The 41,111-nt window shown below is 66.2% G+C and carries 27 protein-coding genes, 1 tRNA gene and 2 pseudogenes; 21 read left to right on the forward strand and 9 right to left on the reverse strand.

Going from position 1 to position 41,111, the window contains the following annotated elements; translation table 11 throughout:
- The 10 genes and pseudogenes from ACFPAH_RS22195 to rpoC form a co-directional block, all read left to right on the forward strand.
- Positions 1–78 (forward strand): annotated as a pseudogene (locus ACFPAH_RS22195) (elongation factor Tu); the annotation flags it as partial.
- Positions 79–188: 110 nt separating this feature from the next.
- Positions 189–264 (forward strand) — tRNA-Trp (locus ACFPAH_RS22200).
- 36 nt (positions 265–300) lie between these two features.
- Entirely contained in the window at positions 301–687 is a 387-nt protein-coding gene (secE, locus tag ACFPAH_RS22205) for a preprotein translocase subunit SecE (protein WP_379749687.1), read from the forward strand.
- Between the two features lie 2 nt (positions 688–689).
- The gene (nusG, locus tag ACFPAH_RS22210; RefSeq protein ID WP_379749689.1) at positions 690–1,316 is read left to right on the forward strand and encodes a transcription termination/antitermination protein NusG; all 627 of its coding nucleotides are present in this window, start codon (positions 690–692) and stop codon (positions 1,314–1,316) included.
- Between the two features lie 115 nt (positions 1,317–1,431).
- Positions 1,432–1,863 (forward strand): 50S ribosomal protein L11, encoded by a 432-nt coding sequence (rplK, locus tag ACFPAH_RS22215; RefSeq protein ID WP_379749691.1) that lies wholly within the window; start codon positions 1,432–1,434, stop codon positions 1,861–1,863.
- Positions 1,863–2,558 (forward strand): 50S ribosomal protein L1, encoded by a 696-nt coding sequence (gene rplA, locus ACFPAH_RS22220; RefSeq protein ID WP_379749693.1) that lies wholly within the window; start codon positions 1,863–1,865, stop codon positions 2,556–2,558. The genes rplK and rplA overlap by 1 nt, the downstream gene beginning before the upstream one ends.
- A gap of 278 nt (positions 2,559–2,836) precedes the next feature.
- Complete coding sequence (gene rplJ, locus ACFPAH_RS22225) at positions 2,837–3,367, forward strand: 50S ribosomal protein L10 (RefSeq protein ID WP_136222033.1); 531 nt, start codon at positions 2,837–2,839, stop codon at positions 3,365–3,367.
- A 63-nt stretch (positions 3,368–3,430) separates the two neighbouring features.
- Positions 3,431–3,805 carry a 50S ribosomal protein L7/L12 gene (rplL, locus tag ACFPAH_RS22230; protein WP_379749695.1) on the forward strand — a complete coding sequence of 125 codons (375 nt, stop codon included), beginning with the start codon at positions 3,431–3,433 and terminating at the stop codon, positions 3,803–3,805.
- A 280-nt stretch (positions 3,806–4,085) separates the two neighbouring features.
- Entirely contained in the window at positions 4,086–8,195 is a 4,110-nt protein-coding gene (gene rpoB / locus ACFPAH_RS22235) for a DNA-directed RNA polymerase subunit beta (protein WP_379749697.1), read from the forward strand.
- A 160-nt stretch (positions 8,196–8,355) separates the two neighbouring features.
- Positions 8,356–12,603: a DNA-directed RNA polymerase subunit beta' gene (rpoC, locus tag ACFPAH_RS22240; protein WP_379749699.1), complete on the forward strand. Its 4,248-nt coding sequence runs from the start codon at positions 8,356–8,358 to the stop codon at positions 12,601–12,603.
- Between the two features lie 87 nt (positions 12,604–12,690).
- Here the strand turns inward: rpoC and ACFPAH_RS22245 are convergent, their stop codons facing one another.
- The 3 genes and pseudogenes from ACFPAH_RS22245 to ACFPAH_RS22255 form a co-directional block, all read right to left on the reverse strand.
- On the reverse strand, positions 12,691–13,437 hold the full coding sequence (locus ACFPAH_RS22245) for a hypothetical protein (protein WP_379749701.1): 747 nt from the start codon (positions 13,435–13,437) through the stop codon (positions 12,691–12,693).
- Positions 13,434–13,874 (reverse strand): DUF2515 family protein, encoded by a 441-nt coding sequence (locus tag ACFPAH_RS22250; RefSeq protein ID WP_379749735.1) that lies wholly within the window; start codon positions 13,872–13,874, stop codon positions 13,434–13,436. The genes ACFPAH_RS22245 and ACFPAH_RS22250 overlap by 4 nt, the downstream gene beginning before the upstream one ends.
- Positions 13,853–14,500, reverse strand: a pseudogene (locus ACFPAH_RS22255) (DUF2515 family protein); the annotation flags it as partial. The pseudogene ACFPAH_RS22255 and the gene ACFPAH_RS22250, both read right to left, overlap by 22 nt.
- A gap of 246 nt (positions 14,501–14,746) precedes the next feature.
- Between ACFPAH_RS22255 and ACFPAH_RS22260 the strand changes: the two are divergent.
- The 4 genes from ACFPAH_RS22260 (at position 14,747) to sodC (ending at position 17,329) form a co-directional block, all read left to right on the forward strand.
- Entirely contained in the window at positions 14,747–15,283 is a 537-nt protein-coding gene (locus ACFPAH_RS22260; RefSeq protein WP_379749703.1) for an arsinothricin resistance N-acetyltransferase ArsN1 family B, read from the forward strand.
- A complete protein-coding gene (locus tag ACFPAH_RS22265) occupies positions 15,280–15,840 on the forward strand; it encodes a cysteine hydrolase family protein (protein WP_379749705.1) in 561 nt (186 codons plus the stop codon). Before ACFPAH_RS22260 ends, ACFPAH_RS22265 begins: the two co-directional genes overlap by 4 nt.
- A 184-nt stretch (positions 15,841–16,024) precedes the next feature.
- Complete coding sequence (locus tag ACFPAH_RS22270) at positions 16,025–16,711, forward strand: alpha/beta hydrolase (protein ID WP_379749707.1); 687 nt, start codon at positions 16,025–16,027, stop codon at positions 16,709–16,711.
- 90 nt (positions 16,712–16,801) lie between these two features.
- On the forward strand, positions 16,802–17,329 hold the full coding sequence (sodC, locus tag ACFPAH_RS22275) for a superoxide dismutase [Cu-Zn] SodC (protein WP_379749709.1): 528 nt from the start codon (positions 16,802–16,804) through the stop codon (positions 17,327–17,329).
- A 179-nt stretch (positions 17,330–17,508) separates the two neighbouring features.
- Here sodC and ACFPAH_RS22280 read toward each other — a convergent pair whose 3' ends face one another.
- The 3 genes from ACFPAH_RS22280 to ACFPAH_RS22290 all read right to left on the reverse strand — a co-directional run bounded on the left by ACFPAH_RS22280 (position 17,509) and on the right by ACFPAH_RS22290 (position 22,338).
- Complete coding sequence (locus tag ACFPAH_RS22280; protein ID WP_379749711.1) at positions 17,509–19,140, reverse strand: M28 family peptidase; 1,632 nt, start codon at positions 19,138–19,140, stop codon at positions 17,509–17,511.
- 82 nt (positions 19,141–19,222) lie between these two features.
- Positions 19,223–21,553 carry a M28 family peptidase gene (locus tag ACFPAH_RS22285; RefSeq protein ID WP_379749712.1) on the reverse strand — a complete coding sequence of 777 codons (2,331 nt, stop codon included), beginning with the start codon at positions 21,551–21,553 and terminating at the stop codon, positions 19,223–19,225.
- Positions 21,554–21,669: 116 nt separating this feature from the next.
- Positions 21,670–22,338, reverse strand: coding sequence for an energy transducer TonB (locus tag ACFPAH_RS22290; protein ID WP_379749713.1), 669 nt, complete (start codon positions 22,336–22,338; stop codon positions 21,670–21,672).
- Between the two features lie 314 nt (positions 22,339–22,652).
- On the opposite strand from ACFPAH_RS22290, the gene ACFPAH_RS22295 reads away from it, so the two are divergent.
- The 5 genes from ACFPAH_RS22295 to ACFPAH_RS22315 all read left to right on the forward strand — a co-directional run bounded on the left by ACFPAH_RS22295 (position 22,653) and on the right by ACFPAH_RS22315 (position 29,283).
- Positions 22,653–23,300, forward strand: a complete 648-nt coding sequence (locus ACFPAH_RS22295) for a response regulator (RefSeq protein WP_379749715.1) — start codon at positions 22,653–22,655, stop codon at positions 23,298–23,300.
- Between the two features lie 6 nt (positions 23,301–23,306).
- On the forward strand, positions 23,307–24,236 hold the full coding sequence (locus tag ACFPAH_RS22300) for a hypothetical protein (protein ID WP_379749717.1): 930 nt from the start codon (positions 23,307–23,309) through the stop codon (positions 24,234–24,236).
- A complete protein-coding gene (locus ACFPAH_RS22305; RefSeq protein WP_379749719.1) occupies positions 24,233–25,789 on the forward strand; it encodes a sensor histidine kinase in 1,557 nt (518 codons plus the stop codon). Before ACFPAH_RS22300 ends, ACFPAH_RS22305 begins: the two co-directional genes overlap by 4 nt.
- A 31-nt stretch (positions 25,790–25,820) precedes the next feature.
- A complete protein-coding gene (locus ACFPAH_RS22310) occupies positions 25,821–27,509 on the forward strand; it encodes a M14 family zinc carboxypeptidase (protein WP_379749721.1) in 1,689 nt (562 codons plus the stop codon).
- Positions 27,510–27,594: 85 nt separating this feature from the next.
- The gene (locus tag ACFPAH_RS22315; protein WP_379749723.1) at positions 27,595–29,283 is read left to right on the forward strand and encodes a PQQ-dependent sugar dehydrogenase; all 1,689 of its coding nucleotides are present in this window, start codon (positions 27,595–27,597) and stop codon (positions 29,281–29,283) included.
- A 208-nt stretch (positions 29,284–29,491) separates the two neighbouring features.
- On the opposite strand, the gene ACFPAH_RS22320 is transcribed toward ACFPAH_RS22315, so the two are convergent.
- From ACFPAH_RS22320 to ACFPAH_RS22330, 3 genes are all read right to left on the reverse strand, one after another.
- Positions 29,492–31,297, reverse strand: coding sequence for a DUF885 domain-containing protein (locus ACFPAH_RS22320; protein WP_379749725.1), 1,806 nt, complete (start codon positions 31,295–31,297; stop codon positions 29,492–29,494).
- Positions 31,298–31,309: 12 nt separating this feature from the next.
- Positions 31,310–32,452, reverse strand: coding sequence for a branched-chain amino acid ABC transporter substrate-binding protein (locus ACFPAH_RS22325; RefSeq protein ID WP_379749727.1), 1,143 nt, complete (start codon positions 32,450–32,452; stop codon positions 31,310–31,312).
- 67 nt (positions 32,453–32,519) lie between these two features.
- Positions 32,520–33,005 (reverse strand): Lrp/AsnC family transcriptional regulator, encoded by a 486-nt coding sequence (locus ACFPAH_RS22330; RefSeq protein ID WP_379749729.1) that lies wholly within the window; start codon positions 33,003–33,005, stop codon positions 32,520–32,522.
- A 147-nt stretch (positions 33,006–33,152) separates the two neighbouring features.
- On the opposite strand from ACFPAH_RS22330, the gene ACFPAH_RS22335 reads away from it, so the two are divergent.
- Positions 33,153–34,697, forward strand: coding sequence for an aminotransferase class V-fold PLP-dependent enzyme (locus ACFPAH_RS22335; protein WP_379749731.1), 1,545 nt, complete (start codon positions 33,153–33,155; stop codon positions 34,695–34,697).
- 247 nt (positions 34,698–34,944) lie between these two features.
- A partial coding sequence (locus ACFPAH_RS22340; protein ID WP_379749733.1) for a glucoamylase family protein occupies positions 34,945–41,111 on the forward strand: 6,167 nt, incomplete at its 3' end.

The raw sequence follows: 41,111 nt of genomic DNA on the forward strand, positions 1-41,111 counted from the left end.
GAAGAAGGCCTGCGCTTCGCAATCCGCGAAGGCGGCCGTACCGTCGGCGCCGGCGTGGTTGCCAAGATCATTGCCTAAGCAATAAGTAGTTAGTAGTACCGAAGAGGTGGTGCCAACCACCTCTTCAAAAACATTCCCCACCATGCGCGCGTATGGTGTAGAATGCGCGATTCAGCTGAAGTCTTCGTAGGGGTGTAGCTCAATTGGCAGAGCGTCGGTCTCCAAAACCGAAGGTCGCGGGTTCGATTCCCTCCGCCCCTGCCACCGAATTCTGGTGCGCAGCACCGAAAGTAAAGAAGAATGTCTAATCAATCCGTGCAAACCGTAAGCACCTCGAATGACAAGTTTAAGGTGATCCTGGCGGTGGTTGCCGCGATTGCAGGCGTAATCGGGTTCTTTTACCTGAAAGGCCAGAACAAACCAGCCTTGGTCGCCGGCGGCGCCCTGATGGCTGGTTTAGTTTTTGCCGTCCTGCTTTTGTGGACCTCCACCTCTGGCCGCGAGTTCCTCAGCTTCGGCAAAGAATCCGTTCGCGAAGTCAAGAAGGTGGTCTGGCCGACCCGCAAGGAAGCGACCTCGATCACCATGATCGTGTTCGGCTTTGTGGTCGTGATGGCGATCTTCCTGTGGGGCACGGACAAGCTGTTGGAATTCCTGTTGTACGACCTGGTCCTGGGGTGGAAATAAAAATGAGCGATAACGTGCAAGATAATGCGCCGGACGAAGTTCCGGCGTCTGACGCTGGTGCGCCGGCGGCCGCCGCTCCTGTGAGCGTCCCGGTCAGCAACAAGCGCTGGTACGTCGTTCACGTCTACTCGGGCATGGAAAAGAGCGTCATGCGCGCCCTGACCGAGCGCATCGAGCGCGCCGGCATGAGCGAGCAGTTCGGCCAGATCCTGGTCCCGACCGAAGAAGTCGTGGAAGTCAAGAACGGCAGCAAATCGGTCACCGAGCGCCGCTTCTTCCCCGGCTACGTGCTGGTCGAGATGGAAATGACGGACGAGACCTGGCACCTGGTGAAAAACACCAGCAAGGTCACCGGCTTCATCGGCGGCAAATCGAACAAGCCGACCCCGATTCCCGCGCGCGAGATCGACAAGATCATGCAGCAGGTCCAGGAAGGCGTCGAGAAGCCACGGCCGAAAGTGCTGTACGAAGTGGGCGAGCAGGTCCGGATCAAGGAAGGCCCGTTCACCGACTTCAACGGCAACGTCGAGGAAGTGAATTACGAAAAATCGAAGGTGCGTGTGACTGTCACCATCTTCGGCCGCGCAACTCCGGTGGAACTGGAGTTCGGGCAGGTAGAAAAAGTTTAAAACGCAATAATCGGAGCGTCGCAGCAGCAAGGCGGAATCCGGTAAGAGGAGCCCCGCCGAGCCGGTAGTAACGCCGCGGTGGGGCGCTACTACTCAAAGCAACCAAGGAGCCATCATGGCCAAGAAGATTATTGGTTTTATCAAGCTGCAAGTGGCAGCTGGTAAAGCAAACCCATCCCCACCGATCGGTCCAGCACTCGGTCAGCGCGGCCTGAACATCATGGAATTCTGCAAGGCGTTCAACGCCCAGACCCAGGGTCTCGAGCCAGGCATGCCGATTCCGGTCGTGATCACCGCCTTTGCCGACAAGTCCTTCACCTTCGTGATGAAGACCCCACCGGCAACCTACCTGATCAAGAAAGCCGCTGGCATCACCAAGGGTTCGCCGAAGCCACATACCGACAAGGTTGGCACGCTGACCCGTGCACAGGCTGAAGAAATCGCAAAAACCAAGCAGCCGGACCTGACCGCTGCCGACATGGACGCCGCTGTGCGTATCATCGCCGGCTCGGCACGTTCGATGGGCATCACGGTGGAGGGTGTGTAATGGCTAAGCTGTCCAAGCGCGTCAAAGAAATGAAAGCGAAAGTCGACCGTAACAAGGTCTACGCCTTCGACAACGCACTGTCGATCGTCAAGGAATTCGCAACCGCCAAGTTCAACGAGTCGATCGACGTCGCCGTTCAACTGGGCGTGGATCCGAAGAAGTCGGACCAGGTCGTTCGTGGTTCGGTCGTCCTGCCAGCAGGCACCGGCAAGGAAGTGCGCGTCGCCGTCTTCGCCTCGGGCGAAAAGGCTGAAGCCGCTAAAGCCGCAGGCGCCGACATCGTCGGCATGGAAGACCTGGCAGAGCGCGTCAAAGCCGGCGACATGCCGTTCGACGTCGTCATCGCCTCGCCTGACACCATGCGTATCGTCGGTACCCTGGGCCAGATCCTGGGCCCACGCGGCCTGATGCCTAACCCGAAGGTCGGCACCGTCACCCCTGACGTCGCTGGCGCGGTCCGTAACGCCAAAGCCGGTCAGGTCCAGTACCGTACCGACAAGTCGGGCATCATCCACGCGACCATCGGCCGCAAGTCGTTCAACGACGCCGACCTGAAGGCCAACCTGGCTGCCCTGATCGACGCACTGAACAAGGCCAAGCCGGCCACCTCGAAGGGCGTGTACCTGCGCAAGGTCGCGATCTCGTCGACCATGGGCGCCGGCGTCCGTGTCGATCACGCTTCGATCGCCGCTTAAACAAGTTTCAAGAATCAAGTCCTCGCAAAGCATCAGCGGGGCGCATCTTTGGGCTGCCGGAGCAGGAACACCGCTCCGGCAGGCAATCAAAGACCGTTGGGCCGAATGCATCAGGTAGGCAGGAGGTTAAACCCCCACCCAACGCAGATGGTGTACCCGAACAAGTTTTGTAGTCCATGCTGCGTGAATTCATCCGCGTTAGTTTGACTTCTTAACTTCGGACGCCGTGTTCGAACCGATGCGAACGCTTTTGTTCGCATTAATTAAGGAGATTGACCGTGGGTCTTAATCTGAATGACAAAAAGGCCGTCGTCGAAGAAGTGAGCGCGAAAGTAGCAACCGCGCAAACGATCGTCGTGGCCGAGTACCGTGGCATCCAGGTTAGTCACTTGACCAAACTCCGTGCAGCCGCGCGCTCGCAGGGTGTGTACCTGCGTGTTCTGAAGAACACGCTGGCACGCCGCTCTGTCGAAGGCACGCAGTTTGCCCCACTGGCTGACGCCATGACCGGTCCGCTGATCTACTCGATCTCGGACGACGCCGTTGCAGCAGCGAAAGTCATCAACGACTTCGCCAAAACCAACGACAAGCTGGTCGTGAAAGCCGGTAACTACGCAGGTAAGCAGCTCGACGTAGCTGGCGTTACCGCGTTGGCAAGCATTCCGTCGCGTGAAGTCCTCATCTCGCAGCTGTTGGGCGTGATGCTGGCTCCGGTGTCGGGCTTTGCACGTGGCTTGGCTGCCCTGGCAGCGAAAAAAGGCGAAGGTTCGGAAGCTGCTCCTGCAGCCGAAGAAACCGCTGCAGCGTAAGCGCAGCCTTTTTTCTCAAGTAACTGATCTGTACTACAAACACACACAAATCTGGAGTTTCAAATGGCAATTAGCAAAGACGATATCCTGAACGCAGTGAGCGAAATGTCCGTCATGGACCTGAACGAACTGGTCAAGGCATTCGAAGAGAAGTTCGGCGTGTCGGCAGCTGCAATGGCAGCACCGGCAGCTGGCGGCGGCGCTGCTGCTGCTGCTGCTGAAGAGCAGACCGAGTTCAACCTGGTCCTGTCGGAAGTCGGCGCGAACAAGGTCGGCGTCATCAAGGCCGTCCGTGAAATCACCGGCCTGGGCCTGAAGGAAGCCAAAGACGTGGTCGACGGCGCACCGAAGACCGTGAAAGAAGCCATGCCGAAAGCTGACGCTGAAGCCGCCAAGAAGAAGCTGGAAGACGCTGGCGCCAAGGCCGAGCTGAAGTAATAAAAAGCAAAGGGCGCCGCACGGCGCCCGGAGCCGGAGTCAAAGCTTGCAAACCCCGCCGGAAGGTGGGGTTGCGGCTTTGGCTCTTTTGTCGTCCCTGCGGCAAACGCAGCATCCCGGCAAGCAGTATCGACTCAGCAGCACCGCAATAATCGTAGCACAGCAGTACGCTTGTCCTTTTCATCTGGCGGAACAGTAAGAGACTTGAGGCCTTGTATGTGGTCGTCCCACCACTGGCAATCCCTGAATTCTCATCCTTTCTGTCACTCACGGAGTGTCCATGCACTACTCATTTACTGAGAAGAAACGCATTCGCAAGTCGTTCGCGAAGCGCGCCAACGTTCACAACGTTCCATACCTTCTGGCTACCCAGCTCGAATCCTACGAGAACTTCCTGCAAGCGGACGCCGGTCCTTCCGCGCGCAAGAACGAAGGCCTGCAGTCGGCTTTCAGCTCGATCTTCCCGATCGTGTCGCACAACGGCTTCGCTCGCCTCGAATTCCTGTCCTACGTGCTGGGCGACCCCGCGTTTGACGTCAAGGAATGCCAACAGCGTGGCCTGACCTTTGCCTCCCCACTGCGCGCCAAAGTGCGCCTGGTGATCCTGGACAAGGAATCGCCGACCAAGCCGGTCGTCAAGGAAATGAAAGAGCAGGAAGTGTACATGGGCGAATTGCCGCTCATGACCGCCAATGGTTCGTTCGTCATCAACGGCACCGAACGCGTGATCGTCTCGCAGCTGCACCGCTCGCCGGGCGTGTTCTTCGAACACGACCGCGGCAAGACGCACTCGTCGGGCAAGCTGCTCTTCTCGGCACGTATCATCCCTTACCGCGGCTCGTGGCTGGACTTCGAGTTCGACCCGAAAGACATCCTGTTCTTCCGCGTCGACCGCCGCCGCAAGATGCCGGTGACGATCCTGCTGAAGGCCATTGGCATGACGCCGGAACAGATCCTGGCGAACTTCTTCGTGTTCGACAACTTCACCCTGCGCTCGGAAGGCGGGGAAATCGAATTCGTGTCCGAGCGACTGCGCGGCGAAGTCGCGCGCTTCGACATCGTCGATCCGAAGACCGGCAAGACCATCGTGACCAAGGACAAGCGCATCAATGCCAAGCATGTGCGCGACATCGAAGCGGCCGGCATCAAGGCCATCTCGGTACCGGAAGACTACCTGATCGGCCGTATCCTGGCCCGCAACATCGTTGACGCGGACACCGGCGAGATCATCGCCAACGCCAACGACGAGCTGACCGACGAGCTGCTGGGCAAGCTGCGCGATGCCGACGTCGACGCCATCCAGACCCTGTACACGAACGACCTGGACCAGGGCGGCTACATCTCGCAGACCCTGCGCACCGACGACACCGCCGACCAGATGGCCGCGCGCGTGGCGATCTACCGCATGATGCGTCCTGGCGAACCGCCGACCGAAGAGTCGGTCGAAGCCCTGTTCAACGGCCTGTTCTACAGCCCTGAGCGCTACGACCTGTCGGCCGTCGGCCGCATGAAGTTCAACCGCCGCATCGGCCGCGACGAGCTGGTCGGCGCGATGACCCTGTCGAACGACGACATCCTGGCCGTGATCAAGATCCTGGTCGAGCTGCGCAATGGCCGCGGCGAAGTCGACGACATCGATCACCTGGGTAACCGCCGCGTGCGTTGCGTGGGCGAACTGGCCGAAAACCAGTTCCGCGCAGGCCTGGTGCGTGTCGAGCGTGCCGTCAAGGAACGCCTCGGCCAGGCCGAAGCGGACAACCTGATGCCGCACGACCTGATCAACAGCAAGCCGATCTCGGCCGCGATCCGCGAATTCTTCGGTTCGTCGCAGCTGTCGCAGTTCATGGACCAGACCAACCCGCTGTCGGAAATCACGCACAAGCGCCGTGTTTCCGCCCTCGGCCCTGGCGGCCTGACCCGCGAACGCGCCGGCTTCGAGGTGCGCGACGTGCACCCGACCCACTACGGCCGCGTGTGCCCGATCGAAACGCCTGAAGGCCCGAACATCGGCCTGATCAACTCGCTGGCTCTGTACGCCCGCCTGAACGAATACGGCTTCCTGGAAACCCCGTACCGCAAGGTCGAAGGCTCCAAGGTCACCGACAAGATCGACTACCTGTCCGCCATCGAAGAAGGCCGCTACATCATCGCCCAGGCGAACGCAGCGATCAACGAAGAAGGCCAGCTGGTCGACGAACTGGTCTCGGCACGTGAAGCCGGCGAAACCATCCTCGTGTCGCCGGAACGCATCCAGTACATGGACGTGGCGCCTGGCCAGATCGTCTCGGTCGCAGCGTCCCTGATTCCGTTCCTCGAGCACGATGACGCGAACCGTGCACTGATGGGCGCCAACATGCAGCGCCAGGCCGTTCCTTGCCTGCGTCCTGAAAAGGCGCTGGTCGGTACCGGTATCGAGCGCACCGTCGCGGTCGACTCGGGCACCACCGTGCAGGCCGTGCGTGGCGGCGTCGTCGATTACATCGACGCCGGCCGTGTGGTTATTCGTGTCAACGACGACGAGGCGCAAGCCGGCGAAGTCGGTGTCGACATCTACAACCTGATCAAGTACACCCGTTCGAACCAGAACACCAACATCAACCAGCGTCCGATCGTGCAGGTTGGCGACCGCGTTGCCCGTGGCGACGTGATTGCCGACGGCGCATCGACCGACCTGGGCGAATTGGCACTGGGCCAGAACATGCTCGTCGCCTTCATGCCGTGGAACGGCCTGAACTTCGAGGACTCGATCCTGATCTCGGAAAACGTCGTCAAGGACGACCGTTACACCTCGATCCACATCGAAGAGCTGTCGGTGGTCGCACGCGACACCAAGCTGGGCGCGGAAGAAATCACCCGCGACATCTCGAACCTGGCTGAAAACCAGCTGGCGCGCCTGGATGAATCGGGCATCGTCTATATCGGCGCGGAAGTCACCGCCGGCGACGTGCTGGTCGGTAAGGTCACGCCGAAGGGCGAAACCCAGCTGACGCCGGAAGAAAAGCTGCTGCGCGCGATCTTCGGCGAAAAAGCGTCGGACGTGAAAGACACCTCGCTGCGCGTGCCTTCGGGCATGGTCGGCACCGTGATCGACGTGCAAGTGTTTACTCGCGAAGGCATCACCCGCGACAAGCGCGCACAGCAGATCATCGACGACGAACTGAAGCGTTTCCGCCTGGACCTGAACGACCAGATGCGTATCGTGGAAGGCGACGCCTTCCAGCGTCTGGAGCGTATGCTGGTCGGCAAGGTCGTCAACGGCGGTCCGAAGAAGCTGGCGAAAGGTGCTGTCATCACGTCGGAATACCTGGCTGACCTGGACAAGTTCCACTGGTTCGACATCCGCCCGGCGGACGACGAATCGGCGAACGCGCTCGAAGCGATCAAGGAATCGATCAACGAGAAGCGTCACCAGTACGACCTGGCCTTCGAAGAGAAGCGCAAGAAGCTGACGCAAGGCGACGAGCTGCAGCCTGGCGTGCAGAAGATGGTCAAGGTCTACCTGGCCGTCAAGCGCCGCCTGCAGTCGGGCGACAAGATGGCGGGTCGTCACGGTAACAAGGGTGTGGTCTCGCGTATCGTGCCGGTCGAAGACATGCCGTTCATGGCCGATGGCACCCCTGCGGACGTCGTGCTGAACCCGCTGGGCGTTCCGTCGCGTATGAACGTCGGTCAGATCCTCGAAACCCACCTCGGTTGGGCGGCGAAGGGCCTGGGCCTGCGTATCGGCGAAATGCTGCAGAAGCAGGCAGCCGTCGAAGAAGTCCGTGGTTTCCTGGGCCAGATCTACAACGAGACGGGCAAGAAGGAAGACATCGACAGCTTCAGCGATGACGAGATCATGAACCTGGCAGGCAACCTGAAGAAGGGTGTGCCGTTCGCAACGCCGGTGTTCGACGGCGCGCACGAGTCGGAGATTCACCGCATGCTGGACCTGGCCTTCCCGGACGAGATCGCGACCCACCTGGGCATGACCCCGTCGAAGAACCAGGTCACCATGTACGACGGCCGCACCGGCGAAGCTTTCGAGCGCAAGGTCACCGTGGGCTACATGCACATGCTGAAACTGCACCACCTGGTCGACGACAAGATGCACGCGCGTTCGACCGGTCCGTACTCGCTGGTGACGCAGCAGCCGCTGGGCGGTAAAGCCCAGTTCGGTGGCCAGCGCTTCGGTGAGATGGAGGTGTGGGCACTGGAAGCCTACGGCGCATCGTACGTGCTGCAGGAAATGCTGACGGTGAAGTCGGACGACGTGAATGGCCGTACCAAGGTGTACGAGAACCTGGTCAAGGGCGACCACGTGATCGACGCCGGCATGCCTGAATCGTTCAACGTGCTGGTCAAGGAAATCCGCTCGCTGGGTATCGATATCGACCTCGAGCGTAACTAAGAAGCAGAGGAGGGGAGGCAAGGCTGAGCACATCGGCCTTGCTTTTCGGACGGGAGCCCCAAAGTACTTCCGTTCCCCTTTCGAAATGCCGCTTGGTTTGGAATGCAGTGTGTGAACAATGCCTTCCGAAATAGAAATTTAGTCACCTCTGGAGTGATACATGAAAGCACTGCTCGATCTATTCAAGCAAGTACAGCAAAATGAAAGTTTCGACGCCATCAAGATTGGCCTGGCGTCGCCTGAAAAAATTCGTTCGTGGTCGTTCGGTGAAGTCAAGAAACCCGAGACCATCAACTACCGTACCTTCAAGCCGGAGCGTGACGGCCTGTTCTGCGCCAAGATCTTTGGCCCGATCAAGGATTACGAGTGCCTGTGCGGTAAATACAAGCGCCTGAAGCACCGCGGCGTGATCTGCGAAAAGTGCGGCGTCGAAGTCACGCTGGCCAAGGTGCGCCGTGAGCGCATGGGCCACATCGAACTGGCTTCGCCAACCGCGCACATCTGGTTCCTGAAGTCGCTGCCGTCGCGCCTGGGCATGGTCCTGGACATGACGCTGCGCGATATCGAACGCGTCCTGTACTTCGAAGCATATGTCGTGACCGATCCTGGCATGACCCCGCTCAAGAAGTGCCAGATCATGTCGGAAGACGACTACGCCGCCAAGTACGAAGAGTACGGCGACGACTTCACCGCCTACATGGGCGCCGAAGGTATCCGTGAACTGCTGCGCTCGATCGACATCCACCGCGATGCCGAAGCCCTGCGCGTGGAACTGAAGGAATCGAAGTCCGAAGCCAAGATCAAGAAATACGCCAAGCGCCTGAAAGTGCTCGAGGCATTCCAGCGTTCGGGCATCAAGCCTGACTGGATGATCATGGAAGTGCTCCCGGTCCTGCCGCCGGAGCTGCGTCCGCTCGTCCCGCTGGACGGCGGCCGTTTCGCGACCTCCGACCTGAACGACCTGTATCGCCGCGTCATCAACCGTAATAACCGCCTGAAGCGCCTGATGGAACTGCGCGCTCCAGAGATCATTACGCGTAACGAAAAGCGCATGCTGCAGGAAGCAGTCGACTCGCTGCTGGACAACGGCCGTCGCGGCAAAGCGATGACCGGCGCCAACAAGCGTCCGCTGAAGTCGCTGGCCGAGATGATCAAGGGTAAGGGCGGCCGTTTCCGTCAGAACCTGCTGGGCAAGCGCGTCGACTACTCGGGCCGTTCGGTCATCGTGGTCGGTCCGCAGCTGAAACTGCACCAGTGCGGCCTGCCGAAGCTGATGGCCCTGGAACTGTTCAAGCCGTTCATCTTCAACAAGCTCGAACTGATGGGTCTGGCAACGACCATCAAGGCGGCCAAGAAACTGGTCGAAATCCAGGAACCGGTGGTCTGGGACATCCTCGAAGATGTCATCAAAGAACACCCGGTCATGCTGAACCGTGCACCAACCCTGCACCGTCTCGGTATCCAGGCGTTCGAGCCAGTCCTGATCGAAGGTAAAGCGATCCAGCTGCACCCGCTGGTCTGCGCGGCGTTCAACGCCGACTTCGACGGTGACCAGATGGCAGTCCACGTGCCGCTGTCGATCGAAGCGCAGATGGAAGCGCGTACCCTGATGCTGGCGTCGAACAACATCCTGTTCCCGTCGAACGGCGAGCCGTCGATCGTGCCGTCGCAGGATATCGTGCTCGGTCTGTACTACGCGACCCGCGAGGCGATCAACGCCAAGGGCGAGGGCATGCTGTTCCCGGACGTGTCGGAAGTGCTGCGCGCGTACGACAACAAGGAAGTCGAACTGGCGACCCGCATCACCGTGCGTATCGTCGAGTACCCGCGCGTTGCCGGTACCGATGAGTTCGAGCGTACCGTCACCCGTTACGAGACCACCGTCGGCCGTGCAATTCTCTCCGAGATCCTGCCGAAGGGCCTGCCATTCTCGGTGCTGAACCGCGCCCTGAAGAAGAAGGAAATCTCGAAGCTGATCAACACGTCGTTCCGCAAGTGCGGCCTGCGTGCGACCGTCGTGTTTGCCGACAAGCTGATGCAGTCGGGCTTCCGCCTGGCAACGCGCGCCGGTATCTCGATCGCCGTCGACGACATGCTGATCCCGGACGTCAAGAAGGGCATGATCGCGACCGCCGAAGCGGAAGTGAAGCAGATCGAGCAGCAGTACGCTTCGGGTCTGGTCACCGCCGGCGAGCGTTACAACAAGGTCGTCGACATCTGGGGCAAGACCTCCGATGAAGTCGGCAAGGCGATGATGGACCAGCTGAAAGTGGAACCGGTCACCAAGCGTGACGGCACCGAAGGCACCCAGGAATCGTTCAACGCGATTTACATGATGGCCGACTCGGGCGCCCGTGGTTCGGCAGCCCAGATTCGCCAGTTGGCGGGTATGCGAGGCCTGATGGCCAAGCCGGACGGTTCGATTATCGAAACGCCGATTACCGCGAACTTCCGCGAAGGCCTGAACGTGTTGCAGTACTTCATCTCGACGCACGGCGCCCGTAAGGGTCTGGCCGACACCGCGCTGAAGACGGCAAACTCGGGTTACCTGACCCGCCGCCTGGTCGACGTGACCCAGGATCTGGTGGTGATCGAGGACGATTGCGGCACGACCAACGGCACCCACATGAAGGCGATGGTCGAAGGTGGTGAAGTCATCGAAGCCCTGCGCGACCGTATCCTCGGCCGCGTGACCGGCACCGATGTCGTCAACCCTGAAACCCAGGAAACCCTGTTCGAAGCCGGCACGCTGCTGGACGAAGACATGGTCGAAGAGATCGAGCGCGTCGGCATCGACGAAGTCAAGGTCCGCACCCCGCTGAACTGCGACACGCGCTACGGCCTGTGCGCCAAGTGCTACGGCCGTGACCTCGGCCGCGGCATGCTGGTCAACAGCGGCGAAGCAGTCGGCGTCGTGGCAGCCCAGTCGATCGGTGAGCCGGGTACCCAGCTGACCATGCGTACCTTCCACATCGGTGGTGCGGCATCGCGTGCGGCAGTGGCCTCGTCGGTCGAAGCCAAGTCGAACGGCACGATCCGCTTCACGGCGACGATGCGTTACGTCACCAACGGCAAGGGTTCGCAGATCGTCATCTCGCGTTCGGGCGAAGTCCTGATCACGGACGACCATGGCCGCGAGCGCGAGCGCCACAAGGTGCCGTACGGTGCGACCCTGATCGTCAAGGATGGCCAGCAAGTCAAGGCCGGTACGGCCCTGGCAACCTGGGATCCGCTGACCCGTCCGATCATTACCGAGTACGCCGGTACGATCCGCTTCGAGAACGTGGAAGAGGGCGTCACCGTTGCACGTCAGGTCGACGAAGTGACCGGTCTGTCGACCCTGGTCGCGATCGATCCGAAGCGCCGCGGTTCCGGTAAAGTGCTGCGTCCGCAGGTCAAGCTGCTCAACGAGCAGAACCAGGAAGTCAAGATCGCCGGCACCGAACACGCCGTGACGATCGGTTTCCAGGTCGGCTCGCTGATCATGGTCAAGGACGGTCAGCAAGTTTCGGTGGGTGAAGTGCTGGCACGTATCCCGACCGAATCGCAGAAGACCCGTGACATTACCGGTGGTCTGCCACGCGTTGCCGAGCTGTTCGAAGCACGTTCGCCGAAAGACGCGGGCATGCTGGCCGAAGTCACCGGTACCGTCGCCTTCGGTAAGGAAACCAAGGGCAAGCAGCGTCTGGAAATCACGGACATGGACGGCAACAAGCACGAGTTCCTGATCACCAAGGACAAGCAAGTGCTGGTCCACGACGGTCAAGTCGTGAACAAGGGCGAGATGATCGTCGACGGTCCGGCCGACCCGCAAGACATCCTGCGCCTGCTGGGTATCGAAGCGCTGGCCCGCTACATCGTCGACGAAGTGCAGGACGTCTACCGTCTGCAGGGCGTGAAGATCAACGACAAGCACATCGAAGTGATTGTTCGTCAGATGCTGCGCCGCGTGCAGATCGTGGAAGCCGGCGACACCGACTACATCGTCGGCGAGCAGGTCGAGCGTTCGGAGCTGCTGGAAGAGAACGACCGTATGGAAGCGGCAGGCAAACTGCCGGCAACCTACGAAAACGTGCTGCTGGGTATTACCAAGGCATCGCTGTCGACCGACTCCTTCATCTCGGCCGCCTCGTTCCAGGAAACCACCCGCGTGCTGACCGAAGCGGCGATCATGGGCAAGCGCGACGGCCTGCGCGGCCTGAAGGAAAACGTCATCGTCGGCCGCCTGATTCCTGGCGGTACCGGTCTGGCATTCCACCGCGCCCGCAAGGAGAAGGAAGTGTGGGAGGCGGAAGAGCGCCAGGCACTGCTGCAGCAGGAGAAGGCCAACATGGCTGCCGAACTGCAGGCGATGGAAGACCAGCAGAATGCTGCGGCTCCGGCTGAGCATCATGGGGATGGCGAGTAATCGTCTTCGCTAGTAGCTGCAAATGAGAACGGCACCCTGAGGGGTGCCGTTTTTTTTGCGCCATTGGTTCTGCCTGGCCGCGCCCGCCTAGCGGGCGCGGTCGGTTGGACACTTAAACCGCGCCGGCGCTGCGGACGCAACGGAAGCGGGGAATGCCTTGTCCCAGACCTTGAGGTCTCCCGGTTCCCGCCCAACGATGTCGCCGCTGAGGCCGACGTCGATCAGGAACAGAGTTGGGGGTTGCTCGCCGGGTTCGCAGCCGTCCATGCACTTGAGCCGGAAGACCATGCCGTACTTCTTCGGGACGCGCAACTCTGCCGACTGGCTGTAACCCGGCTCGAACATTCGCTGGTACAGCCGCTTCTTTCCCTCGGGCGTCAGGTCGAACCACTTGCTGCCGTCGACGGTCCACGGCTCCCAGCCGCCCGCCTTGAACTGGTTCTGCAGGTTTTCCAAGATCGCCACTGCCTGGTCGAAGGGGAGCTTGTCCAGCATCGGGGAAGTCGACACATCGGCAACCACGTTGTCCATGTAGCCAACCAGCGCGAACTTCGTCGGCGGCAACACGAAGCCGTGCTGTGGATCGTTGAAGCACAGGATGACGGCCGGTTCCGTGACGGCCGTCACCCCCGCCATGCCTGTGTCGGGTTCGGGGACAGCCGACCGTTGCATGACCGGGTAGGTGGACGCTTTGACCACTTCTTCGAAGCTTTGGCCGAGCCTGAACGACAAGATGGTCGGCGCTGGAGGCGGGGCCGACGCGTGCTGCCACATGCCAAACGCGAGCACCGCCGCAGCAAGCGCACATGCAAGCACGAGCGGGTGGCGTTTCATGCGACACCTCCGCCAGCGGCAATCTCGAGCAAGGATTCCTCGACACGAGGCCACTGCTGGCTTCTCAACAACGCGTCGAACCGGTCGGCGGCCTGGAGCACGAACTTCATCCGTTCCTCGACCACCCACAACTTCGCGCTTTTGAGGCGCGGGAACCAGGAGGTCCAGCCGTCTTTCGGTTTGCACTGCGCCGACAGGGTGAGCTGGATCTGCGTGTACACCCCGGACGGGAGTCCGATCGCCCAAGCGAACTGGTTCCTGGCGAGAGCCTCTTGCATCCGCGGGTCGTTGTAGAGGATTGCTTGCAGGACGTTCGCCTGCTCATGGCGAGCCAGAACCTGACGCTGCCGGCGGGACTCCCCGCCCCGATTTCCGCAAAGCCGCTTCTGATTTGCCCGAAGGGAAACCCGAACTTCAGGTATTTCTCGGCCTTCCACTCGACCGTCTTGCCAATGGCTTGCCTGTTGGTGAGGTAGGTTTCGAAGTCCTGCGGACCGCGCTCCCTATAGAAGCGGTGTAGCGGATAAATGTCGAGAAAGAGGTGCATGTTCGCGAAGCCCAGGCGCTCATGCATGTAGTCGGCGCCGGTCCGAATCGTCGTCGGCATCGCGCTCATGCCGGCCGCCTCGGTGCTGCTGCCCGCCCAGTGTACGACAGCCCTGAGCTCGTCCCTGTGCTTCTCCGACAGCTGCCGCGCATGAAGCAGGCCGCAGCCGACCTGCTTGGACGCGAACGCCGCGAGTCCAGCCCACTGGAAGCGGTTGCCCGCCAGCCACAGCTTTGCGTAAGCGGCGTTGATGCGCCTGTTGCGCTCGGTGTCGTCCTCTATGAAGGCGCCGTTCACCTTGATGATGTCCTCGGCCTCCTGCTGAAAAGTCCGCCACAGATGTTCGGGCGTCAACTGGTAACTGCCGATAGCTCTCTCCACTGTCGCGGCCGGCCCGACGAAGTAATGCAAGCGACATTCGCTCATTGGCTGCAGGTTGTAGCCGACGCCGATGCCGTGGTACTTGTGTTTAGGAAAATAGGGATTGGGATTGCCGGGGACGTAGGTACGAGGCATGGGCTGTTCGGATCGGGAAGCCGGCGGCGGCTGATCGAACCAATCTAGCCAGTGGCGAAGCTAGTAATATTGGGTCAGCGCAAGGGTGCCCACTGCCGGTTTCCTGCTCAGACCAGTTCAAGCTATCAAGCGATGGGCATCCGGCCCGAGCGGACCGTTTTGGCAAGGATCGAAAGTAGCTTTATTGCAACGGTCGCGCTACTATCAAACGCCGGACCGCCGACTTACCAATCGCACTGCCGATCCATGTCCCTACCAAGAACAATCCGCCCCGCCACCGCCGACGATGCCGTCGCTATCTGCACCATCTACAACCGCTACGTCAGCGCGACAACCATCAGCTTCGAGGAAGAACCGGTCACCGTGGCAGAGATGGCCCAGCGCATCACAAACGTGCAGGCGGCGGCGCTGCCGTGGTTGTCCATGCTCGACGGCGACAAGTTGATCGGCTACGCCTACGCCACCAAATGGCGCGTGCGGCCCGCTTACCGGAGCTCGGTGGAAACCTCGGTCTACCTCGACCCGGACTACGCCGGGCAGGGCGTGGGCACGCTGCTCTACCAGGCACTGCTCGCCGACTTGCGCGCGCGTCGCTTGCACATGGCCATTGCCGGCATCGCCCAGCCGAACCAAGCGAGCGTACGCCTGCACGAGAAGCTGGGTTTTAGGAAGGTCGCCCACTTCAGCGAAGTCGGGCGCAAGTTCGACCGCTGGGTCGATGTCGGCTATTGGGAACTGAAACTGGGCGAAGAGATGCCGCCCGCTGACCGGAGTACGCCATGACCACGTCCGCCTGCCTCATCCTCATCGACATGCAGAAAGGCATGGCAAGCCCCAAGGCGGGCCAGCGCAACAATCCTGATGCCGAGGAAAACATCGCCAAGTTGCTGGAAACCTGGCGCGCACATGGCGGGCCGGTCGTTCACGTGCGCCACATCTCGCGCTCGAGCAGTTCGCCGTTTGCGCCCGGCCAGGCGGGTGCCGAGTTCCAGGAAGCCTTGCTGCCGCTGCCGCAGGAACACGTGGTCGAGAAGAACGTGACCGATGCTTTTATTCATTCCGGGCTGGAGCGCTGGCTGCGCGTGCGCGGGATCGAGGAGCTGGTCTTCGTCGGCGTGGCGACCAACTACTCGGTGGAGGCGAGTGCGCGCACTGCCGGCAACCTGGATTTTAGAACGGTCGTGGTGTCGGATGCAACGTTTGCGTTTGCGATGACGGACTATGCCGGCGCCGCGCGCGGGGCCGATGAGGTGCATGCGATGGCACTGGCGAATCTGGATGGGGAGTACGCGGCGATCCTGACGACGCAGGATGTGCTCGCGCAGACCATTGCGGACTGACACGGACACGCTTCGGGGTAGCGCAGCGGCTGCTTGAACGCGTGGGCGGCGTTTGCGCAGCGGGAATGCACGCGGACGGGTGTAGCCGTCCACCCTACCGTCCCTTTGCCAGGCGGCGCGCGAATCCTGCGCCGTGCGCTTTCTTCCGGTTCTACACTGGCTTGTCGAACAGGGAGGAACCAGCATGAACGACCGTGGTCATCTCGACGTAGAACTGCCGGCGCCCGGCGCGGTGCCATCGGGTCAGGCCGCGACCGGGCTGCTGAAACTCGACATCGGCAGCCGGCGCGACAGTTATCTCTACGTGCCCGAACATTACCGTCCGGAGCAACCCATGCCGCTGGTGTTGCTGCTGCACGGCGCCGGCGGCCATGCCCATGACGGCTTGCGCATCTTCCTGCACCTGGCCGATCACGCCGGGCTGATCCTCGCGGCGCCGGCCTCGCATGAGTCCACCTGGGACATCATCGCCCAGCGTACGTTCGGGGCGGATTTGAGGATGGTCGACCGCGCGCTCGCGCACGTGTTCGCGCACTACGCGATCGACACCAGGCACGTCGGCATCGGCGGCTTTTCGGACGGGGCCTCGTATGCGCTGACGCTGGGCCTGGCCAACGGCGAACTGTTCAGCCACGTGCTGGCCTTGTCGCCCGGGTTCATCGGGCCGATCGAACCGCAGGGCGCACCGGCCATTTTCATCTCCCATGGCGATGCCGATACGGTGCTGCCGGTCGACCATTGCAGCCGGGCCATCGTGCACCAATTGCGCGCTGCAGGCCATCCGCTGACCTACCGGGAGTTCAAGGGCGGCCACATCATCCCGCCCGAGATCGCGACCGAGGCAATCGACTGGTTCACAGGTATTCAATAAGCCCCAACTCATGCGGACGCCCCCACCCGGACGATTGGTCTACACTGTTCCGCGCAAGTTTGAATAACCGGATGACTGAAAGGGAATCGGATGAAAGCTCAATGGATCTGCGCAGCGCTGCTGTGCTCGACCTACCTGGGGGCGGCCGTGCATGCGGCCGAGCTGCGCGCGACGATGAATGCGGTGTCGGACAAGGGTGTCGGCAAGTCGGACGGCACGGTCACGGTCAGCGAAACGAAATATGGGCTGGTGTTCACGCCGGCGCTGACCGGGCTGCCGCCGGGCGTGCATGGCTTCCACGTGCACGAGAACGGCAGCTGCGCGACGAACCAGAAGGACGGCAAGCCGGTGCCGGCCGGCGCGGCGGGCGGGCACCTCGATACCACGGGTGCGAAAAAGCATGGCTTGCCGTGGGGTGACGGGCATATCGGCGACTTGCCGGCCCTGTACGTCGAAAGCTCGGGCGCGGCGAACAATCCGGTGCTGGCGCCGCGATTGAAGCTGGCCGATGTGAAGGGCAAGGCGCTGATGGTGCACGCGGGTGGGGATAATCACTCGGATCAGCCGGCGCCGCTCGGCGGTGGCGGGGCGCGCATTGTGTGCGGGATTATTCAGTGAAATAAAATTTCATCATAGGGTGTGGGTGAAATAATATTTCATCGCCCGTAGGCGTTGTTAGGCGCATGCCACGTGCAAGCGCCGCACCGCGTGGGAACGAGTGCCTACGCCGGCCGCGCCCACCCTACAAAAAAACGCCCGGCCATTGCGGACCGGGCGTTTTTACTTGCAAGCGCCGATTACTTGGCAGCGGCGCGGATCTTGCCGAAGGCGTCGCCTGCTTTCCACTGCGGCATCTTCGGAGAATCCGCGACCATGCGGCCCAGGTTCAGCGTGAATTGCGCCTGCTGCACCATGCCGGTCAGGTCCCAGCTCGGATCGTATTCGTCGTTGGCCTGGTGGTAGCGCGCGCGGTAGGATTTTGCCTTGGCGCTGTTCGCTTCGACGTCCTTGACCCAGGCGCTGCCGCCGCCGACCGAGAAGGCCGGGACGCCGGCTTTCGCGAAGCTGAAGTGGTCGCTGCGGAAGTAGCCGCCGGCCAGGTCCGGTTTTGCCGGTGCCACGGTGAGGCCCATCGATTTCGCGGTGGCGGCTGCCATCGCGCCCAGGTCGGTGCGCTCGCTGCCCGAGACGCCGATGTCCTTGGCCTGGCCGATCCAGTTCAGGCTGTCCAGGTTCAGGTTGGCGGCGGTCTTCGCGGCCGGCCACAGCGGGTTGGCGGCGTAGGCTGCGCTGCCCAGCAGGCCTTGCTCTTCGGCTGCCACCCACAGGAACATCTGCGAACGCTTGGCCGGGTTGCGCGCCGCTTCCTGGGCCATCGCCAGCAGGGCTGCGGTGCCCGAGGCATTGTCGACGGCGCCGTTGAAGATGGTGTCGCCTTCGGTACCCTGCTTGCCCATGTGATCCCAGTGGGCGCTGTAGATGACGACTTCGTCCTTCAGCTTGGGGTCGGTGCCCGGCACGACGCCGGCCACGTTGTATTCGTTCAGGTGACGGACCGCGGCGCGCGCTTCTCCTTTTACGCGCGCGTTCAGGGTGACCGGTTTAAAAGCCTTGTCTTCGGCAGCAAGCCGCAGTTTGTCCAGGTCCTGGCCGGCGGCCGCGAACAGCTTGCGGGCGCTGGCGTCGGTCATCCAGCCCTGCAGGCCGGTGCCCAGGTCCTTGTCGGCCAGCTGGAAGCGCTCGGCGGCGGCCCAGCTGTTCTGCACCACGCTCCAGCCGTAGGAGGCCGAGGCGTCGGTGTGGATCAGCAGGACGCCGGCCGCGCCCTGGCGCGCCGCTTCCTCGAATTTATAGGTCCAGCGGCCGTAGTAGGTCAGGCCGGCGCCGTTGAAGCGCTTCGGCTCGGCCGCGGTCGGGGCCGGGTCGTTGACCAGCATGACCAGCACCTTGCCCTTGGCATCCAGGCCCTTGTAGTCGTCCCAGCCTTCTTCCGGGGCGCTGATGCCGTAGCCAACGAACACCAGTTCCGCATCCATCTGGTGGTCCGGCTTGGCATCGCCCGGACCCCACACCCAGTCCGGCCCGAACTGCAGCGGCAGCGCCTGGCCGCCGGCGGTCAGCGCCACATTGCTCTGCTGCGGCAGCGCGCGCACGCCGGCGATCTTGACCTCCTGGCGGAAGCTGGTGCCGTTGGCCGGCTTCAGGCCGGCGGCGAGCGCCTGCGTTTCGAGATAGGTGACGGTCAACTCGCCGCCGCGCTGGCCGGTGCCGCGGCCCTCCAGCGCGTCCGAGGCCAGGAAGGCGAGATGGCCGCGCAGCGGCGCTTCCTTGACGATGGCGGCGGCCTTGCCGGCGGCGTGGGCGGGATAAGCGAATGCCAGGCTGCTGGCGAGGGCGGTGAGGACGACGGAGGAGACGATCTTGTGCATGGAATCCTGCTGCGAGTGGTTAATCGGTAGGTACACCCGGGGGTAAGCACGCTCGAGTGCGCGACACATTGTAGAGCAAGCGCTAATAAAACCACAGGGTGTCCGAACTCACCGATTTCGCGCTCAGCGGAATCAGGGGCGGCGTGCCCGCCGGCCGGGGTGGCAGCAAGCGCTCGGGCAGGCCTGGCAGCACCTCCTCGATCTTGACGGCGAAGATCGGATCGGACAGCACGTCGATCCGGAAGTGCAGCAGCGTGTCTTCCATCCCGTAGAGCACGATGCTCAAGGTCTTCGCTTCCACATCGAGCAGCACGCGCCCGTTGACGGTCACGCGGACCGGGCGCGCATATTTGACCTCCATGCGGATCTGCGGCGCGCGGTTCTTCGACACCAGCGTGAAGTCGGCATGCCGGTTCGGCGCCTTGCCACTCCGCAGGATGCGCACGAAGGGGAACTCCAGCCCGTCGCGCGGCGCCCAGGCATACCACTGCCTCGGGCTCTCCCAGCCGAACACGTTGACGAAGACATGCGGCTGCTTCAGGTTCGAAAACAGCTTGCGCTCCCACGGGTCGAGCGGCCCAGCCGGATGCAGCCAGTAGGCGTCCCAGCTCGGCATGTCCTTGTAGTAGACCAGGCCGTTCGCGCGCGCCAGCGGCGCCTCTGTAAACTCGTCGGCGCTGCCTGCCAGCGCCAGCCCACCGAGCCCGGCCAGCACCAGGGCGCGTGCCGTATAGCGCCGCGCACGGGCCAGCAGCAGCGTCGACACGCCCAGCAGCAGCGCCAGCATCGCCACCGGCAGGTTCATGCGCAGCGGAGAGAGCGCCATGAAGGTGTCGCGCAGCGCCGGCGGCACCAGCAGCACGGCCGGCAGCACGCCGAGCAGCAGCGCGGCCAGCCGGGCCGCGGGCGGCCAGGCCGCCACCCGGCGCGCATGCAGGCCGGCGTATGAGGCCAGCGCCGCCAGCAGCGGCCACACGATCAGGTAGCTCGCGCCGGGCGCCAGCCAGCTCGCCGCCAGCAGCACCAGCGTCAGGCCGACCAGGGCGCCCAGCATCGCCGCCGCCGTGCCGGTCAGCCGCTGCAGGGCGCGCTGGGCGGCGATGAACAAGCCCGTGCAGAGCGCGGCGATCGCGCCCAGGTAGAGCAGGGCGTACCGGTCGTGGGTGGGCGCCGCCGGATTCCAGGCGCGGTGCAGCGCCGGGCCCTGCATCCACAGCTGCCAGGCCAGCACCCCGAGCGCGACCGCGATCGAGGGCACGATGAAGCAGGCCGCCACCAACTGCGGATAGTCGACCCTGGCGCGCCGCCGCGCGCTCCACAGCACGCCCGCCAGCAGCAGGCAGGCCAGGCTTGTGAACACCCAGGCCAGCTCGCCGCCGTACTGCACCGTCCCCGCCAGGGGCAGCGCGAACATGACTTGTCCGTGCGCGGCGCGCGGCTCCAGCTGCGCGGCGCCGAAGTGCCGGGCCAGGCGCAGCATCGCGCTGCCCATGTGCTGCAGCGTGGGATGCTCCAGCCGGGCCGGGACGTCGAGCGCCTGGGCGCGGTCGAAGGGCCGGCCGCGATTGGCGAACTGCAGCACCGGCGCATCGAGCCGCGCCAGCGCGCCGGGGTGCAGCGGGCGCGGCACCAGCCGGTAGACTTCGTGCATCAGGGACGAGCCGGAAACGTCCGGCGTGGCGCGCAGCCAGCCGTCGACGACACTCCGGTTGGCGCCCTGCGCGCCCACCAGCTCCAGCGGGCCGCCGCTGCCGGCGCCGTCGAAGCGCAAGGCCAGTCCCACCTCGCGCGCCCACGGATGCTGCTCCACGAAGGCCTGCATCCCCAAGCTGCCGACGCGCTCGCCGTCGGCGAACAGCACCAGCACGTCGTTGGCCGGCGGCGTGCCGGCGCCTGCGGCACGCAGGGCGCGCAGGGTTTCCAGCAGCGCCGCCACCGGCGCCGCGCCGCCGGCAGCGGCCAGGCTGGCCGGCGCGCTGTCGTAATGCGCGGCCAGCAGCAGGGCCGGGCGGCGCTGCTGCGCGGGCGCCGTGCCGGGCAGGCGCACCAGGACGTTGTGCACCACGGCCAGCGTCGCCTGGTAGTTGGCGTTGTAGTCGACATAGTTCTTCTGCACCAGCGCCTGCTGCACCTCGGGCTCCAGGCCGATCGCGCGCAGCTGGCGCACCAGGTAGGCGCGCGCTTCGCGGTTGGCATCGCTGGCGATCGGGCGCGGCGCACGCGCCAGCGCCTCCACATGCCGGGCCGCGCGCGCCGCCGAGAACTGCGAGAGTGACGCATCGAGCGGCGCCGCCGGCGGCAGCGGCGGGCGCGCCGGGCGCAGCGCCAGGTAGCCGAGCAAGGCGACGAGGACCAGGCTGGCCGCAAGGCCGCGCCGGCCGATCGGGGTGGTGAGGGGCGAATCAGCAGACATGACGGAGCATCCTTCGAGTTCGATGCGCGCAGGGTGAACAAGGGCCTGCCCGCGGCGCAGGCACAAAAAAACCCGCCGGGCCTCGGCCTGGCGGGCAAACAGGGGAATGGTGTAGATTATTCGAGCGACCAGACGTAGGCGATCTGGGCCCAGCCGGCTTCGGCCACGCCGTTGTTCATCGCCGGCTTGAACTGGCACAGGCTGAGGGCGTTCACTGCGGCCCGGTCGAGGTCGCGCGAGCCGCTCGATTTTTGAACGCGCGAACTGGTCACGCGGCCGTCGGCGCCGACCAGCAGGGCCAGGGTGACGGTGCCGGTGTCGCCGTTGCGGGCGGCGCTGACCGGGTACTCGGGCTTGGCGCAGCCGCTGGCGTCGGCCAGTACGGCGCTGCGCATCGCGCCGCTGTTCGCGGATGGGGTCGTTGGTTGGGCCGGCGTCTCGGCCTGGTAGGGCTGGGCCGGCTCCTGCGCCGGCGGCGCTTCCGTGGTGGCCTGCAGCGGGTTGTCTATCGGCGGCGGCGGCACGTCGACTTCGACCTTCGGCACCGAGATCTTCGGCGGCGCCAGTTTCGGCAGTGCTGCCGGCGGCTCGGGCGGCGCCGGCGGCGGCTTCACCGGTTCCGGTGTCATGAAGACGACCAGGTCCTCGGGCAGGCTGGGAAGCGAGATGGCTTTGTTGTTGGTGAGATTGATGACGCCGATGGCGATCAGGGCGTGCAGCCCTGCGACCATGGCGAATTTGCCTGCCTTGCTGCCGTTGCCGTGTTCCAGGTGAGCGAAATGCATGGCGATCTCCTTGTTGTTATGCCCCGCATGAACGGCTGCGCAGGGCTTTTGCTTACGGAAAGTGCGTCATATTTCTAGGTTGTGGAATAAATATATGCTATTAACGAGTAATCGGTAAAGCGTTTTCTTGGCAATTGTGTATGCCTGCGTGGACCGGAGCGTGCTGCGGCCAAGAGAAACAGGGGCGTCGATGCTCCTCGCTTCACCGCCCGTTGTATGGAATAATCCCCTCGTACCCGATGCATCTTCTGTCTCATGGCACACATAGCTGCGAGACATTGGTAAGCAGATGTAAGACAGCGAATGGAGAGAGAGTGAACAAGCCAACAACAATCCGCGTCATGCTGGCCGACGACCACCCGATCGTGATGACGGGCTTCGCGATGTCGCTCGGCGCCGAGGGCATGGACGTGGTCGGCCAGGCGCGCACCCCGAGCGAGGCGGTGGCGCTGTACGCCGAGACGAAACCGGACGTCGTCGTGCTCGACATCCGCTTCGGCACCGAGTTGACCGGGCTCGACGCGGCCCAGAACATCCTGCGCGCCGACCCGCAGGCCAAGGTCGTGTTCCTCAGCCAGTTCGACCAGGACAGCCTGATCAAGGAAACCTACCGCATCGGCGCGCACGCCTTTGTCACCAAGGATTGCGACCCGGCCGACCTGGCGGCGGCCGTGCGCCAGGCCCATGCCGGCAAACTGTATTTTCCGCCGCAGATCGCCGAGCGCCTCGCCAGCATCGCCGTACGCGGCGACGTCTCGCCGCAGTCGCAGCTGGACGAACGCGGGCTGGAGATTTTCCGGCTCATGGCCGAGGGACTGACCAATGCCGAAATCGCCGAGAAGCTGAACCTGTCGACCAAGACCATCAGCAATACCAGCCAGTCGATCAAGGAAAAGCTGGGCGTCGAGCGCCAGGCCCACATCACCAAGCTGGCCGTGAAGTACGGCCTGATCGAGCCGTAACGCGCGATGCGCCGCGCCCGCGTCTCGCCACGCCCGCTTCTGCGCCGCCTTGCCGCGGCGCTGGCGCTGGCGGCCTGTGCGCCGGGCGCCCTGGCCGCGCCGGCTAATGCGCCCGGTGCGCCTGCCGCCGGCTACCGCTTCCAGATCGTCACCGGCGACGACAGCGGCCTCACTTCGCGCATCGCCGAAGACCTGCTCAAGCGCCTGGTGCCGATCTTCGCCGGCTACCGCACCGAACTGGCCCAGCGCCGGCGCATGGTGTACGTGGCGATCGGCCCGAACGCGCTGCGCGAGGTGGCGCGGCGGCGCTGCGACTGCGTCGTGATTTCCGCCTTCACCTCGAGCCAGGTGTGGCATGCGGTCGCCGACCAGCTGCCGCCGGCGCGCGCGCGCGCCATGACGGCGGTGTATGCGGAACCGGCGCCTGCCGACCAGCTGCGCCTGGCGACGCTGCTGTACCGGCGGCCGGTGCGCGCCGCCGTGCTGCTCGGCCCCGAGACCGCGTTTTTGCTGCCTCAGCTGATCCCGGACCTCGCCGGCCAGGCCGAGATCCTGCAAGTGGCCCGCGAGGACGACATGAGCGATGTGCTGGCCCGCACCGGCCGCGCCGAAGTCCTGCTGGCGCTGCCCGACAGCGCCGTCTACAACCCTGAGAACATCCGCAACATCCTGCTCTCGACCTACCGCCGCAAGCAGGCGGTGATCGGTTTTTCCGCCGACATGGTCAAGGTCGGCGCGCTGGCCTCGACCTATTCCGAGGTCGAGGACATCAACGCCCAGGTGGCCGAGCTGGCCGCCACCTTCGCCGCCAGCGGCAGGCTGCCGCCGCCGCAGTTCCCGCGTTACTTCCGCACCGCGATCAACGAGGGCGTGGCGCGCTCGCTCGACATCGAGGTGAGCGAAGAGGCGCACCGCTTCGCCCGCGCACGGCCATGAACGCGCGTTCCTGGGACGGCTCCCGGCGTTTTTCGTGGCGCTTCTGGCGCAGCTGGAGCATCGGCCTGCGCATGGCGTTTATTACCATGCTGCCGGTGGTGTTCCTGTTCACCGCCTTTGTCTGGTACTCCTGGTACGCGCACCGGGCTCAGGTAGCGGAAGAGTTGTCCGAGCGCGGGCGCATCCTGGCGCGCGCGCTGGCCGAAACCAGCGAATACAACGTCATCTCGGGTAACCTCACCGACCTGCGCCTCACCATCAACGGCCTGGTCCAGTCCGACAAAAGCATCCACCGGGTCGACATCCTCGATGCCGCCGGTCGGACGGCGCTGCGCGTCACCTCGACCCTGGCCCAGGACGCCGAGCCGCATTTCTACGAGGCGCCGATCCGCAAGCAGGTGGTGTGGATCAACCTGTTTTCGGATAACGGCACGCCGCACGTGACGGCATCGAGCGATGCGCGCCCGCCCACGCTGACCACCGAGATCGTGGGCGCGGTGCAGGTCACCATGTCGCCTTCGAACATGCTGGCCAAGCAGACGGCACGCTTTCGGGTGGTGCTGACGATGGCGGCGCTGGCGCTGGTCGCCAGCGGCCTGCTGGCCTGGGTGCTGGCGCGTTCGCTGACCCAGCCGCTGAAGGAGGCGATTGGCGCGCTGCGCGCGATCCGCGGCGGCCAGTACCGGGTCGAGCTGCCGGTGACGACCGGCGGAGAAATCGGCGAGCTGCAGGCCTCGATCGGCGAGATGTCGGTGGCGCTCGAGCGCTCGACCCAGGACCTGGAAAACAAGGTGATGGAGCGTACCCGCGACCTGGTCGAGTCGCGCAACGAAGCGCTGCGCGCCGACGCCGACAAGAGAAAACTGATCCAGAAAGTAAACAGCATCATCGAGGACGAGCGCAAGACCATGGCGGTCGAAATCCACGACGAACTGAACGCGTCCTTGATCGCCGTGCGCCTGGAAGCGCAGAGCATCGCCACGCTGGCCTCCAAAGCGCCGCCGGGGCCGGAGGTCGACGACATCCGCGCGAAAGCGCAGGCCGTCACCAAGCTCGCGCTCGACCTGTACGCCAACGGCCGGCGCCTGGTGCGCCGCCTGCGCCCCGAGGTGCTCGACATGCTGGGCCTGCACGGCGCCGTCGAGGAAATGCTGCGCCACTACGACAGCGGATCGGGCTGCCGCTTCACCTTCCACTCGGAAGGCGATTTTTCGAAGCTCGGCAACGAGCTGGCCATTTCCGCCTACCGCATCGTGCAGGAAGCGCTGTCGAACATCATGAAGCATGCGGGCGCCACCGCCGCCGAGGTCACGCTGGTGCTCGACGCCGGCCAGGGCCTGCTGCGCATCGAGGTCGAGGACAACGGAGCAGGCTTCGACCCCACCCACAACAGCGAAGGCATCGGCATCATCGGCATGCGCGAGCGGGTGTATGCGCTGCACGGCACGATCGCGGTGCGCTCGGCGCCGCAGCGCGGCACCACGGTCGCCATCACGCTGCCGCTCGCGCCCGCATCCGCCTCTCCACCGGCCGGCGCAACTGCTGTATCGTAGCGGCCTGTCTTAACCTTTTGCCCAATCCACCATGTCGAACGAATTGAAGACGCCCTACGAACGGGGTAACCTGAACCAGACCACCACCTGGGCCGAGTGCATCGCCTGGTACGAAAACCTCGCGCAGCGTTACCCGGGCGTGCTGCAGTTCAAGGCGATCGGCACCTCGGATGCGGGCGTGCCGATCCACGCGGGCGTGGTCAGCAGCGACGGCGTCTTCGAGCTTGACGCGATCAAGGCGGCCGGGCGTCCGGTCTTCTTCAACAACAACGGCATCCACCCGGGCGAACCGGAAGGCGTCGACGGCTGCATGGCGCTGGTGCGCGACTTCTGCACCCAGCCCGAACGCCTCGCCGCGCTTGGTAACACCGTGTTCCTGTTCGTCCCGCTGTACAACGTCGACGGCAGCCTGAACCGCGCGAATACCTCGCGCGTGAACCAGGACGGCCCCGAGCAGTTCGGCTTTCGCGGCAACAGCCGCCACCTCGACCTGAACCGCGACTTTGTCAAGTGCGACACCCTCACGGCCCAGGTTTTCAATCGCCTGTTCGCCGGCTGGGATCCGGACGTGATGGTCGACACCCATACCTCGAACGGCGCCGACTACAGCTACACCATGACCCTGATCCACACCCAGGCCGACAAGCTGGGCGGAGAGCTGGGCAGCTTCCTCGCCGACACCATGCTGCCGGCGATCTACGCCGGAATGGAGCAGCGCGGCTGGCCGACCTGCCCGTACGTGAATCCGGTGCAGGACAGCCCGGACCACGGCATCGCCGACTTCCTGGAGACGGCGCGCTTCTCGACCGGCTACGCGGCCCTGCACCACACGATCGGTTTCATGCCCGAGACGCACATGCTCAAACCCTTCAAGGACCGCTACGAGTCGATGCGCGCCCTGGTCGAGACGGCGCTCGATTTCACGGTCAGGCATGGCGCGCAGATCCAGTCGCTGCGCCGCGCCGCCAGGCAAGCGGGCCGCACCCGCGCCGAGTGGCCGATCCACTGGGTGATGGACGAAGCAAACCCCTCGACCTTCCGCTTCAAGGGCTACGAGGCGAAGTACAAGCCGAGCGTGCTGGGCGACTACACCCGCCTGTACTACGACCGCAATAAACCGTGGGAGCGTGACATCGCCTGGTACAACCGTTTCAAGGCTGACGTGACGGTGCCCGCGCCGAAGGCCTATGTGATTCCGCAAGCCTGGCGCGAAGCCATCGAGCGCCTGGAACTGAACGGCGTGCGGATGGAGCGCGTGGCGCAGGACCGCATGCAGGACGTCGCCTGCTACCACGTCGTCTCGGTCAGCTCGCGCCCGAACGCCTACGAGGGCCACATGTTCCACGACGAGGTCCAGCTGGAGAAGCGCCAGGCTTCGGTGCTGCTGCGCGCCGGCGACTATCTCGTTCCGCTCGACCAGGACCGGGCGCGCTATGTCGTCGAAACCCTGGAGCCGCTGGCCCACGACAGCTTCTTCCGCTGGGGCTTCTTCAACAGCGTGCTGGAGAAGAAGGAAGCGTATTCGGATTACGTGTTCGAGGACGAAGCCGAACGGCTGCTGGCGGAGGAGCCGGAGCTGGCCGCGAAGTTCAATGCATGGAAGAAGGCTCACCCTTCCTTGCTGGCCAACCAGGAAGCGGTGCTCGACTTCATCTTCGCCAACTGCGCGAAGTACCGCGAACCGGAATGGCGCCGCTATCCGGTATTCATGATTCCATAACCGGCGTTTCCTGTAGGGTGGGCACTCCGTGCCCACGCGGATTGAACATACCAATAACAGATCAGGCAACAGCCCCACATTACGCATGCACACCACGCTCCGCGCCACCATCGCCGCTGCGACAGTATCCCTGTCCAGCCTCGCCGTCGCCGCCCCCACCGCCGGCCAGACCTTCTTCGAACAAAACTGCGCCAGCTGCCACACGGTCGACCCCGCACTGTCCTCGCGCGCCGGCCCCGGCCTGTACAACCTCCTCAACCGCAAGGCCGGCGCCGTCCCCGGCTTTAACTACACCGACGCCATGACCAGGGCCGGCGCCGCCGGCAAAACCTGGACCCGCGAAGAGCTCGACCTGTTCCTGCGCGACCCGAACAAGAACGTGCCGGGCACCGCGATGCCGATCGGCGTCGCCGACGCCGGGCAGCGCGCCGCCGTGATCGACTACCTGGCCACGCAAGGCGGCAAGGCCGCCGCCGCGGCGGCTACCGCCACGGCGAAGAAGGGCGAAGGCGACAGCGCCGCCTGGACCATGGACAAGCCGGGCGACCTGCACCACATCAAGCCGGCCGAGCTGGTCGCGCCCTTCGGCACCGAGAGCGCCGGCAACGGCCCCAAGCTCGCCGCCCGTCCCGACGGCGCCATGCCCGCCGTCCCCAAGGGTTTCAAGGTGACGGTCTACGCCGAGGGCCTCGGCAAGCCGCGCCTGCCACTGCGCGCGCCGAACGGAGACCTGTTCCTGTCGGAAGCGGCCAAGGGCCAGATCACGGTGCTGCGCTCGAGCAAGGGCGACAAGGCCGACAGCGCGAGCGTGTTCGCCAGCGGCCTGTCGCGCCCCTACGGCATGGCCTTCTGGCCGAACGCCGCCCAGCCGCGCTACCTGTACGTGGCCAACGTGAATTCGGTGGTGCGCTTCCCCTACAGCGTGGGCGACGTGCAGGCGAAGGGCGAGCCGGAAGTCGTGATCGAGAAGATCAGCGACACCAGCGGCGGCCACGTGACGCGCACGATCGCCTTCTCGAACGACGGCAAGACGATGTTCCTGTCGGTCGGCTCGGCCACCAACTATGCCTCGAAGATCGGCGCCACGCCGCCGCAGCCGCTGGCGCAGTGGGACGCAAAGTATGGTTTAGGAGCCGCCTGGGGCGAAGAGACCGAACGCGCCGCCGTGCTGGCCTTCGACGCGGACGGGCGCAACCGCAGGCCGTATGCCAACGGCCTGCGCAACTGCGTCGGCATGCTGGTGCACCCGAAGACGAACGAACTGTTCTGCAGCGTCAACGAGCGGGATGAGCTGGGCGACAACCTGCCGCCGGACTACGTCACCCGCGTCAAGAAGGGCGCCTTCTACGGCTGGCCCTGGTACTACATCGGCGCCAACGAAGACCCGCGCCTGCAAGGCATCCGTCCCGACCTGAAGGATAAAGTGACCGTGCCCGACACCCTGATCCAGGCGCACTCGGCGCCGCTGGGCATGGTGGTCTACCAGGCGCCGAAAGGAGCGAAATACGCGTTTCCGAAAGCCTATGAAGGCGACATCTTCCTGGCCCTGCACGGCTCCTGGAACCGGGGTATTCGCACCGGCTACAAGCTGGTGCGCGTGATGATGAAGAACGGCGCGCCGACCGGCCAGTACCAGGACTTCATGACCGGCATGGTGCTCAGCGACCGCGATGTGTGGGGACGGCCGGCGGCGGTCGAAGTAGCCCTCGACGGCGCGCTTCTGGTGGTCGACGACGGCGGCGGGGTGGTGTGGCGGATTACGCCGGAGAAGTGATGCGCACAACAGGTAGGGTGGACGGCTCCACCCTCGTGCGTGATGCCTCGCGACCTTCGATGCCGTCCACGCGTTCAACGCCCGGAAGCGCCGACGCGGGATGATCGGGGACAGCTGAACGCGTGGACGGCATCCCGGGCTGCAGCAGTTCTCGCGCCCGGGTGTAGTCGTCCACCCTACCTATTTGCGGCGGCCGGTTTTTGTCGTCTTACTTCGACGCCGCAATCCAGCGATCGACCTTCGCCTCCAGCAGCGACAGCGGCAGCGTCCCTTCACCCAGCACGATGTCGTGGAACTTGCGGATGTCGAATTTCTGCCCCAGCGCCGCTTCCGCGCGGTGGCGCAGTTCGACGATCTTCAGCGAACCGATCTTGTAGCCCAGCGCCTGGCCCGGCCACACCATGTAGCGCTCGATCTGGGCGCGCGATTCGGCTTCGCTGTAGCCCAGCGTGTTCGAGAAATAGGTGATCGCCTGCTCGCGCGACCAGCCCTTGCTGTGCAGGCCGGTGTCGGCCACCAGGCGCGCGGCGCGCAGCATTTCGTCGTTCAGGTGGCCGAAATAATCTTCCGGCTTGTCGAACAGGCCCATCTCCTTGCCCAGCGTTTCGGCGTACAGCGCCCAGCCTTCGGTGAAGGCGTTGTTGCCGCCGAACTTGCGGAAGTTCGGCAGGCCGAGTTCCTGCACCAGCGCGATGTGGAAGTGGTGGCCCGGCGCGCCTTCGTGCAGGTAGAGGGTGACCATGCCGGTGCTGCCGTACTGGCGCGGGTCGTTCACGACCGACCAGAACACGCCCGGCCGGCTGCCGTCCACGGCTGGCGGCGTGTAGTGGTCCGACGCCGTGGCGCGGCTCAGTTCCGGTTCGAGGCGCAGGTCGAGCGGCGCCTTCGGGCGCAGGTTGAACAGCGCCGGCAGCTTGGTGCGCAGCTGGGCATCGAGCTTGCGGTAGACCTCGATGACTTCCTGTTCCGTTTTGAACGGCTTGAAGCGCGCCTGCTGCGCCACCCAGGCCGGCAGGCCGGCCGCCGGTCCGTTGTAGCCCATCTTCGGGCCGATGCGGCCGTATTCTCCCTGGATGCGCGCCACTTCCTTCAGGCCGATCTCGTGGATCGCGTCCGGCGTCAAATCCGTGGTGGTCTGGCTCGCGACGCGCACCTTGTACCACTCGGCGCCGTTCGGCAGGGCATTCCAGCCGCTGGTGGTACGTGTCGCCGGCAGGTATTCCTTTTCGAGGAAGGTCGCCAGGCGGGCCAAGGCCGGATTGAGCTTGCCGCCAATCGCGTCGCCATACAGTTTGGTGAGCGCGCGCTTGTCGGCGTCCGAAAACGCGGCCGGGAAGTTTTTCACCGGGGTGTAATAGATGCTCGCTTCAGGCGTGCCGGCCACCAGCTGCCTGAACTGGGGCAGGGCGGAAGTCATGACCGACTTCGGGTGCACGATGCCGCGCTTGATCCCCTCTCTCATGTTGGCGATCGCCTGGTCGACCCACGGGCCCAACTGTGCCAGGCGGCTGGCGTAGGCGCGGTAGTCCTTGACGGTCGACAGCGGCTGCGCGCCCTGGCCGCTGGCGTAGTTGGCCAGCGTCACCGGCAGGCTGTCCATCTGGTTGATCGGCAGCAGGTGTTCCGGGAAGGGCTCGAAGCGCAATGCGGTTGCCAGCTCGTAGTCGAGGATGTCGTAGCTGGTCTGGTCGCGGTTGTCCAGGCCGGCGCGCGCGATCGCGTGCAGGCGCTTCTGGAAGGCTTTATAGCGCGCGAACTGCTTGGCGCGCTCGGCGGGCGCGATCGACATGCCGAGCTGGTCGATGAAGCGGTTGTCGCCGCTCTCGCTGGCGGACACCGGATCGAAGCGGGCGAGGGCGTCGTAGTACTCGTCGGCGAGCTGGTTGAGCGCCCTGGCCGCCTGCGGGTTGGCGGCGGCTTGCGCGGCCGGCGTCGCCGGCTGGGCGGCGCCGGCCGGGGCGCAGGCGATGAGGGCGGCGGCGGCAAGCGCGCCGAGCTTGAAGATCTGGGTCATGTCGGGATTCCGTTAATAGCTGGCCAGCGGCGCCAGCGCGCCATTTTTGAACGTGTAGACGGTCACGGTGGTCTTCTTGAGGTTGCCCTTGTCGTCGTAGCCGTAGGTGCCGACCACGCCCGGATAGCTGAGCGTGCGCAGCTGCTGGGCCACGGCTGCCGGGGCGAGCGAGTTGGCCGCCTTCATGGCCTGGGCAATGAACATGGTCTGGTCATAGAACGAGGGCGCGTACACGTCCGGCTCGCGCTTGAAGCGCTGCTTGTACTTGGCGAGGAAGGCCGGGCCGGCCGCCTGCTTGGCGATGATCGCGCCGGCCTGGGCGCAGCGCACGTTCTCGCCGACGGCCGGGCCGCCGAGTTTCGCCATCTCGGGGCTGCACAGGGTGTCGCCGCCCAGCAGCGGCACGTTCAGGCCGAGCGCCTTCATCTGGCGCGCCATCGGCGCCGCCTGCGGCGCATAGCCGCCGAAGAAGATGGCGTCGACCTTCTTCGCGCGCAGCGAGGTCAGGATGGCGGCGAAATCGCTCGCCTTGTCGTTGGTGAATTCATGGCCCGCGACCTTCATGCCGGCCGCCTGCGCCTGGCGCTTGAACTCGGTCGCGATGCCGGTGCCGAAGGCGGTGCGGTCGTCGATGATGCCGACGTTCTTGAGCTTCAGTTCACGCGCGGCGTAGTTCGCCATCGCGCCGCCCACCTGCGAATCGCTGGCCACGATGCGGAACACGCCTTTATAGCCGCCTTGGGTGATCTTCGGGTTGGTGCCGACCGTCGACATCAGGGCGCCGGCGTCGTTGTAGACGCGCGAAGCGGGAATCGCCACGCCCGAGTTGTAGGGCCCGAGCACGAACTTGACGCCGCCGTCGGCCAGCTTCTGCGCCACCGTCACGCCCTGTTTCGGGTCGCCGGCGTCGTCTTCGGACTGCAGCACGAAGCGCACCGGCTTGCCGGCGATGCTGATCTTCTGGGTGTTGAGTTCTTCGACGGCGAGGCGCACGCCGTTTTCGTTGTCCTTGCCGGCAAAGGCATTGGCGCCCGAGAGGGGGCCGGTCACGCCGATTTTGACCACTTGTTCCTGCGCCAGCGCGGCGCCAGGAGTACCCAGGGCGCACAGCAGCGCGGCCAGCGCCAGTGGCGCCATGTTCATTTTCGATGGCATCAGCCTGTCTCCGTTATGTTCGAACGGATGCCATCATCGCATAAAGTGGCTCAGCGGTGGCGGCGCCTCAAGCCGGCAAGCCGTGCGCAATCAGCTCCAGCGGCAGGGCGGTCGTGCACTTGATCTGCTCCATCGAAAAGGCCGAGGACACGCCGCTCAGCTGCGCCGTCTTGATCAGCTTCTTGTAGAAGCGGTCGTAGCCTGCGATGTCGGTGGTGGCCACTTTCAGCAGGTAGTCGACGTCGCCGCTCATGCGGTGAAACTCGAGCACTTCGGGCAGGGCGATGACGGCGGCGGCAAAGCGCTCCAGCCATTTTTCGTCGTGCTCGCTGGTGCGCACGCTTACGAACACCGTGACCGGCAGCCCGACCTTCTGGCGGTTGACGATCGTGACCCGGCTTTCGATATACCCCTCTTCCTCGAGGCGCTTGACGCGTTTCCAGCAGGGGGTGCTGGAGAGGCCGACTTTTTCGGACAGGCCGGAAATGGACAGCGTCGCATCGGCCTGGAGTGCAGCCAGAATCGCACAATCAAACTTGTCTAGTGAATTCATTTTAATTATAGGTCGCTTACAGAATGTACGTGCTAAACCTAGGCGAATTCTAGCAAAAATCGAAACGTGCTCTCCGCCCTATCTATGTAACATATTGCTTAACAATAACACGATCTCGGCGCGTGTTTACGCTTTTTTCGATGAATTATGGATAATGAAATTTACCTCGACGCGAACGCGACCTCGCCGGTGCTGCCGGCGGCCATCGACGCTGCCGTGGCGGCACTGAAGGACACCTACGGTAACCCGAGCAGCAGCCACGCGGCCGGCCTGCGCGCCCGCAAGCTGCTCGACGATACGCGGGCCTGCGCGCGCCGCGTGCTCGGCGCGGCGAGCGGGCGCCTGGTGTTTACCAGCGGCGCCACCGAAGGCATCCAGACCGCCGTGCTGTCGGCGCTGTGCGCGCTGCGCGAGCGGCGCGCGGCCGGACTGCCCTGCGGCGACCTGCTGCTCTACGGCGCGACCGAACACAAGGCCGTGCCGGAGAGCCTGGCGCACTGGAACCGGGTGCTCGGCACCGGCTTGACCTTGACACCGCTCGCGGTCGACGCCAATGGACGCCACTGCCTGGAACAGTTGCGCGAACTGGCGCCGCGCACCGCCTTCCTGTGCACGATGGCGGCGAATAACGAGAGCGGCGCCGTGTCCGACCTCGACCGGATCGCCGCCGTGCTGGACGACACCGGCAGCCCGGCGCTGTGGATGGTCGACTGCGTCCAGGCGCTCGGCAAGCTGCCGCTGGCGCTCGGCGCCACCCGCATCGACTACGCGCCCTTCTCGGGGCATAAACTGTATGCGCCCAAGGGCGTCGGCATGCTCTACGTGCGCGAGGGCGCGCCTTACACCGCCCTGATGTGCGGCGGCGGCCAGGAAGCCGGGCAGCGCTCGGGCACCGAGAACATGGCCGGGATCGCGGCATTCGGCGCGGTGCTGCGCGCGCTGGAAGAGGGCCGGACCTTCCGCTCGCACGCCGCGCTCGCCGCCTGCCGCGAGCGCCTGGCAGCCGCCCTGCGCGCAGCCTTCCCGGCCGTCGAATTCAACCTGCCTGCCGAGCACGCGCTGCCGACCACGCTCAATTTTTCGGTGCCGGGCGTGTCGAGCAAGGAACTGCTCGACCTGTTCGACGCGGCCGGGGTCCGGGTCAGCGCGGGCTCGGCCTGTTCGGCGGCCAAGGCGGCGCCGAGTTATGTGCTGCAGGCGATGGGCCTGCCGGATGCGCGCTGTGCGAATGCGGTGCGCATGTCCTTCGGCCCGCTGGCCGACGATGCCTTTATCGATGAGGCTTGCGCGCGCATCGTGCGCTGCGGCCAGTTGCTGGCCGCGGCGGCGCCGGTGCCGCCCGGCGCCCTGGACGCGCTGCCGCCCGTCGATCCGGCCCTGGCCGAGCGCATCGCCGTCGATGGCGCCGGCCTGGCCCGTTTCCTCGAGCAGCATCCGGGCGCGCTCCTGATCGACGTGCGCGAAGCCTGCGAGCACGCGGCCGGAACGCCCTCGCTGCACGGGCGCGCCGCGTGCAACCTGCCGCTGTCGCGGCTGGCCGAGCATGCGCCGCGCCTCGGCACGGAGCCGCGCCCGCTGGTGTTCTTCTGCCGCAGCGGCAACCGCAGCGCCAGGGCGGCTCAACTGGTGCAGGGGCTGGGACACCCCAACGTGCGCCACCTGGCCGGGGGACTGGCGCTGTTCGCAGGATGAAGCCGGGCTGAAATCGCGGCTGAGATTTTGGCTGAAAATTCCGGCTGAGATTCCGGCTGTGATGCCGGCTGTGATGCCGGCTGTGCGCGGCGGACTGTCTGTTCGCGGAGTCTCTGTTCGCTATCGCACCGTCTCGATTCGGATGAGGTCTTAGCATGGTGGCAGGCGTGTGCAGCGATGCTCGCCTGGGCCGGCGGCTTTGCGGCCGCGCACCGGCTCGCATGCACGCCCATCATCGAGGCTCCTGTTGAACGAAGAATTGCACTCCCTGCCCGAGGCAGCGCACGCGGGGGATTTCCCCGTCCAGAGCGCGCTGGCCACGGACGCCTTGCCCCTGCGCGCCGAACTGTTCAGCGCCGCGCAGATGGCGCTGCACGGCCGCCGGCTGGCCGCCTGGCACGCGCTGGCGCCGCAGCCGGAGCCGGGCCGCGCGCGCCTGCTGGCGCGCCTGGCCGATAACGCGGCCGTCATCGCCAGCGCCTGCACCCTGCTGGCGCGCCATGCGAGCGCGGCCGGCGCGCCCGCCGCCGAGGCGCTGCTCGGCCACCAGTCCCTGATCGACGAGCACATCCGCTCGGTGCGCCAGCACCTGCCGCGCCAGGCGGGCCTGGCCTTGCCCTGCCTGGCCGCGCCCGCGCCGAACGCCGGCCAGCCGCGCATCTGGTGCCTGGCGCTGGAAGCGGTCGCGCATGGCGACGGCGGCCTCGGGCACGACATGCTGGCGCGCTTCGTCGCCGCCTACCAGGAGGGCGCGCCGCTGGCGCTGGCCGAACTGCAGGCCTTTCCCGCCATGCTGCGCATGGCCCTGGTCGAGAACCTGCGCCGCCTGGCCGCCCGCCTCGAATACGCTCACCAGCAGCGCGACCTGGCGCGCGAGTGGGCGACGCGCATGGAAAGCACCGCCGATGCCCGTCCCGGCGACCTGGTCCTGCTGATGGCCGACATGGCGCGCGAGGTGCCGGCCATGGACGCCGCTTTCGTGGCCGAGCTGGCGCATCGCCTGGAAGGGCGCGACGGCGCGCTGGAAGCGGTGCTGCACTGGCTCGCGACGCGCCTGGCCGACGACGGCGCCACGCTCGCGCAGCAGGTCGAGATCGACGCGCTCGACGATGCCGCCGACGCCGTGTCGCTCGCCAACAGCATCGCCAGCCTGCGCCTGCTGGGCACGATCGACTGGAGCGCCTTCCTCGAGGCCGCCAGCGCGGTCGAGGCGGCGCTGCGCACCGATCCCGCCGCCGTCTACCCGCGCATGGACGCCGCCAGCCGCGACCGTTACCGGCAGGCCGTGGCCCGCCTGGCACGCCAGTCCGGCCGCGGCGAGGCGGAGGTGGCGGCCGGGGCGCTGGCGCTGGCCGGCGCGGCCGCGTCCGGCGGCGCGGCGGATGCCCGCAGCGGCCATGTCGGCCATTACCTGATCGGGGCCGGCCTGCCGGCCTTGCGCGCGCGCCTCGGCCAGCGCCCCGGCTGGCTGGCGGCGCTGCAGGGCGCCGCGCGGCGCCGGCCGCTGCTGGCCTGGCTCGGCAGCGCCGCCACCTTGACCCTGCTGTTCGTGGTGGCGCTGCTGGTGCATGCCTGGCGCGGCGGCGCCATGGCGGGCGAGCTGCTCCTGGTCGGCGTGCTGGCGGCCTGCGGCGCCAGCGAGCTCGCGCTGGCCTTGACCAGGCAGATGGCCTCGCGCCTGGCCGCGCCGCGCCTGCTGCCGCGCATGGATTTCGGCAGCGGCATCCCGCCGCACTGCCGCAGCCTGGTGGCGGTGACGGCGCTGCTCGAGAGCCGCGCGGGCGTGGCGGCGCTGTGCCGCCGGCTCGAGCTGCACTATCTCGCCAACCGCGAGCCGCAGCTGCGCTTTTGCCTGCTGCTCGACCTGGCCGACGCCCCAGGCGAGACGCTGCCTGCCGACGCCGGCCTGCTGGAGGCGGCCGGCGCCGCCATCGCGGCGCTCAATGCCCGTCATGGGGCATCCTTCCTGCTGCTGTGCCGGCGGCGCACCTGGAGCGCGAGCGAGCGTGCCTGGATCGGCCGCGAGCGCAAGCGCGGGGCGCTGGCCGACCTCAACGCCTTGCTGCGCGGCGCGGGCCGCGAGCAATTTACCTTGATCGAGGGCGACAACGAGACGCTGGCCGGCGTGCGCTACGTGATCGCGCTCGAGGCCGATACCCGGCTCCCGCACGGCAGCGCGCGCCAGATGGCGGCGGCGCTGGCGCACCCGCTGAACCAGCCCGTGCTGGCCGCCGACGGCCGCAGCGTCGTCGCCGGCCATGGCTTCCTGCAGGCCTGCGTGACGCGCTCGCTGCCGCTGGACGGGACCTCGCGCCATGCCCGCCTGTGCGGCGGCGAACCCGGCGTCGACCTGCTGCCGCGCCCGGCGGCAAACGTGTTCCAGGACCTGTTTGGCCAGGGCGCGACCGGCGGCCAGGGCATCTACGAGGTCGACGCCTGTGCGCGCGTGCTGGCCGGCCTGCCTGACGACACGGTGCTGTCGCACGAGCTGCTGGCCGGCAGCCTGCTGGCAGGCGGGCTGCTGGGCGACGTCCACCTGTGGCAGCCGGCGCCGGCGCGCTACCGCGACGACACGGCGCGCCGCCGGCGCCGGGTGCGCGGCGACTGGCAGCTGGCGGGCTGGCTGCGCGCGCGCATCCATGCCGCGGACGGCCGCCGCGTGGCCAATCCGCTCGGACCGCTGGCGCGCTGCAAGCTGCTCGAGCGCCTGCGCCGCAGCCTGGTCGCGCCCACGCTCACCGCCACGCTGGTGCTGTGCTGGGCGCTGCTGCCGTCGCCCGCGTTCTGGAGCGCGGCCGCCCTGTCCGTGTTCTTTATGCCGGCCTTTATCGACATGCTGCTGCAACTGGTGGACAAGCCGCACGACGCCCTGTGGCGCCAGCACCTGGCCAACTGGGGGCAGGGCGCGCGCATCGCCCTGCGGCGCGCCGTGATGCAGGCCGTTTTCCTGCCGCATGCGGCCTGGGTCAGCCTGGATGCGATCGCGCGCGCCGGCTGGCGCATGCTGGTGTCGCGCCGGAGCCTGCTGGAAACCGAAGCGGCGCAGCCGGCGCCGGCGCGCTCGGAAATCGAACTGAACGTGCGGCAGATGTGGTTTGCCCTGGCGCTGCCGGCCTGCGTGGCGGTGCTGCTGACCTTCCAGCACCCGCTGGCGCTGTTCGCGGCCGCGCCCCTGCTGCTGCTGTGGTTCCTGTCGCCGGTGATCGCCTGGTGGGTCAGCCTGCCGGTCGAGCGCCCCCAGGAACAGCGTCCCGCGCTGGCCGACAGCCAGGCCCTGTTCCTGGGCGCCCTCGCGCGCCGCCACTGGGGCTATTTCGAGACCTTTGCCGGCCCGCAGGACAACTGGCTGCCGCCCGACAGCATGCAGGAACACCCGCATGTCCGGACCACGCACCGCACCTCGCCGACCGACATCGGCATCGGCCTGCTGGCCAACCTGGCGGCCTGGGACTTCGGCTTCGTTCCCCAGGCCGACCTGCTGGCACGGGTGCGCGCGGCCTTCGACAGCATGGCGCTGCTGGAGCGCCACCGCGGCCACTTCTGCCACTGGTACGACACGCAGACGCTGGCGCCGCTGCAGCCGATGATGGTGTCGACCAGCGACAGCGGCAACCTGGCCGCGCACCTGCTGACGCTGGCCGCCGGCCTCGAAGGATTGATCGACGCGCCGGTCGCCAGCAGGCAGTCGCTGGCCGGCATGCGCGCGACCCTGCAGGTGGTGCAGGACTGCGCGCACGCGGCCGGGCAGGAGCCGGCGCCGGCCCTGCGCGCGGCCCTCGAGCGCGCCTGGCAGGCACTCCAGCCCGAGGCGGGCCCCAAGGCCGACACCCTGCCTGGCCTGGCCGACTGCCTGGCCGGCGCCGTGCAGGCGGCCGCGCAGCTGGTGTCCGCCCTGCCGGACGACGCCGGCGCTGCCCTGCGCGAGTGGAGCGCGCGCTTCGAGGCCGATTGCCGCGCCATCCACGACGACCTGCTGACGCTGGCTCCCTGGATGCTGTCGGCCCAGGAATACGTGTTCGAAGCCAGCCTGACGCGCATCCCGACCCTGCGCGAGCTGGCCGCCTACGCGCTGCCGCCCGCGGCCGCTGCCGATGAGGGACCAGCCGCGCGCGCGCTGGCGGCGATGGTGGCCGCCGGCGCCGGCGCCGCGCGGGCGCGCCTGGAGGACATCGGCGAGCTGGCGCGGCGCGCGCGCGGCTTCGCCGACATGGATTTCGGCTTCCTGTACCGCGCCGAGACGGGCCTGCTCGCCAGCGGCTACAACGCCAGCGAGGACAGCCTCGCGCCCGGGGACTGCGAGCTGCTGGCCTCGGAAGCGCGCCTGGCCAGCTTCATCGGCATCGCGCGCGGCCAGCTGCCGCCGGCGCACTGGCTTGCCTTGAAACGCCCGCTCGGCCTGGTCGACGGCGAGCAACTGCTGCTTTCCAGCCACGGGGCGATGTCCGACCACCTGGCGCCGCAGCTGGTGATGCCGGCCTATCGCGGCACCCTGCTCGAAAAAAGCGCCCAGGCGCTGGTACGGGTGCAGGTGCTGCATGGCGACCGCCACCGGATCCCGTGGGGCATGTCAGAGTCCGGCTTCAACAGCGTCGATGCGGCGATGAACTACGGCTACCAATCGTTCGGCGTCCCCGGCACCGGACTGGCGCGCGGGATGGGCGACGAACCCGTGATCGCGCCCCATGCGGCGCTGCTGGCGCTGACGGTCGCGCCGGACGAGGCCATCGCCAACCTGGAACGCATGGCGCGCCTCGGCTGGGTCGGCCAATATGGCCTGTACGAGGCCGTCGATTACGCGCCGGCGCGCCTGCCGGCCAAGCAGAAGCACGTGCTGGTGCGCGCCTTCATGGCGCACCACCAGGGCATGGGCCTGCTGGCCCTGTCGCAGTTGCTGCACGCGCGGCCGATGCAGGCGCGCTTCGAGGCCGATGCGGCGCTCGCCGCCGCCTTGCCGCTGCTGTACGAGCGGATGCCGAAGGCGGGCGCTTTCGATGCCGAGCGCGGCGCCGCGGCGCCGGCCCATGCGGCGCTGCCGGCGCCGCCCGCCCGCCGCACGGTCGACCGGACCGGCGCCGCGCACGAAGTGCAACTGCTGTCGAACGGCCGCTACCACGTGATGGTGAACAGCGACGGCGCCGGCTACAGCCGCTGGGACGGCCTGGCGGTGACGCGCTGGGACGCCGATGCCGTCAGCGACAACGCGGGGGTGTTCTGCTACCTGCGCGACCTCGACGGCGGCGCGCTGTGGTCCTCGGCCTTCCAGCCGACGCTGGCGCAGCCCGCGCATTACGAAGCCGTGTTCCCCGAGGGCCGCGCCGAGCTGCGCCGGGTCGACGAGGGCATCGAGCTGGTCACCGAGATCGTGGTCGTGCCCGGCGACGACGTCGAGCTGCGCCGCATGCGCATCCGTAACGGCGCGGGCGCGCCGCGCCGCATCGAATTGACGAGCTGTGCCGAACCGGTGCTGGCGCCGCCAGCGGATTCCCGGCCGGCGCTGCGCAGCGAGATCCTGGCCGCGCAGCATGCGCTCCTGTGCACGCCGGTCAACGACGCCCGGGACGCTGGCGGGCCCTGGCTGCTGCACCTGATGGCAGTGCACGGCGGCGCCGCCGGCGGCGCCTCCTTCGAGACCGACCGCCGCCGCCGCGCCGGCCGCGCCGGCGCGGACCTGCTGCCGGGCGCGCTCGGCGGCGAGGGCGGGCAGGGGGCTGCGCCGCTGCTGGCGATCCGCCGCGTGCTGACCCTGGGCGCCGGCGAGGAGGCGACGGTCGACCTGGTGCTCGGCATGGCGCCCACGCACGAGGAGGCGCTGGACCTGCTTGGCCGCTACCAGCAGCGCCAGGCCAGCGATGCCGCCTTCGAGCTGGCCTGGACCGAGGCCCAGGCGCTGCTGCGCCAGCTCGACATCGCCGAGCCGGAGGCCGCCCTGTACGCGCGCCTGGCCGGCGCCCTGCTGTACCCGCAGCGCGCGCTGCGCGCCGATCCCGGCCTGATCGCCCGCAACCGCCTGGGGCAGGCCGGCCTGTGGCCCTACGGGATCTCGGGCGACCTGCCGATCATGCTGGTGCAGGTGCGCGAGGCCCCCGGTCTGCACCTCGTGCGCCAGCTGGTGCAGGCGCACGGCTACTGGCGCCGCAAGGGGCTGGCGGCCGATCTCGTGATCTGGGCGCCGGACGCGCTGCAACTCCAGGTCGCGCGCCTGCTGGCATCCGGCGCCGCGGACGACGACGGGCCCGGCGGGATGTTCGCGTTTGCGGCGGACGGCATGCCGGAGGACGACCGCGTGCTGATGCAGGCGGTGGCGCGCGTGATGCTGGACGACCGGCGCGGCGGCCTGGCCGAGCAGCTGGCGCGCGCGGCGGCATCCGCGCCACCCGCCGCGCCGCCGCCGCGCCCCACGCCGCCACCGAGCGC

Source organism: Massilia sp. GCM10023247 (assembly GCF_042653325.1).
GTDB lineage: Bacteria > Pseudomonadota > Gammaproteobacteria > Burkholderiales > Burkholderiaceae_D > Telluria.

What these genes read in the sequence shown, in the direction of transcription:
- ACFPAH_RS22330 (WP_379749729.1), bottom strand. Translation starts at nt 33,005, where the DNA reads ATGAATTCACTAGACAAGTTTGATTGTGCGATTCTGGCTGCACTCCAG.
- ACFPAH_RS22335 (WP_379749731.1), top strand. Translation starts at nt 33,153, where the DNA reads ATGGATAATGAAATTTACCTCGACGCGAACGCGACCTCGCCGGTGCTG.
- ACFPAH_RS22290 (WP_379749713.1), bottom strand. Translation starts at nt 22,338, where the DNA reads ATGCATTTCGCTCACCTGGAACACGGCAACGGCAGCAAGGCAGGCAAA.
- ACFPAH_RS22310 (WP_379749721.1), top strand. Translation starts at nt 25,821, where the DNA reads ATGTCGAACGAATTGAAGACGCCCTACGAACGGGGTAACCTGAACCAG.
- ACFPAH_RS22300 (WP_379749717.1), top strand. Translation starts at nt 23,307, where the DNA reads ATGCGCCGCGCCCGCGTCTCGCCACGCCCGCTTCTGCGCCGCCTTGCC.
- ACFPAH_RS22320 (WP_379749725.1), bottom strand. Translation starts at nt 31,297, where the DNA reads ATGACCCAGATCTTCAAGCTCGGCGCGCTTGCCGCCGCCGCCCTCATC.
- ACFPAH_RS22305 (WP_379749719.1), top strand. Translation starts at nt 24,233, where the DNA reads ATGAACGCGCGTTCCTGGGACGGCTCCCGGCGTTTTTCGTGGCGCTTC.
- nusG (WP_379749689.1), top strand. Translation starts at nt 690, where the DNA reads ATGAGCGATAACGTGCAAGATAATGCGCCGGACGAAGTTCCGGCGTCT.
- rpoC (WP_379749699.1), top strand. Translation starts at nt 8,356, where the DNA reads ATGAAAGCACTGCTCGATCTATTCAAGCAAGTACAGCAAAATGAAAGT.
- rpoB (WP_379749697.1), top strand. Translation starts at nt 4,086, where the DNA reads ATGCACTACTCATTTACTGAGAAGAAACGCATTCGCAAGTCGTTCGCG.
- secE (WP_379749687.1), top strand. Translation starts at nt 301, where the DNA reads ATGTCTAATCAATCCGTGCAAACCGTAAGCACCTCGAATGACAAGTTT.
- ACFPAH_RS22270 (WP_379749707.1), top strand. Translation starts at nt 16,025, where the DNA reads ATGAACGACCGTGGTCATCTCGACGTAGAACTGCCGGCGCCCGGCGCG.
- ACFPAH_RS22265 (WP_379749705.1), top strand. Translation starts at nt 15,280, where the DNA reads ATGACCACGTCCGCCTGCCTCATCCTCATCGACATGCAGAAAGGCATG.
- ACFPAH_RS22260 (WP_379749703.1), top strand. Translation starts at nt 14,747, where the DNA reads ATGTCCCTACCAAGAACAATCCGCCCCGCCACCGCCGACGATGCCGTC.
- rplK (WP_379749691.1), top strand. Translation starts at nt 1,432, where the DNA reads ATGGCCAAGAAGATTATTGGTTTTATCAAGCTGCAAGTGGCAGCTGGT.
- ACFPAH_RS22245 (WP_379749701.1), bottom strand. Translation starts at nt 13,437, where the DNA reads ATGAAACGCCACCCGCTCGTGCTTGCATGTGCGCTTGCTGCGGCGGTG.
- ACFPAH_RS22315 (WP_379749723.1), top strand. Translation starts at nt 27,595, where the DNA reads ATGCACACCACGCTCCGCGCCACCATCGCCGCTGCGACAGTATCCCTG.
- rplA (WP_379749693.1), top strand. Translation starts at nt 1,863, where the DNA reads ATGGCTAAGCTGTCCAAGCGCGTCAAAGAAATGAAAGCGAAAGTCGAC.
- ACFPAH_RS22325 (WP_379749727.1), bottom strand. Translation starts at nt 32,452, where the DNA reads ATGCCATCGAAAATGAACATGGCGCCACTGGCGCTGGCCGCGCTGCTG.
- rplL (WP_379749695.1), top strand. Translation starts at nt 3,431, where the DNA reads ATGGCAATTAGCAAAGACGATATCCTGAACGCAGTGAGCGAAATGTCC.
- ACFPAH_RS22285 (WP_379749712.1), bottom strand. Translation starts at nt 21,553, where the DNA reads ATGTCTGCTGATTCGCCCCTCACCACCCCGATCGGCCGGCGCGGCCTT.
- ACFPAH_RS22280 (WP_379749711.1), bottom strand. Translation starts at nt 19,140, where the DNA reads ATGCACAAGATCGTCTCCTCCGTCGTCCTCACCGCCCTCGCCAGCAGC.
- sodC (WP_379749709.1), top strand. Translation starts at nt 16,802, where the DNA reads ATGAAAGCTCAATGGATCTGCGCAGCGCTGCTGTGCTCGACCTACCTG.